Origin of the sequence: Kitasatospora sp. NPDC057595 (assembly GCF_042800875.1) — a bacterium.
GTDB lineage: Bacteria > Actinomycetota > Actinomycetes > Streptomycetales > Streptomycetaceae > Kitasatospora.
This window is the reverse complement of record NZ_JBHVGL010000016.1, coordinates 57,672-115,342: the sequence shown is the minus strand read 5'-3', so window position 1 is coordinate 115,342 and position 57,671 is coordinate 57,672. Positions and strand designations below refer to the sequence as shown.

Below are 57,671 nucleotides of genomic sequence, written 5' to 3'. Positions count from 1 at the left end.
GCTACGACACCCTGGGCACCCTGCGCCACCTGCGCACCGATCCCGAACTGGCGGGCCACGACCACTCCTGGTTCGTGCTGACCCAGAAGATCATCGAGAAGGAGTTCGCCCTCTCCGGCTCCGAACAGAACCCGGACATCACCGCCGGCGACCGCACGGCCTTCGTGCGCGAGCGCCTGCTGAGCAAGGGTGCGCCCGCCCCGGTCGAGGCGTTCAAGCGGCACGGCGAGGACTTCGTCACCGCCGCGACGCTGGAGGACCTGGTCGCGAGGATGAACGCGCTGACCGAGAGCCCGCTGCTGGACGCGACGATGATGCGCCATCAGATCCAGGCCCGTGACCGGCAGTTGGCAAACCCCTTCAGCAAGGACGCCCAGATCCAGGGCATCCACAACTCCCGCCGCTACCTCGGCGACCGCCTCGGCCGCACCGCCACCCCGCACCGGCTGCTCGACCCGGCCGCGGGCCCGCTGATCGGCGTCAAGCTGCACGTGCTCACGCGCAAGACCCTCGGCGGCATCCAGACCGACCTCGGCTCCCGCGCGCTCGGCGCCGACGGCGCGCCGGTGCCGGGGCTCTACGCGGCCGGTGAGGCGGCCGGGTTCGGTGGCGGTGGCGTCCACGGCTACAACGCCCTGGAGGGCACCTTCCTCGGCGGCTGCCTGTTCTCCGGCCGGGCGGCCGGCCGCGCCGCGGCGGAGGCCACCGCCTGACCGCAGCCCGCACCCGGGTGGTGCCGGTCGCTCTGCGCCGCTTCCCGGGCGCCTCCCGGGGGGCGGCGCGATGGGTTTCCGGCCACCGAGGGGTGTGTTTCCGGCCGGTCGGGTCGGGACTTGCCGGTGTTGTGAGGTCCGGGTTGTCCGGTTCGGTGATCGATGGTTACCTCTGTCCTCGTGACATCGTTGGTATCAGGCAAATCATTCAGAACTGACGTCACGTCGGAAACAGACGGACCGTCAAGAAGCAGTCGACACAAGGGTTCGAGATCGAGCTCTGACGAGGCGTCAGGAAATTCGATCGGCCCCGGGGCGAGCCCGGAGGAGGCCGTCCCGGTCGCGGTGGACGAGCGGGACCGGTGCTTCTTCGACCATCCGCTCGACCATGTGCCCGGGATGGTGCTGGTGGCCGCGATCCTGGACGAGGTCCGGGCGCTGGCACCGCGGCGGGCGGGCGCGGCCGACGGGCGGATGCGGCTGTCGCTGACCTTCGACCGGATGTGTGAGCTGGGCCGGCCGGTGTGGCTGCACAGCGAGCCCGCCCCGGCCGACGACGGACCGGCATGGCGACTGCTGGCCGTGCAGGACGGGACGACCGTCTGCCGGGCCTCGGTCGCGCTCGACGGCGGCGGGCCGGTCGTACCGGCCGAGGCCGTCCGGGCCCTGCTCGCAGGCCCCGGCCGGGAGGGCGGCGCGCCCGCGGACCAGGCCCTGGTCCACCGCCACCTGCCGGAGAACGTCCTGGTGGGCGGCCCGGCGCGGGTCGAGCGGGCGGCCGTGCTGGTGCCCCCGCCGGGACACCGGCTGGCGGGCACCGGGGCGCACACCCCGGCCGCGCTGATCGAGTCGGCCCGGCAGCTGGCGACACTGCTGGGCCACACGGCCCACGGCCGGGACGCGGACGCGCAGATGCTCTGGCTGTCGCTGGAGGCGGACCTGCCGACCGGCCTGCCGACGACGGTGCCGCTGGAGCTGTGGTGGGAGTTCGCACCGGCGCGCGGCCTGCGGTCGGTGTTCCGGTTCGCGGTGGTGGACGTGGAGAGCGGCGAACGGCACGGACGCCTGGAGATCGGCGTCCAGACCCTCAGCCGTGCCGGTTATCTGAAGCGGAGGGCGGCCCGATGAGTACGGTGGAACCGATGGCGGGCGGCGCGGGATCGCCCTGGGCGGTGCGCGCGCCGCGACTCCTGTTCGTCCTCGCGGTCCTCGCGGTCGGCACCGGTCTGGTGGTCCACCTGCGGCACGCGGGCGAGCCGGTGGACCTGGTCGCGGCCGTGCTGGCCGCCTGCTACCTGGGCTGGCTGGCGGTCGAGATCCCGGTGACCTTCCGCAGCTCCGGCGCCGCACCGCGCGAGTCGGCGACCCTGCTGCTCTACGCGGCGGCCCGGATCGCGACGGTCTCCGCGGCCGTGCTCGGCCCGCTGCCCTGGCACGGCTGGTCGCCGCTGCTGCTGGTCCCGGCGGCGGTGTTCGTCGGCGGGGTCGTGCTGCGCCAAGTCGCGATCCACACCCTGGGACGGTTCTACTCCCACCACGTCACCCGCCAGAGCGACCACCAGGTGGTCACCTGGGGCGTCTACCGCTTCATCCGCCACCCCGCCTACGCCGGGATGCTGTCGGCGCACCTCGGGTTCGTCGCGTTCTTCCTGAACCCGCTGAGCGCCGTCCTGCTGGTCGCGCTCTGTGCCGCGATCACCTTCCGGATCCGCACCGAGGAGCGGATGCTGGTGCACATCCCCGGCTACCGCGCCTACGCGGACGGCCACGCCCGCCTCGTGCCGGGGCTGTGGTGAGCGCGCCCGCCCGCCCGGCGCGGGTCCGCCTGCCGGAGACCCCGGACGAACTGCTGACGACCACCCGCTCGGTGCGCCTGCGCCTGGACCCGACGCGCCCGGTGGACCTCGACCAGGTGCGCGCGTGCGTGGAGATCGCGCTGCAGGCGCCCAACGGCGGCAACACCCAGCGCTGGCACTGGCTGGTGGTGACCGACGACGACCTGCGCAAGCGCATCGCGGAGGTCTACCGACGGGTCTTCGAGGTCCGCTACCCGCCGTCCGCCTCCGCCGGGACGTCCGGCGTCGGGGTGACCGACCGGATGCTGACCGGTGGCCGGCACCTGGCCGAGCACCTGCACGAGATGCCGGTCCTGGTGATCCCCTGCCTGGACCTCGGCGGCCGGCCGCTGCCCGAGGGCAACCAGGCGGGCGTGTGGGGCTCGCTGCTGCCGGCCGCCTGGAGCTACATGCTCGCCGCGCGCGCCCGCGGCCTCGGCACGACGTGGACCACGGTGCACCTGGACGCGGAGCGGGAGGTCGCCGACATCCTCGGACTGCCGGACGGCGTGCGCCAGGGGGCGCTGATCCCCACCGCGCACGTGGTGGGGGACGGATTCGGACCGGCGCCGCGCCGGTCCGTCGACAGTGTGCTGCACCTGGACGGCTGGGGCGGCGCGGAATGGGGCGGTGGGTCGGATGACTGAGCTCGTGGTGACCGCGTCGGCCGACGGCGCCGCGCTGGCCGACGCCGCGCGGGTGGGGCACAAGTTCGCCCGTCAGGAGCTGCTGCGGCAGGCCGGGTTCCGGGTGCCGGACTTCTTCTGCCTGCCCGCCGCCGCCTTCGACCGGGCCCTGGACGCGCTGCGCCCCGCACTGCCGCCGCTGCCGGCCGACGGCGCCGCGCGGGACGCCGTCGAGGCCTGGTGCGCGGCGGCCCGCGAAGCGCTGGCCTCCTCGGACCTGCCCCCGGCGCTCGCCGAGCGGGTCCGCAAGGAGTTCGCCGCGATCGCCGGGCCGGAGGGCCTGGTCGCGGTCCGGGCCTGCGTCGTGCCCGCCACCTCGCCGGACGCCACCTCGCCGGACGCCACTTCGCCGCACGCCGATCCGCCGGCCGCCGCCTCGTCGGCCGGCCGCCCGGACGAGGCGATGGGGGAGGACAGCGCCGTCGACCCCTTCGCGGGCATGAGCGACAGCTTCCTCTACGTCGACGAGGACGGCCTGGCCGACGCCGTGGTGCGCTGCTGGGCCTCGGCCTTCAACGCCCAGGCGGTCCGCTACCGCATCCTGCGCGGACTCGACCCGCGCCGGGCCCGGGTCGCGGTCGGCGTGCAGCGGATGGTGCTCGGCACCCGGTCGTTCGTCGCGTTCACCCGCGACCCCCGGGACGGCTCGGCGCGCCGGGTGGTCGCGGCCGCGTACGGCATCGGCGAGGGCGTCGTCCAGGAGAAGGCGGACATCGACCACTTCTTCCAGGACCCGGCCACCGGCGCGGTGAACGCCCGGACCGTGCACAAGCGGTGGTCGATGGGCCTGCCCGAGGGCGCTGCCTCCGGTACGCCGGTCCTGCTGCCGGTCGCCGGGGAGCTGGCGGACGTGCCGGTCCTCGACGACGACCAGGTGCGCGCGGTGGGGGAGTTGGCCGCGCGGGTGGAGGAGCTGTTCGGCGTCCCGCAGGACATCGAGGGCGCCCTCACCGAGGACGGCACCGTCCACCTGCTCCAGGCCCGCCCGATGGTCACCGCGCCCGCCGCCGCCCCGACCGAGGAGCCCGCCGCCCCGGCCGAGGAGCCCGCCCGGGTCTACTGGGGCAACCACAACATCACCGAGAGCTTCCCCGGCGTCTCGGGCGCCCTCACCTACTCCCAGTCCCGCGAGTTCTACCGCCGCTCCTTCGCCGACCTCTACCGGCGGATGGGCGTGCCCGAGTCCTGGGTGCGGGACAACGCGCACCGCCTCGCCCGGATGGTCGGCTATCTGGAGGGCCAGGTCTACTACCGGCTGGACGACTGGCAGGCCCTGCACGGGCAGATGCCGATGTTCGAACTGGTGCGCAAGGGCTGGGAACAGGCGATGGGCATCGCCGGCCCGGCCCGCGCCGAGCGCCGCTGGGCCGCCCCGGCGGTCGCCCGCGCGCTGCCCCGCCTCGCCTGGCGCAGCCTCGCGCACCCCTGGCAGGTTAAGGGCTTCCTGCGCTGGTGGGACCGGCAGATGGCGGAGGCGGAGGCCGTGGGCGACTCGCCCGAGGAGCTGATCGCCTTCTACCGCCGGCTGTGGGAACGCGCCGGCGAGCGCTGGGGCGTCACCCTGGTCAACGCCTTCCTCGCCCTCGTGGTGCTCGGTGCGGGTGGCACCCTGCTGCGCCGTTGGACCGGCGAGGGCCCGCAGGTCCTGGTCGGACTGATGGGCGGCGGGCGCGAGAACCGCTCGCTGGAGGCGGTCCGCGCGGCCATGGGCCTGGCCGAACTGGTCGGCGGGGTGCCCGAGTTGCGAGCCGCCGTGCTCGACGACGCAGCCGACCCCGAGCAGCTCTGGCAGCAGATCGTCTCCGGCCGCCACGGCGTGGCCGTCGCCGACGCCGCCCGGGGCTACCTCGCCCGCTACGGCGACCGCGCGCTGCACGACCTCAAGCTGGAGGAGCCCACCCCCCGCCAGCGCCCGTGGACCGTGCTCGCCCTGATCCGCCCGCTGGTGCGCCAGGGAGCGACCGTCGCCGCCAACCGGGCCGACGAGCAGGCCGCCGCCCGGCGCGCCCGCGAGCGGCTGCGCGAGGTGTGCCCCAACCCGGCGCAGCGCGCCGTCCTGCTCGGCCTCACCTCCCTCGCCCGGGACCTCGCCCGGATCCGCGAGGACACCCGGTTCTGCCGCACCCAGCTGTTCGGCCTCTCCCGGGAGGTGATGTGGCGGCTCGGTGCCGAACTCGCCCGCACCGGCGTCCTGGACGACCGGCTCGACGTCGCCGATCTGACCGTCGAGGAGGTCATCGGCGCCTTCGACGGCACCGGGACCGTCCGCGACCTGCGCGCCCTGGTGGCACTGCGGCGCGCCCAGCGCGAGGAGTGGGCCGGCAACCCGCAGCGGCCCGCCCTGCTGGGCACCCCGGCCGGCCTGCCGCTCGCCCGGGCCCTGCCGCACGCCGTGGCGGTGGACGCGGCCGGGGCCGTCGGCGACGGCCTGCTGCGCGGGATCGGCTCCAGCGGCGGTGTGGTCCGGGGCCGGGCGGCGGTGGTGCTCGACCCGTCCACCGACCCCGACCTCGCCACCGGGCGCATCCTGGTCGCCCGGGAGACCGACCCGGGCTGGCTGTTCCTGATGATGTCCGCCGCCGGCATGGTCGTCGAGCGCGGCACCCTGCTGTCGCACACCGCGATCACCGGCCGGCTGCTGGGCGTGCCCACCGTGGTCGCCGTCCCGCAGGCCACCACCGCGATCCCGGACGGCGCCTGGATCGAGATCGACGGCACCGCCGGGACCGTGCGCCTGCTCCCACCGGCCGAACAGCCCGCCGAACAGCCCGCGGAGCAGACCGCCGAGCAGTCCGCCGAGCAGCCGCCCGGCCCCACCCTCAGCACCGAGAAGGGCGAGACGCCATGACCGACCCGGCCCGCTTCCCGTTCCCGCCCGCCGGCGACGTCCGCCCGCCCGACGCCTACCACGGCCTGCGGCGCACCGGTACCCCGCACCCCGTCCAGCTGTCCAGCGGGCAGCCCGCCCTGCTGGTCACCCGTCACCAGGACGTCACCGCCGTCCTCGGCGACGACCGCTTCAGCCGCGCCGGCTACACCGAGCTGGCCCGCCCGCTGTTCGCCCGCAAGACCGAGTCCGTCCTGCTGGCCACCGCCGACGCGCCCGACCACACCCGCCGCCGCCGGGCGATCCTGCCCGCCTTCACCGCGCGCCGGGTCCGGCTGCTGCGCCCCCGTCTGGAGGCCCTCGCCGAGCAGCTGCTCGACGAACTGACCGGCGGCGCCCCCTCCGGCGAGGCCGACCTGGTCGGCGGCTTCACGGTGCCCTTCCCGATGCGGGTCATCTGCGAGGTGCTCGGCGTCCCGATCGACGACGGCGCGACGCTGCGCGCGGAGGTCGACGTCCTGATGTCCACCTCCGGCCACACCCGCGAGGAAGTGGCCGCCACCCAGGCCCGGATGGACGACTACTTCACCGCCCTCGTCGCGGACAAGCGGCGCGCCGCCGCGGCCGGCACCCCGGCGGACGACCTGCTCACCAGGCTCGCCCTGCGCCCCGACGACGACCCCGGCCAACGGCTGTCCGACCGCGAGGTGGTGGCCCTCGGCTCCGGGATGCTGATGGCCGGCTACGAGACCACCGGCAACTCCTTCGGCATGTGCGTCCTGCTGCTCCTGCGCCACCCCGCGCTGCTCAGGACCCTGCGCGAGCGGCCCGAGCGGATCCCGGCCGCGGTCGAGGAGATGCTCCGCTTCACCTCCCTCAACAACACGGGCGGCGCGCCCCACCTGGTGACCGAGGACACCGAGCTGGGCGGCTGCCCGGTGGCGGCCGGGCGGATCGTCGTCCCACTCACCGACGCCGCCAACCGCGACCCGGCGGTCTTCGCCGACCCGGACGCCTTCGACCCCGACCGCCCGGACGTCGCCGCCCACCTCGCCTTCGGGTACGGCCGCCACCTCTGCCTCGGGGCCGAACTCGCCCGCGCCGAGCTGCGGATCGGTGTCGGCGCGTTGCTGCGCCGCTTCGACGAACTGGAACTCGCCGTCCCGGAGGAGGAGTTGGAGTGGCGTCGGACGATGTTCATCAACGGCGTCCGACGGCTTCCGGTCCGCTGGAGCGCCGCCGCACCGGCCACGAGGCGGCCGGCATGACGCACCGGCCCACCCTCCCGGCCCCCTCCGCTTCGCCCGTCGCGACCGTCGCACCGGCCCCGCTCGCCGCCCGGCTCGCCGCGTTCGTCCGCGGCAGCTTCCCGCTGCCGCTCTCCCTGGTGTTCGCCGCCGCCTGGGCGCTGGGCGCCACCGGTCTGTTCGCCGCCGCCGACGAGCGCGTCACGCACTGGCGGCCCGGCTGGGGCACGGTGACGGCCGCCCTCACCGTCCTGGTCGACCTGCTCCTGCTGCGCGCCGCCGACGACCTGCGCGACCTGCCCTACGACCGGCGCCACAACCCGTCCCGCCCGCTGGCCCGCGGCGCGGTCCTGCCCCGCGACCTGTACGTGCTCGCCGCCGTCGGAGCCGCGCTGCTGCTCCTGCTCAACGCCGGCGACCGCCCCGCCCTGCTGCTGCTCGCCGCCCAGTTCGGCTACACCGCCCTGCTGGTGGGGGCCGAGCTGCGGCTCGGGTGGCCGCGCGGCGACGCGATGGTCACCGGCGTGCTGCTGAGCTCCCCGGTGCAGATCCTGCTCAACCTCTACCTCTACGCCGTGTTCCTGCACGACACCGGCGCGGACCCCGGCACCCTCGGGCGGGAGGCCCGCCATGTGCTCCCGCTGCTCGCGGTGATCATGCTGGCGGCCACCCACCACGAACTGGCCCGCAAGATCGTGCGCACGCCGGGCCCGTACGAGCGCAGCTACGTCCGGGTGTTCGGCCTGCGGACCACCGTCGCGCTGGCGCTCGCCGCCGCCGCCGGGTCCGCCGCCGTGTCCCTGGCGGTGCTGCGCCCCTGGTCGGGCGCAGCGGCCGGCTGGGGCTGGTCGGCGCTGCTGCCGCCGGTGCTCGTCGTGCTCGCCACGCGCCGCTTCACCCGTACCGGGGCGGCGCGCTGGCCCGTCGCGGCGGTGGCCGGCTACCTGCCGGCCGTCTTCGTCTGCCAACTGCTGACCGGCCTGGGGGGCACCTCATGAGGACGGACCACCTGTACATCGCCGGCCTGGCCGCGCACCTGCCCCGGCTTCGGCCGCTCGCCGACGAGGCCGCCGCCGGCCGGCCCGGCGCCGAACAGGCCCTGGCCGACGGCTGGACGAGCGTGTCGGTCGCCGACGACACCCCGGCGCCGGAACTCGCCGCCGAGGCAGGCCGGCTCGCCCTCAAGCGCTCCGGCCTGCGGGCCGAGGACGTCCGGCTGGTGCTGCACGCCGGCACCTACCACCAGGGCCCGGACGGCTGGTACGCCGCCCACTACCTGCAGCAGCACGTGCTCGGCGGCACGGCGCCGGCGATCGGCCTGGACCAGGGATGCACCGCGATGCTGGACGCCGCCCGGCTGGCCCACGGCCACCTGGTCCACGCCCCGCGGCGGTCCGCCGTCCTGGTCACGGCGGCCGACAACTTCGGCGCCCCGGGCATCGACCGGTTCACCTACGCCCACGGCTTCGGCGCCGGCCGCGGCTCGATCCTCGGCGACGCGGGCTGCGCGGTGCTGCTGTCCGCCACCGCCGGACCGCTGCGGATCCGCTCCGTCGCCCAGTCCTCGCTCTCCTCCTGGGAGCGGGTCTACCGGGGGACGGAGGACCTCTTCCCGCCGAGCCCGGCGGGCGGCACCAGGATCCCCATGGGCCTGCGGATGGGCGCCTACGCGGACCGGGTGACCGACCGTGACCTGCGCCTGAGCATGGCCCGCGAGCTCACGCAGGCCCGTACCGACCTCGCCCGCCGGGCGATCGAGGAGGCGGGCGTCACCCCGGCGGACATCACCCGGGTCGCCCATGTCTTCACCGGCCACCCCCGCTACCTGGAGGGCCTGCTGCGCCCGCTGGGCATCGACCCCGGACGCGGCATGCTCGACCTCGGGCGCACGCTCGGTCACCTGGGCGCCTGCGACCAGTTCCTGTCGCTGGCCCACCTGGTGGACACCGGCGAGGTCGGCCCGGGCGACCACGTCCTGCTCCTCGGCAACGGCGCCGGCATCTCGCTGGCGGCGGCCGTCGTCGAGGTCCTGGACCACCCCGCCTGGTAGCCGCCCGCAGCCCGCTGCCCGGGGAGGGCGGAACCGGCCGTTCGTGGGCGGGAATCGGCCGTGGACGCGGCCACGGCCGGTGCTGCGCCCGCGAATGAAGTAGTCATGTACATTGCCGTCTGACCCGGGCGGCCGTAGCAGCGCGGCCCCGCGTCCACCCCGCTCCAGGCCTCCGCACCACGTCACAGCGCCATGTCACCGTACCGGGCCACCGCATCCGCCGAGCGCGGATCCGCGGCGCGGGCCGCCGCCCGAGAGCACGTGCGTACCCAAGGACAGTGTCCCGTTCCGGCGATCGCCCCTGGAGTGTGCCTGTGTCATGGTTCCCACCCGCCGCGGGAGGCCCGCCCGGCTCCCGCACCCGTGCCCGTACCCGCGCACCGCGCGGCCGCTGGACGGCGGCCACCCTCTCCGCCGCCCTGCTGGGCGGACTGCTGCTCGGAGTGCAGCCCGCCTCGGCCCGGCCGGAGCCCGAGCCGCCGTCCGCCGACCGCAAGCCCGCGGCGGCCCAGCAGCCGGCCCGCGACCGGGCCTCCGCCCGGCTCGCGGCCCGGCTCACCGGCAAGCCGGTGGAGGTGCCCACCGAACGCACCGAGACGGCGACGACCTGGGCCAACCCCGATGGCACCCTCACCCTGGAGGTCGCGGCCGGCCCGGTGCGGATGCGCCGCCCGGACGGCGACTGGGCCGACGTCGACGTCAGCTTCGCCAAGCGCCCCGACGGCTCCGTCGCCTCCAAGGCCCACCCGCGCGGGCTCGCCCTGGCCGGGGCGCCGAGCGCCCGGCGGGCCGCCTCCTTCGCCGAGGCCGCCGCCGCCCCGGCCGAGGACCTGCTCACCCTCAGCGCCGGCGGCCGGGGCGTCGCGGTGCAGTGGCGGGGCGGCCTGCCCGAACCCCGTCTGGACGGCGCCCGGGCCACCTACCAGGACGTCCTGCCCGACGCGGACCTCGTCATCGACGCCACCCGCACCGGCTACGAGCAGTCCGTGATCCTCAAGCGGCGCCCCACCGGTCCCGCCGACTACACCCTGCCGATCAAGGCCCCGGGGATCGACGCGCGCCAGAACGAGGACGGCGGCGTGACGTTCGTCGAGTCCGCCACCGGGCGCGAACTCTCCACGATGCCCGCCCCGGTCATGTGGGACGCCACCGTCGACCCGAAGTCCGGTGAGCACACCCACCGGGCAGCGGTGGGCCTGAAGGTCACCCGCTCCGGCGACACCGTCGAACTGCGCCTCAGCCCCGACGCCGCGTTCCTCGCCGACCCGGCGACCCGCTACCCCGTGACGGTCGACCCCTCGGACACCGGGCTGTCCGACGTCTTCGACACCTGGGTCCAGCAGGGCGAGACGACCGACGCGTCCAGCGCCACCGACCTGAAGATCGGCTGGCCGGGCGACTGGGCGGACGTCCCGAAGACCAAACCCCGCATCGCCCGCTCCTTCATCAGCTGGGACATGGCGCCCATCAAGGACGCCCTGGTCTCCAAGGCCACCCTGTCGCTCTACAACTTCCACTCCTGGGACTGCACCAAGCCCGCCGCCTGGGAGGTCTGGGACACCAACAACGCGACGACCGCCAGCCGCTGGACCAACCAGCCGGCCTGGCTGCAGAAGTTCGCGACGTCCACCGAGACCCGCGGCCAGAACTGCGCCAACGGCGCCTACGTCAACGCCGACGTCACCTCGCTGCTCCAGTACTGGGCGGGCCAGTCCACGGTGGGCCGTCAGGGCCTGGGCCTGCGCGCCGCCAACGAGGCCGACACCGCCGGGTGGAAGAAGTTCTACTCCGGGAACGCCGCCGCGAGCCAGATCCCCAAGCTGTCGGTCACCTTCAACTACCGCCCCCGCACCGGCACCGACCAGCAGGCCGGCCCGCCCTTCTTCGCGGACGACGGCGTCTACACCGTCAACACCCTGACCCCCGTCCTGCGCGACACCTTCGCCGACTCCAACAACGACCGGATCAACGGCACCTTCCAGATCGTCGACGCGGCCACCGACCAGCCGGTCGGCGGCTACCTGGTCTCCCCGTGGGGCGCCAGCGGGGAACCGGTGTCCGTGACCGTCCCGGCGGGCCTGCTCCAGGACGGCCGCACCTACCGCTTCCGCTCCAACCCCTACGACGGCACCCACTACAACCTCGCCTGGTCGCCCTGGCGCACCTTCACGGTGGACACCGCCGCGCCCTCCGCGCCGACCGCCGTGACCTCCACCGACTACCCCTCGGCCGCCTGGGTCAAGGGCGTCGGCCAGAGCGGCACCTTCGTGGTCACACCCCCGTCGGCGGACCACCGCTGGCTGGAGTGGACCCTGGACGGCAGCACCTGGAACCGCATCGCCACCGGCGGCACCAACGCGCCCGTCAGCCTGCTGGCCACGCCGACCCACGGCGGCACCAACACCCTCCGGGTGCGCAGCGTGGACCGGGCCGACAACCGCTCCGAGGCCCTGGCCTACGAGTTCCACGCCGGCGCCGGCGGCATCGCCAGGCCCTCCGACAGCCGGCGCACCGCCGCCCGGCTGCCGCTCCAGGCCGAGGCCGACGCCACGCGCTTCGACGCCGTGACCTTCTCCTGGCGGCGCTCGGACGCCGACGCCTGGGCACCCGTCCCGCCCGGCCACGTCAGCGCCGCCGGCACCCCGCTCACCGGCTGGCCGCTCGCGCTCACCGCCGGCCGCAGCCCGGAACTCGCCTGGGACGCCGCCACCACCGTCAGCCCCGACGGCGCGGTGCAGCTGAAGGCCGATTTCACCGGCCCGGGCGGCGCCACCGGCTCCAGCGACCCGCTCAAGGCGATCGTCGACCGCACCGCCGACAACGCCGCCACCGCGGCCGTCGGCCCCGGCACCGTCAACCTGCTGACCGGCGGCTACGCCCTCGGCCGCACCGACGCCTCCTTCTTCGGCACGGCCGTCACCCGCACCGCCTCCTCCCGCGCCCCCCAGGAGGGCGCGGCCCAGGCGGGCCAGGCCGCGATCTTCGGCAAGGAGTGGCTCTCCGGCACCGCCACCGGCCGCAAGGACTCCGGCTACACCGCGATCGGCCGCACCTCGGACACCTCGCTGGACGTCCGGCGCACCGACGGCACGGCGCTGCGCTTCACCGCCGACGGGACGGCCACCGGCTGGGTCCCCGAACCCGGCGCCGCCAACCTCACCCTGACCGGCTCCTTCGCCGCCGGCTTCACCCTGACGGACAGCAACGGCGACACCGCCGAGTTCACCCGCACCGACCCCGCCGCCACCGCCTGGACGCTCACCCGTTCGGCCACCCGGGGGCTCGACAACAGCACCAGCACGATCGTCTCCCAGAACGTCACCGGCCCCGACGGACGGGTCCTCACCCGGCCGCAGCGGGTGGTCGCCCCGACCAGTGCGGTCGCCTCCTCCGTCTGCGCGGCCGACCCGGCCGTCCGCGGCTGCCGCGTCCTGGAGTTCGTCTACGCCGGCGCCACCACCGCGACCGCCGCCGCCCTCGGGGACGTCGCCGGCCAGGTCAGCGCGATCCGCCTGTGGTCCACCGAACCCGGCGCGAGCGCCGCCACCGCCGTCGACGTCAGCCGCTACGCCTACGACACGAACGGCCGGCTCCGGGAGACCTGGGACCCGAGGATCACCCCCGCGCTGAAGACCGCGTACACCTACGACACGGCGGGCCGCGTCACTGGCCTCACCCCGCCCGGCGAGCTCCCCTGGACCTTCGCCTACGGGCGGGCCGGCAACTCGCCGGCCGCCGGTGACGGCATGCTGCTCACCGCCTCCCGCCCGACCCTGGCCCCCGGCTCCGCCGACCAGGTCGACGGCACCGCCACCACGACCCTGGTCTACGACGTGCCGGTCACCGGCGCCGGCGCCCCCTACGACCTGGGCCGCGCCGCCACCGCCTCCTGGGGCCAGCGGGAGACCCCCACCGACGCGACCGCCGTCTTCCCGCCCGACCAGACACCCGCCGCCGGCACCGGGGCGCAGCTCCCCGCGAACGGCTACGGCCGCGCCGACGTGCACTACCTGGACGCCTCCGGCCTGGAGACCGACACCGTCCGGCCCGGCGGGGCCGTCACCGCCACCGACCACGACGCGGCCGGCAACACCGTCCGCCAACTGACCGCCGCCAACCGCGCACTGGCCCTGGGCGCCACCGACCAGGACCGCGCGACCCTGGCCGCCCTCGGGATCGCCGCCCTCGGCAGCGCCGAACGGGCCGACCTGCTCTCCACCACGACGACCTACAGCGCCGACGGCAACCGCGAGCTGGAGGTCCTCGGCCCCCTCCACTACGCCACGCTGGAACGGAAACTGACCGCCGGGACGACCGTCGTCGCCGAAGCCGGCACCCAACTGCCCCTTCGACAGCGGACGGTGAAGGAGTACGACGGCGGCCGGCCCACCGACGGCAGCGCCACCGTGCGCGACCAGGTCACCAAGGAGACCGTCGGCGGACAGCCCCGCATCGACACCGCCCTGCTCGCCGACGCCCGCGCCACGGCCACCGGCTACGACTGGGCCAAGGGCCGGCCCACCACGAGCGTCCAGGACCCCGACGGGGCCCGGCTCACCACCACCACCGGCTACGACACCCAGGGCCGGGTGACCAGCACCGGCCTGCCCGCCTCCACCGGCACCGACGCGGGCACCACGACCACCTCCTACTACACCGCCGACGGCAGCGGCCCCTGCGCCGCCCGGCCCGAGTGGGCGGACCAGGTCTGCTCCGTCGGACCCGCCGGCGACATCACCGGCGGCGGCGCCAACCCCGCCCAACTGCCCCGCCGCACCGTCGAGTACGACCGCTGGGGCCAGACCACGAGCACCGTCGAGACCGCCAACGGCGCCCAGCGGACCACGACCACCGGCTACGACGCCGCCGGCCGCCGCACCAGCTCCACCGTCACCGGCCCGGGCCAGCCGGTCCCGGTCGTGACCACCGGCTACGACGCCGCCACCGGCCGCCAGACCACCACGTCCGCCGCCGGCGCCGGCACCATCACCACCGCCTACGACCGCCTCGGGCGCACCATCGCCTACACCGACGCCGACGGCGCCACCACCACGACCCGCTACGACAAGCTCGACCGGCCGGTCCTCGTCTCCGACTCCGCGCCCTCCACCCTCACCTACACCTACGACACAGCCGTGGAACCGCGCGGCCTGCCCACCGCGGTCGGCGACTCGGTGGCCGGCATCTTCACCGCCCGCTACGACGCGGACGGCACCGTGGTCGGCACCGGACTCCCCGGCGGCTACACCATGCGCCAGACCACCAGCCCGACCGGCACCCCGGTCAGCCGCACCTACACCCGCGACAGCGACGGCGCGACCGTCCTCGGCGACGGCATCAGCACCACCGTGCACGGCCAGTGGGCCACCCACACCGCCACCTTCGCCTCGGCCTCCCAGCAGGTCTTCGGCTACGACACCGTCGGACGCCTCACCCGCACCACCTCGGCCGCCGACGGCGTCTGCACCACCCGGACCTACACCTTCGACCGCAACACCAACCGCACCGCCCGCAGCTCCGTCAACGCGCCCCCCGGCGCCGACTGCGCCACCTCCGGCGGCACCCCGGAGCAGCACGGCTACGACACCGCCGACCGCCTGACCGACCCCGGCTACGTCTACGACGCCTTCGGCCGGACCACGGCCCAGCCCGGCGCCACCACCTCCTACTACGCCAACGACCTCGTCCGCCAGCAGAGCACCGCCACCGACCGGCAGACCTGGACGCTGGACCCGGCGCTGCGCCTGCGGGCCTGGACCGCCGAGGTCAACCCCGGCAGCGGCTGGACCCCCTCGCGCAGCCGGATCAACCACTACGGGTGTGCCTGCGACAGTCCCAGCTGGACCGTCGAGGACACCGCCACCGGCGAGCTCACCCGCCAGGTCGCCACGCCCGCCGGAGGGCTCGGCGCCACTACCGCGAAGACCGGCGGGGTGCAGCTCCAACTCGCCAACCTGCACGGCGACATCGTCGTCGTCCTGCCGCTCGACCAGGGCCGGGCGCCGATCGCGGTGACCTACGACGAGTACGGCAACCGCGCGCCCGGCACCGCCCCGCTGCGGTACGGCTGGCTCGGCTCCCAGCAGCGCTCGGCCGAGACGCCCACCGGGGCCGTGCTCATGGGCGTGCGGCTGTACGACCCGACGCTCGGCCGGTTCCTGACCACCGACCCGGTCCCGGGCGGCAACGCCACCGCCTACGACTACGTGCTCCAGGACCCGAACACCCACTTCGACCTCGACGGCCAGTGGGGGTGGGGCTGGGTGCGCCGGGTCATCGCGTGGTCCAGGCCCTTCCTGATCAGGTGCTGGCGAGGGGGCAGGTTCGCCTGGGAGTATGGATACACCCCGCAGCAGAGGGCCGCCGCCGCGGCCATGGGGTGCCTCCTCTACCAGCTCTGACGATCCCGCGCACGCCGGCCGGCGCCGGGCCCTCCGGGGCCGGGCACCGGCCGGTTCCGCTTCGCCGACGGCCGTTCCGCTCACTCCTGAGAGTGATCTGTGCCGGTTTCCGTATCCACCGGTCGTTACCATTGAGGCTGTGTGACCAGCCGTCAGAACGCAAACGGGGGAGCGGACATGGTCGAAGAATCGGCTGCTGACGTTGTGATCCTCGGCGCCGGCCCGGCCGGCCTCGTGCTCGGCAACCTCCTGCACCGGGCCGGCATCGACTGCGTCGTCCTGGAACGCGCCGACCGCGCCCACCTGCACACCCGGGCCCGGGCCGGCTTCCTCGCCGCGCACACCGTCCGCGTCCTGGACCGCCACGGCCTCGCCGACGGTCTGCACCGCCGCGGCCAACCCCACGCCACCTGCGAGTTCCGCACCGCCGACGGCCGCTTCCGGCTCGACTACGCGCACCTGGGCCGCGGCGAGTGCCACACCGTCTACCCGCAACAGCACCTCGTCGCCGACCTCCTCACCTCCTACCTGGACGCCGGCGGCCGGCTGCACCTCGCCACCGAGGCCCACCGGGTGCTGGACACCGACGGCGAACGCCCGGTGGTCGAGGCGAGCGGCCCGGACGGGCGCCCCGTACGCTGGCGGGCCCGCTACGTCGCCGGCTGCGACGGCCGCCACGGCGCCGCCCGCCGCTCACTGCCGCCCGGCGCCGTCGTCCACCACCACGACCACGGCCTGTCCTGGCTCGGTCTGCTCGCCGCGGCGCCCCCCAGCCTGGACGCCGTCGGCTACGCCGTGCACGAACGCGGCTTCGCCGGCCACATGGCCCGCACCGCGCGGATCACCCGCTACTACCTGCAGTGCGAGCGCGGCACCCCGCCCGATGCCTGGTCCGAGGACCACATCTGGCACGAACTCGACGAACGGATGCGCTCGGCCGAGCACGGCCCGCTGCACCGGGGGAGCATCGTCCAGCGCAGCGTCGTCGACCTGGAGTGCGACGTCGTCGAACCGCTGTGCCACGGCGCGCTGGTGCTCGCGGGCGACGCCGCGAGCCTGATCACCCCCTCGGCCGCCAAGGGCGCCAACCTCGCCGTCCTGGAGGCGGAACTGCTGGCCGCCGCCCTGGTCGACGAACTCGCCCACGGCGACGGCCGCGCGCTGGCCGGCTACTCGGCCCGCTGCCTGGAGCACATCTGGCGCGCCCAGGAGTTCTCGCACTGGATGGTCCGGCTGCTGCACGCCGTGCCCACCCCGCACGGCGGCCCGTCCTCCTTCGACGAGGGACTGCGCCGCGCCCGCCTGTCGGCCCTGCGCACCTCGCGGACCCAGCAGGACTGGTTCGCCGAGAACTACGTCGGCCTCTGACCGCCTCCGACACCACTGATCCGCGCACGCTGATCCGCGGACACCACTGATCCACGCACCGAGGACGTACCGCCATGACCACCGAGGACTACACCTCCCGCCTGCGCGCGACCGCCGACTTCGTCCGCCGTCACGACACCGCCACCCTCCTGCCGCTGCTGCTGCCCGGCCTCGACACCACCGCACTGCGCTCCCTCACCCGCCACCTGCGCTTCGCGCACGCCGCCCTGCTGGTCTTCCCGCCCGACCCGGCGGCGCTGTACGCGGACCTGGCCGCCTGCGGCCTGCCCGCCGACGTGCCGCCGGGCCCCAGTACCGTCGTCCGCGAGCGGCTGGCCGAGCGCCACCACCGCCCGGTGGCCGCGCTCGACGTCACCATCCGGCGCGTCCCCGTGCCCGGCACCGGCCCGACGCCCCGCACCGTCGAGGTGTTCGCACTGCCGGTGCCGCCGGGCTCCGGACTCCGGCCGCTCGCCGACCACGAGCGGACCCACCAGCACGAGGCCCACCTCGCCTTCGAGCTGCCGGACCCCGAGCCGGTCCTGCTGCGCGGCCTCCGCGCCCTGCTCGCCGACCACGGCGCCACCCCCGACGGCGGCGGCCACAACCCCCACGAGAACGGCACCGTCCTCTACTTCACCGCCCCCGCCGGCTCCCGGGCCGGCTACCGCCGCCTGGAGCTGTACGCACCGGGCGACCACCGCGCCGCCCTCGCCGCCCACCTGGCCGCCCCGGCCCCCCGGCCGCCCGCCGAGACCCTGCTGCGCCTGCTGACCGGCGCGTGGACCACCCAGGCGCTCGCCGTCGCCGCCCGCCTGCGCCTGCCCGAGGCCCTGGAACCGGCCGAGGCCCTTCACCCGGACGAGGCCCCGCACCCGGCCGTCCCCGTCGACCCGGCGACCCTCGCCCACCGCACCGGCACCCACCCCCGCGCCCTGGCCACCCTGCTGCGCTACCTCACCATGCTCGGCGTCGTCACCCCCGAGAACGACGGCCACCGCCTCACCGCCGTCGGCGCGCTGCTGCGCGAGGACGCCCCGGGCTCGATGCGCCCGCTGGCCCTGATGTACGGCGGCCCCTTCTACCGCTCCTTCGGCGCCCTCGACCACGCCGTGCGCACCGGCGAGCCCGCCTTCGACCACCTCTACGGCGAGAACCACTTCGACCACTTCGCCCGCGACCCCGAACTCGCCGAGCTCTTCGACCGCTCCATGGCGGCGAGCGCCCGGATGTTCGACCCCGTCCCCGCCCACCCGGCCCTCACCGCCGCCGCCCGGTTGCCGGCCGGCGCCACCGTCGTCGACGTCGCCGGCGGCAACGGCGAACTCCTCGCCCGCGTCCTCACCGCCCACCCGCGACTGCGCGGCATCCTGCTGGAACGCCCGCACGCCGTCGAGGCCGCCCGCCGCACCATGGCCGAGGCCGGCTGTGCCGACCGCTGCGAGTACCGGGCCGGCGACTTCGCCGACGTCCCCGAGGGCGGCGACGTCTACCTCCTCTCCCGGGTGCTGCACGACTGGGACGACCGACGCTGCCGCGCGATCCTGCGCCACTGCGCCCGCGCGATGCCCGCCCACGCCGACCTGCTCGTCCTCGAACGCCTCCTGCCCGCCGACGGCTCCCCGTCGCTCGCCACTGCCTGGGACCTCCACATGCTCTGCAACGTCGGCGGCCGTGAACGCACCGCCGACCACTACGGCGCCCTCCTCGCCGCCGCCGGCCTGGACCTGCTCGCCCACACCCCCCTCCCGCTCGACGCCGCCCTCCTCCACGCCCGCCGGCCCGCCACCCCACCGGGAGCCCGCCCATGACCGACGCCGCCACCGGCACCGGCACCGGTACCGGCCCGACCCGGCCCGGCGGCACCGGACTGATCGTCAGGATCCCGGAGGCCGAGGCCGCCGTCCGCTCCTGGCGCGAGCGCTTCGACCCGTCCGCCCGGGCCGGCGTGCCGGCCCACGTCACGGTGCTGTTCCCGTTCCTGCCGCAGGCCCGGGTCGACGGTCCCGTCTGCGCCGCCGTCGCCGCCGTGCTCGCCGGCCACCCCGCCTTCGAGGTGCGCTTCGCCTCCTGCGGCCGCTTCCCCGGGATCCTGTACCTCGCCCCCGAACCCGACGGTCGGCTGCGCCGCCTCACCGAGGCGATCGCCGCCCGCTGGCCGGAGGCCCCGCCCTTCGGCGGCCGCTTCGCCGACGTCGTCCCGCACCTGACCGTCGCCCACCACGAGGACGAGCGCGTCCTGGCCCGGGCCGAGGCCGAGGTCGCCGCGCTGCTCCCGGTGACCGCCAGGGTCTCCTCGGTCGAACTCGTCGCCCACGACGGCACGGTGTGGCGCACCCGCGCCTCCTTCCCCCTGCCGGGCCGCTGACCGGCCGGCCCCCACCGCGCCGAGCGCACGGTCCAGCAGGGGGGCGGTGGCGGGCGAAAGGCCGGGTGACCAGGAGAATGGTGCGGAAAGACCCCCGGAAGTACAGAGAAAGCGAACCCCCACATGGATCTCGGCGTGCGCTGGAAGCTGCACGGTGACGGGCGTACGCCCGCACCGGGAGCGGTCGTCCGCCCCGACGAACGGCTCTCCTGGCCCCGGACGGCAGGGCTCGGCGCCCAGCACGTGGTGGCCATGTTCGGCGCGAGCTTCGTGGCGCCCGTGCTGATGGGGCTCGACCCCAACCTGGCGATCATGATGTCCGGTGTCTCGACCGTCATCTTCCTGCTGGCGACCCGCGGCCGGGTGCCCAGCTACCTCGGCTGCTCGCTCTCCTTCGTCGGCGTCGCCGCGGTGATCCGGGCCCAGGGCGGCACCAGCGCGACCGTCACCGGCGCCGTGTTCGTGGTGGGTGTGGCGCTGTTCCTGGTGGGCGTGGCGGTCCAGCGCTTCGGCGCGCGGATCATCCACGCCGCGATGCCGCCGATCGTCACCGGCGCCGTCGTCATGCTGATCGGCTTCAACCTCGCGCCCGTCACCGCCTCGACCTACTGGCCGCAGGACCAGTGGACGGCGCTGCTGGTGATGCTGTTCACCGGACTGGCCGTGGTGGCGCTGCGCGGCTTCTGGTCGCGGGTGGCGATCTTCCTCGGCCTGCTCTTCGGCTACGGCATCTCCTGGCTGTTCGACCAGGTCTTCGGGAAGATCCACTCGGTGGACGGGAGCGGGCAGCTCACCGACCACTGGCGGCTGGACCTCTCGGGCGTCGGCAAGGCGGACTGGATCGGCCTGCCCACCTTCCACGGACCCTCCTTCCAGTGGTCCGCGATCCTGGTGGCCCTGCCCGTGGTGATCGCGCTGGTCGCCGAGAACGCCGGCCACGTCAAGGCCGTGGGGGAGATGACCGGCGACAACCTGGACGACAAGCTCGGCACCGCGATCTCCGCGGACGGTGTCGGCTCCATGCTGTCCACCGCCCTCGGCGGCCCGCCGAACACCACCTACTCCGAGAACATCGGCGTCATGGCCGCCACCCGCGTCTACTCCACCGCCGCCTACTGGGCCGCCGCCTTCTTCGCGCTGCTGTTCGGCATCTGCCCAAAGTTCGGCGCCGTGGTGGCCGCGATCCCCGGCGGGGTGCTCGGCGGCATCACCGTCATCCTGTACGGCATGATCGGCCTGCTCGGCGCGCAGATCTGGATCAAGTCCAAGGTGGACCTGCGCAACCCGCTGAACCTGGTGCCGGCCGCCGCCGGCATCATCATCGGCATCGGCAACGTCACCCTGAAGTTCACCGACACCTTCAGCCTCAGCGGCATCGCGCTCGGCACCCTGGTCGTCATCACCGGCTACCACGTGCTGCGGGCGCTGGCCCCCGCGCACCTCAAGACCCAGGAGCCGCTGCTGGACGAGGGGACCTCGTCCTACGACACCGACTCCGAGGAGCCGGGCACCCGCTAGCGACGCCCCCGACGGCCGGGCGGGGAGGGGTTCGCAAGAGCCCCTCCCCGCCCGGCCCGTTCCGTCGTCAGCCGCCGAACCCGCCGCTGAAGCCGCCACCGCACCCGTCGCGGCGATCCCCGTGAATGCGGCCATAGACGCCCCGGGAGGGGACTCCGGCCCGTACGCTACGGGCCATGACGCACATACCCGCGGTCCCCGGGCCGGGTCTGGCCGAGCACCTGCGCGACAAGGGGGCGGCCATGCGCGACGCCGCCCGCCGGCGGCCGGAGAGCTCCGACTGGGACGAGGAGGTCGGCGCGGTCTGCGTGGCCGACGACGCGACCGGAGTCCGCAAGGTCAGGGTGGGGGACTGGTCCTTCATCGGCGACGGCGGGCCCGACATCGGCGGCTTCGGCCTCGGCCCGACCTCGCCGGAGCTGTTTTGCGCGGTGGTCAGCACCTGCCTGACCCACACCATCCTGTGCGTCGCGGCCCTGGAGGACCTCCCGCTGGACCGGGTGGAGGTCCGGGTGAACGCCCGCAACAACGACGCCCGGTTCTTCGGCGTGCCGACCGAGGCGCCCGCCGTGCCGTACGACCTGACGGCCGAGGTCGAGCTGCGGGGCCCGGCCTCGCCGCAGGACCTGGCGGACCTGCTGGCCACCGCGGACGCCCGCTGCCCCATGCTGCGGCTGGTCCGCTCCGAGCACAGCGTCGACGTCCGCCTCTCCCGGGACCCGCACGGCTCGGCCTGACCCGCCGCCGCCCGCCGTGTTCCCCGGGCCGCCCCGGTCGCGTACCGTGCCGGACATGGCGAACTCGTCCTCCCGGCACGACGTCGTGATCGTCGGCGGCGGCCACAACGGGCTGGTGGCGGCGGCCTACCTGGCCCGCGCCGGCCGCCGGGTGCTGCTCCTCGAACGGCTCCCGCGGGTCGGCGGCGCGGCGGTGTCGGCCCCGGCGTTCACCGGCGTGGACGTCCGGCTGTCGCGCTACTCCTACCTGGTGAGCCTGCTGCCGTGCACGGTGGTGCGGGACCTCGGCCTGCGGCTGGAACTGCGGCGGCGCCGGATCGCCTCGTACACCCCCGCCGTCCGCGACGGGAAGCCCACCGGCCTGCTGGTGGACGCGGCCGACGCCGGCCGAACCCGGGCGTCCTTCCGGGCGCTGACCGGGGCGGACCGCGAGTGGGAGGCCTGGCGGCGCTTCCAGGCGATGACCGCCGGCCTCGCCGAACGGGTCTTCCCGACCCTCACCGAACCGCTGCCCACCCGGGCCGAACTGCGCCGCCGGGTCGGCGACGACGCGGCCTGGGCGGCCCTGTTCGAGCGGCCGCTCGGCGAGACGCTCGAAGAGACCTTCGCCGACGACCTGGTGCGCGGTGTGGTCCTCACCGACGCGCTGATCGGCACCTTCACCCACGCCCACGACCCGTCACTGCGGCAGAACCGCTGCTTCCTCTACCACGTGATCGGCAACGGGACCGGCGACTGGGACGTCCCGGTCGGCGGCATGGGCGCGGTGACCGACGCCCTCGCGACGGCCGCCCGGGCGGCCGGGGCCGAACTGCGCACCGGCTGCGAGGTCACCGCCCTCGCCACCGACGGCACCGGCGACGCCGAGGTGACCTACCGCCACCGCGACGGCGAGGCGACGGCGGTCGGCCGCCGGATCCTGGTCAACGCCGCCCCGGCGACCCTGGCCCGGCTGCTGGGCGAGGACCCGGGTCCCGCGCCCGAAGGCGCGCAGCTGAAGGTCAACATGGTGCTGCGCCGACTGCCGCGCCTGCGCGACCCCGCCGCCGACCCCCGCGAGGCGTTCGCCGGCACCTTCCACGTCGCCGAGGGCTACCGGCAGCTGGAGACCGCGTACACCGAGGCGGCGGCGGGCCGGATCCCGTCGGCGCCGCCGTCGGAGCTCTACTGCCACTCCCTCACCGACCCCTCGATCCTGGGCCCGGACGCCGTCCGGCAGGGCCGGCAGACCCTCACCCTGTTCGGCCTGCAGCAGCCCGCCCGGCTGTTCGCCGACCCGGCCGCCAAGGAGCGGGCCCTGGCCGCGAGCCTGGCCCGCCTCGACGAGGCACTGGCCGAGCCGATCGCCGACTGCCTGGCCACCGACGCCGACGGCCGGCCCTGCGTGGAGGCGAAGACGCCGCTCGACCTGGAGCGGGAGATCGGTCTGCCCGGCGGCCACATCTTCCACCGCGACCTCGCGTTCCCGTACGCCACGGAGGAACCGCGCGGCGCCGCCGCCCGCTGGGGAGTGGCGACGGCCCACCCGAACGTCCTGCTCTGCGGCGCGGGAGCGATCCGCGGCGGCGGCGTCAGCGGCATCCCCGGCCACAACGCGGCCCGTGCCGTCCTGGAGGACCTGCCCTTCTAGGGCGGCCCTCCCGGAATCGAAAAAGGGTTGTTCGCTCCAGGCTCGCCCGGAACCGCCGAGGTTGAACGCGGCGGGGTGGCCGGGGCAGGATCCTCCGCCATGAGAGCCCCCTGGAGGACAGCCAAGTCCTTTGCGAAACTGCGGAGTTCACTCGCCGGAACTCCTCGTGGGACAGCCGTTCGAGGGCGAGCGCCCCGGCCGGTCCACCCGCGCGAGGAGGCCGCCGCGTGAGCTCGCCGAGCCCCACCACCCCCACGACGACCACCCCCACGACGACCACGACGACCACCGACGGCGCCGACGACTCCGTGATGATGGAGTGGCAGCCCCCGGGCAGCGACGCGGAGATCATCGACGGCACCAAGACCACCCTGCGGGCCACCGCCCGGGCGCTGCCCCGGCTCCTCGCCCTCGCGCTGCGCCTCGGCCGGCAGGCCGACCGGCCAGCCCTGTTCGTCCTCCTCGGCTGCGCGGCGGCCTCCGCCGTCGCCCAGGCCTTCGGCCTGCTGGCCACCACCGGCATGATCACCCAACTGGTGGCCGGCGCGGGCTCCATCGCGGAGCGCCTGACCCGCTCCCTCCCGTCGGTGGCGTTCCTCGCCGCCATGTCCGGGACCTCCGCCCTGCTGCGCATCACCAGCGAGTGGGCCGCCGAGCGGATCGGGCCGAAGATCGCCCGCGCCGCCGAGCTGGAGCTGATCGACGCCGCGACCCGCGCCGAGCTCGTCGCCTACGACAACCCCAGCTTCCAGGCCGCCTGGGACGCCGGCGACCGCGGCGCGAGCGCCACCCGGGACCTGCTCTCCCAGGCGCGCGACGTGATCGGCTACACCGCCGGCCTGGTCGCGGCCGGGTTCGTGATCGCCACGATCCACCCCGTGCTGCTCCCGCTGCTCGTCCTCGCGGTGATTCCGCAGGCCCTGGCGCGCACGGCGGCCGCCAACGCCTTCTACCGGGCGATGATGTCCACCTTCGGCGCGACCCGCGCGGCCGATGTGCTGCGCTGGTTCCTCTGCGACCGCCGGCTGGCCGCGGAGGTCCGCTCGAACACCATCGCGCCGTTCCTGCTGCGGATCCACCGGCGGGCCGTCGCCAAGGTCACCGAGGCGAGCGACACGGCCGCCCGCCGCGCCGCCGTGCTCGGCCTGTACGGCGCCGCGGCGTCCGGGGTGGGGGCGTGCCTGGTCTGGGGCGGCCTCGCCTGGCTGCTCGCGGACGGCCACGTCACCCTGGCCTCGGCCGGCACCGCGGTGATCGCGCTGCGCTCCGCCGCCGCGGACCTGCACACCGCCGCCAACTACAGCGCCGCCGTCCACCGCACCGGCCTGTACGTGGGGGACTGGCAGAAGTTCATCGCGATGGCCCGGGCCCAGCGCCTGGACCGCGGAGCGCTGGCCCCGCCGGCCGGGACGGCGGTGATCGAGGCCACGGGCGTCACCTTCGGCTACCCGGGATCCGACCGGGTCGCCCTCAAGGGTGTGGACTTCCGGGTCCGCCGGGGCGAGATCGTCGCCGTGGTCGGGGTCAACGGGGCGGCGAAGTCCACGCTGATGAAGCTGCTGTGCGGCCTCACCCTGCCCGACGGCGGGACGGTGACCTGGGACGGCGTCGACACCCGGGACCTCGATCCGGACCTGCTGTGGCGCCAGACGGCGCTCGTGCAGCAGGACTTCGCGCACTGGCCGCTCACCGCGCGGCAGAACATCACCCTGGGTCAGCCGCACGAGGCCGGCGACGCCGCGGTGCTGGAGGCGGCCGCCGCCACCGGCGCGGACGAGGTGATCGCCGAGCTCTCCGGCGGCCTGGACACCCTGCTGGCCAAGGAGTTCTGGGGCGGCGCCGAGATCAGCGAGGGGCAGTGGCAGCGGGTGGTCACCGCGGCCGCCTTCCACCGCGCCCGGGCCGGCACCCTGCTGATCCTCGACGAGCCGACCAGCGCGATGGACCCGCGGGCCGAGCACCGGATCTTCACCGGTCTCGCCGAGGTCGCCAGGGACTGCGCGACGGTGCTGGTCACCCACAACCTGGAGAACACCAGGGTGGCGCACCGCATCGTGGTGCTCGACCACGGCCGGGTGATCCAGGAGGGGACGTTCGAGCGGCTGGCTGCCGAGCCGGGGATGTTCGCCGACCTGCGGTCCCTGCAGCACGACCGGGTCCCGACCGTACCCGTCCAGCGCTCGGACACCGCCGGGCCCTGACCGCGAGCGGGCCGGCGAGCGGTCCCCGAGGGCGGGTCCGGCGGCCGGCCCGGTGGTGACCGGGTCGGCCGTCCGGGTGCGGTTCAGACGTGCAGCTGCGCGGCGAGCTTGCCGGCCAGCGCGCGCAGCGGCTCGCCGGTGAGCGCCGCGTCCGGGGTGGCCGCCTTCGTGCCCTGGCTGACCAGCAGCGTCAGGTCGCCCTTGTCCGCGACCGCGATCCGGGCGATCCCGACCGACCCGCGGCCGGGGGTGGTGCCGGTCTGACCGGGGGCGGGCTGGCCGCCCGAGACGGCGACCAGCTGGTCGCCCGTCAGATCGCCGGCCTGCTGGAGGTAGGGCAGGGCCAGGTTGAGCGCGATCCCCTCGGCCGGGGCGGCGAGCACGGCGATCTCCAGCGGGGTCGTCCCGGCGGTGTAGGAACACCACACCTGGACGCTCTCGGGCCGCGCCGGCAGCGATGCCACCGCCGGGCTGGGCGTGACGCCGGACGGAATCGCCCGGGCCTCCTCGCCCGGGACGACCTCGGCCCGCACCGGCCGCCCGCCCGTACCGGCCGCCGGGGTGACACCGCGTTCGATCCCGACCGCCTTCAGCGCCCCGGCCAGGTCCAGGCCGAACGGGCAGGAGGCATCGGGGCCGAGGCCCTGGACCGCCGACTTCACCTTGCCGAAGGAGAGCGCCCCGCCACCCGACGGGGCGTCCGCCGCACCGGACGACGAACAGGCGGCCGTCCCGAGCAGGAGTCCGGCCAGGAGCACCGGGGCGAGCAGGGTCTTGCGGTCAGTTGTCATCCGGTCAGCCTAAGGTGCTCGCTGCGGCCCCGGAAACGGCGGTTCACGGAGCAGGATCGTCGCCCGCGCGCGCGTTCCCGGCGTGGGCGGCACCGGTGCCGTCACCGGGTGCGTCGGGTGCGTCGGAGGCGTTGGGCACGTGGGGCGCGGCGGGCGCGGCGGGGGCTTCGGGGGTGAGGCTCTCCCCGGCGTTCCGGCAGGTGCTGCAGGTGTGCCAATGGGTCCGGGTCCGGGCCCCGCCCAGCTCGCCGGAGCGGTGCGGCGCGAGGGTCATGTCGGAGGTGTCCAGGCCGCACAGGGTGCGGGGGCCGCAGGCTCCGGAGGCCTCGGTGGGGGCGGTGTGCGCGCGGCGCACCGGGATCTCGGGCTCCGCGGGGGTGTGGTCGGGCCCGAGGATCCGGATGTTGGTGGGTGTGTCCGGTTCCAGTACGACGACGATGTCCATCTCCTCAACGTGACCGCAGGACCGGCCCGCCGCACGCGCACGGTGGCATCCGGACCAACCGGTCGTCGCCCGCCCGCGCCCCCCGGTTCCCGCCGACACCGGGGCCGGGCCCGGACGCTCGCGGCGTCCGGGCCCGGCGACGGGCGGTGTGGCGGTCGGCAGGATCAGAACGCGGAGGTGTACGCGGTCAGGAAGCGGGACGCGATCGGAGCGCCCGAGCTGTTGAAGCACAGCGGGTAGAGGTTCACCGTGCCGGCGCTGCGGGCCCAGGGAGTGGCCAGGCCGCAGTAGTCGGGGCCGGGGCCGAAGGCGGTGACCTGCGCGGTGTCCGAGGGCACGGCGATGTTCGGCAGGTTGACGGTGTAGGGGACGGAGCCGGCGAGCGTGTTGACCCCGCCGGAGGAGTTGAAGTTGGTCCCGCCCGGCACGCCGCCGTTGAACCACAGGTAGCCGTAGGACTTGGGCGGCAGCGCCGCCCCGTGCACGGCCCGCTTCTCCGCGTAGCTCAGCGTCCAGCGGGTGTCGTACGGCGCGCCGGCGGCGTTGTAGCAGTTGACGACGACGGTCTGGCCGCTCGCGGAGGGCGCCCAGTCGGCGACCTTGCAGCGCGCGCCGTTGACCGGGTCGACGGCGGTGACCTCGATGTTCCCGACGGGGGTGGCCTGGCCCAGGCCGGGCAGCCAGACCTTCCAGACGCCGGTGCCGCCGTAGCCGACCGCGTTGGTGCCGCCGGTCGAGTTGTACTGGGTGATCACCGCGCCGGTGGTGTTCGCGTAGACGTAGCCGTAGCCGCCGACGGCCGGGGCCGGCACCCCGCTGCTGGTGGTGTAGAGCACGGTGAACCGGGTGTCCTCGGGAGCGCCGCCCGGCCGGTAGCAGCCCACCGAGACGTCCTGCCCGGTGCCGGCGGTGGACCAGCCCCGGACCTGGCACCAGCTGCCGGTGCGGCCGACGGCCGTCACGTGCGCGATGCCGCCGGGGCCGGCGATCAGCGGGAAGTGCACGACGTAGGACCCGGTGCCGAGCTGGTCCACCGTCACCGGGTTGGCGGCCGGCGAGGGCCAGCTGCCCCACTGGCGGCTGGTGTCGGGCACGTAGCCCGGCGTCGGCGGGGTCGGGGTGTCGAGGAACGCGAAGCCCCAGCGGTCGGGCACGGCGGCGTTCGCCGGGCCGGCCACCGGGAGGCTGACGCCCAGCAGGGCGGCCAGCATCGCGAGGACGAGCAGCGGGGCGCGGACCGCGCGCAGGGCGCGGTCGGCGGGGACGGGTCTGACCGGTGGTACGGCGGTGCCGGCGTGCATGGGTGTACTCCTCGGGTGTGCGGAGATCACGGGCGGCCTGCGCGGTGGTGCCCGCACTGCGGTTCCGCTCGTGCCCGGGGTGAGCCGGCGCGCGGCGGCCGACGGGGACGACCGGTCCCTCAGGGAGGGGACCGGCGCCACCCGGCATCGGCCGGCAGTGACGGGGTCGGGGGTCAGGCCCGACGGCGCTCACATCGTAGGGGCGCGCCGGGCGGCGGCACAGGCCCGCGGCACGCGCCGCCCGGCCCTTCGCGCGGGGTCCGGAGGCCGCCCCTCCGGGTGCCTCCCGCCCCGGTCGCCCCGCCCGCCCCCGCACCGGCACCTCCCGCCCCAGGACGTCCGTCCCGCCCCGGCGGGACCCTGACCGGAAACCGTCCTTCCGTCCGGACCGGGTGGTGTCGCGCCGTGGGTCAGAACGGCTGCCGCAGCCAGGAGTCGAGCACCGCGTAGTCGCCGTCGGTCAGCCCCACCCGCGGATCGACCCGGTGCAGCAGCGCCGGCCCCGGATGGTGCGCGGCGACCCAGTCCCGGTCGACCGCGGTGATCTCGTCGTCGACCCAGGCGAACGGCCGCCCGCCGGCCCAGGTGACGAGCGGACGGGTCTTCCAGTGCAGACCGTACGGCTCGTACGGTCCGTCGTTCTCGTCCGCCGCGTACTCCTCCTCGGAGGGCTCCGGCCAGTCCACCACGGTCAGCGGCGGCAGGCCGAGCAGCGGGGCGATGCACAGGTTCGCGGAGTCCATCCACGTGGTCGCCCAGACGACTTCGCACGGCAGCGCGGCCAGCCGGGGTCCGTGCGCGGGATCGATCCTGGCCAGCAGCGGATTCCCGTCGGCCCGCCCGTAGGTGGGGTACGGGCCGGGCCCGCCGAACGGGATGAGCGGCCCGTCGACGTCCAGGAACAGCAGCGCGCACCGCCCGGGTTCAGTCACCCCGCCACCCTACCGATCACCGCCCGTCGGCTCCTCCGTCAGCGGCGGGCTCCACGAACGGGTGAAGCTGCGCCTGCGCCGTTCGGACCCGGAGTGTTGCGGCCGTCCGGGGGACACGGAGTCGCTAGCTTGGGGCTCCCGGTCGCCGGCCCAAGTGCCGTGCCGTGGCCGGGCCTTGCACCGACCTTCCCGGGAGAAGGAGAAACCTGTGATCTCGAAGAGCACGAGGGCCGTCTGGTCCACGGTCGTGACGTTCGCGGCGGCCGCCGCGTTGACCCTCGGCGTGCCGGGCGGCAGCGCCTACGCCATCGACCACGTCCAGTGCGACGGGGGCCGCAACGACTTCCTGAAGATCTGGTCGCACCTCGACGGCCGCGACAGCGTCGACTGCTACGCCAACGGGGGAAGGACGGACTTCGGCGGGTGGTGGGTCGACCGGATCTCCACCGGCAACAACGACCTGACCTACTTCGACGTCAACGGCGACTCGGTGCGGATCGAGCGCTGGCACGACATCACCTTCCCCAACCGCCCGCCGAGGGTCGCCGCCATCCAGATCGGCTGACGCCCCGACGGCCCGTGCCCGGCGACAACCCGCTTGCTGGGCACGGTGATCACGGCCGCCCTCCGTTCCACGGGCTGCCGCCGGTCGCGGGGACGCCGGTAGGGTGGAGCGGTGACTTCTCAACCGGAGGACCTCGCGGCGGCGCTGGGCGAGGGCGACCGCGACACCGCGGTACGGCGCGTGCAGGGGGCGTACGCCGAAGGGCACCTCTCGCACGAGGAGATGGACGATCGCCTCCACCACGTGCTCACCGCCAGGACGCGCGGCGACCTGGTGACCGTCCTGTCCTCGCTCCCGGCGCCGCCGGCGGAGACCACCGCCACGATCGGCGCCGCCGGCGGACGGATCGCGCGGCGCGGCGCGTGGCGGGTGCCGCGGTTCCTCACCGTGGCGTCCGCGTTCGGACGGGTCCACCTGGACCTGTCCCGGGCCGTGATCGAGCACCCGGTGGTCGACATCGAGCTGCAACTCGGCACCGGCAGCGCCAGGATCACGGTGCCCCGCGACGCGGTCGTCGACCTCGACGCTCTGCAGACGGGGTGGAAGGACCTGCGCTACCGGCCTCCGTCGAGCCCCCGCCCGGGCGGTCCGACGATCCGGATCTCCGGGGCCGTGGGGTACGGCCGCGTGAGGATCCGTCACTCATGGCGCTGAACGGACAGAGGGGGCGCTGGAGGACCACCGCGTGTGGCTTCTGCCGACGTGACCGTCGTCCTGGAGGCCCGCCGCGCGCCGGCGACCTGATCGGCCCGGCCGGGCCGATCAGGTGCGCTCCCGGAAGAACCGGGTCGTCGCCGGGGATCGGGAACTGCCCGATGGACACCAGTGGGCGCCCGGTGGCCGGGTCCACCGGCCAGGTGGGCCCGGCCGGCCATACGGGCTGCCCGCCGAACCTGGCCACCGGCTCGGAGATGGGCCGCGCGGTGGTTCCGAGGAGGCGTGGGAGTTCTCCATTGGGCCCCGCTCACCAGGTCACGGGCAGCGACCGCATCCCGTAGATGAACGACTCGGTGCGGAACTCGCGCTCGCCGGCCGGCCGCAGCCCCGGCAGCCGGCGGAACAGCGTCTCCAGGGCGATCTGGAGTTCGGCGCGGGCCAGCGGCTGGCCCAGGCACTGGTGCACGCCGAAGCCGAACGCCAGGTGCCGCCGGGCGTCCCGGTACAGGTCCAGCTCGTCCGTCGCCCGATGGCCGGCGCCGCCGAACACCGCCTGTTCCCGGTTGGCGGTGGAGAGCATCGCCATCACGCCCTCCCCGGCCCGGACGGTGACGCCGCCCAGCTCCACGTCCTCCAGCGCCACCCGGGGCAGGCCGGTGTGCACGATGGTGAGCAGTCGCAACAGCTCCTCCACCGCGCCCGGCAGGGTGGCCGGGTCGGCCAGGCCGGGGATCTGCTCGGGGTTCTCCAGCAGCAGCGCGGTCGACAGCGAGATCATGTTCGCGGTCGTCTCGTGCCCGGCGATCAGCAGCAGCACGCCCATGGCGGCCGCGTCGTCCGGGGTCAGGTCGTCCCGCGCCGCGAGTCGGCTGAGGACGTCGTCCGACGGCTGTGCGCGCTTGCGGGCCGTCAGGTCGCGCAGGTAGCCATGGACCTCCTCCTGGGCCTCCCGGAGCTGCTCCACGGTGCTCTCCTGGTTGAGCATCGTGCGGCTCAGGCTCTGGAAGCGGTTGTGGTCCTCGTACGGCACGCCGAGCAGCAGGCAGATCACCAGCGAGGGCACCGGCAGCGCGAAGTCGGTGACCAGGTCGGCCGTGGTCCGGCCCGCGGTCATCCGGTCCAGTGCCTCGTCCACGATCCGCTGGATCTCCGGGCGCAGCGCCTCCACCCGCTTGACCAGGAATTCCCCGGTGAGCATGCGGCGCTGGCGGGCGTGCTCGGGGTCGTCGAGCCGCAGGAAGTCCGGATTGTCGGTGATCAGCTCGCGAGCGCCGGCGACCAGCAGCGGGAAGGCCGGGTGGCGTATGTCGGCACTGAAGCGGCGGTCGGACAGCACGGTGCGGACCTCGGCGAAGCCGGTGACCAGCCAGCAGAGGTCGCCGTCGGGCAGCTCGGCCCTGGTCACCGGCCCGGTGGCGGCGGCCTCGGAGTACGCGGGCGGCGGGCCGAACGGGCAGCCGCCGGAGTGCCGGGCCGGCAGTGGGAGGACGGGGGTGGTGGGTGCGGTGGTCAAAGCGGGGGTTTCCTCACGTCGCGGGTGTTCTCGTGGGGGTTCGGGACCCGGGAAGGGTCCCGGCGGCCTGCGGGATCGGCGGCGGGGTCCGTCAGGCCCCGGTCCGCGCGGGCTCGTCCCCGGTGACGGTGATCGCCCGGCCCGGGCAGAGCTCGGAGGCGAGTCTGACGTCGTCGAACTGCTCGGGCAGCAAGACGGTCTGACGGAGCCTCACGAGACTGTCACGGTCGTCCTGGTCGAAGACCGCAGGGGCGTTCGTGACGCACATGCCGGAGCTGCAGCAACGGTCCCGGTCGACGCTCACCTGCATGTCGGGCACCTTTCGCCAGGGCGGCGCCGACTGCCTGGCGGCCGCCTCTCGTTGTCACGGTCAACCTAGCCATCGCTGGTCCGTTCACGGAGGGGTGCGGTGGCCGGATCGAGAATGGCTGATTCGGCCCCTGCGTGTGAACCCCGTTGCGGCGCAATGCGTTTCAATCCGCGGTACTTCGCCGGAGGGGTCGGCGGACCCGGCCGCGCGGACGGCCTCACAAGCCTTCGGTGGTAGCCAACTCCCTTGCGGAGGACACTGTTTCGGCCTTGTCGGCGCTCTTGTCCGGCCGGTAGCGCAGCACCCGGGCGAACCGCCGGGCCGGCCCAGCGGGGTAGCGGAGGCTGCCCGGCGGGGTAGCGGGGGCTGCCCCGCCGGGCCGGTCCGGCGGGGCAGCAAGGGCTGCGCTGGAGGCCGTCGAAGGCGACCTCGACCAGTTCCGGCCGGACCAGCACCGTCCGGGCGTCCCGCCCGGTCTTCCGGGCGAGCAACTCGGCGGTCTGCCGGGCGAGGAGGTCGGGGCGGTGGCGTTCGAGGACGGGGCGGGTGGGGTCGAAGGTGAGGCCCTGGGCGGTCAGGTCGAGAACGCATGCCGAAGCGCCCCCGTCCGCGATGGCCGGGGGCGCTTCGTCCAGGGGTCGGGACCGGGGTTGTCCCGGGGCGACCGCCGCAGTGGGACCTGCGCGTGCGGTGCGGCTACCGGACTGCGCGCAGCGCGTTGACGATGCCGAAGCCGTAGAAGCCGTTGACGCGCCTGCCGCCCGCGCAGGCGGCGTCCACGACGCCGTCGCCGTTCCCGTCGTACGGGTCGGCCGGGCATCCGGGGTTGTCGGCCTGGGCCTTGAGCAGTGCCTGCAACTGCTCCGGTGTCGCCTGCGGGTGGGCGGACTTGAGCAGTGCGGCCACACCTGAGGCGTGCGGAGTGGCCATGGACGTGCCCTGCTCGTAGCCGTACTGGTTGCCCGGCAGCGTCGACAGGACGCCCGGGTGTCCGGACGGCGCGTCCGAGGGCTGGTACCGGTCGCCGCCCGGCGCCGCGACGTCGATCACACCGAGGCCGTAGTTGGAGTAGTACGACTTCGTGTTCTTGGCGCTGGTCGCGCTGACCGTGACGACGCCGGGCAGTTGCGCGGGCAGGTCCAAGCACCTGTGCGGGTCGATCGTCCGGTCGGCCGGGGTGGAGTCGTTGGGGCTGCGACCGTCGGCGATGGCGTCGGAGGCCAGGTCGTGGTTGGAGTTGCCGGCCCCGGCGATGTTGAGGGTGCCCTTGCGCTGAGCGTAGAGCTGGGCGCGGTTGACCGCGTCGACGATGGCCTTCTGGTCGGGGTCGTCCAGGCAGTTGTACTGCCACGGGTCCACGTAGTAGCTGTTGTTGGTGATCTGCACATCGTGGTCGGCGGCGAACACGAAGGCGCAGACGACGCTCTCGGCGTATATCAGCTGGCGCGGGGTGGGCTGGGCGACCGTGATGCCGGCGACCCTGACCCCGGGCGCCACGCCCGCGATGCCGATGCCGTTGCGGGCCGCGGCTATCGAGCCCGCCACGTGCGTGCCGTGGAAGTAGGCCGGGTCCGCCGGCCGCCAGGAGCCGTAGGTGGTGTCGGCCTTGCCGCCGGCGCAGTTCGCGGACTGCGAGGGCGAGAAGTTCGCGGAGAGGTCCGGGTGGGTGTCGTCGACGCCGGTGTCTATCACGGCGACCGTGACGTCCCTGCTGCCGGGGTTGATCCGCGCGGCTTTGTCCGCGCCGATCGTCCGCAGGGCCCACTGCTCGGCCTCCAGGGGTTCGGTTCCGCCGCCGGACGCCTTCGCGAGCTTCGCGGCCTCTGCTTCCGTCAGGTACTGGACCGGACCCTCGCCGGTCGCCCCCACCGTGCTCAGCGGCGAGGTCCGGGTGGCGCCCGCCGACTGCACTCCGCGTACCGCGCGCAGCCGCTCGCCGAAGTCGGGGTTCGCCGAGTGGGCGACGATGACGCCGATCCTGTCGTAGCTGACGACGATGGTGCCGCCGGCCGAGGTGACGGCCTGCTGGACCGCTGCGATCGTGCGACGGTCGGTCGCGGTGTTGACGACGTAGGACAGGGGCTGCGCGTCCTCGGCCTGCGCGGTGGGCCGAACCTGCGGCGCTGCCGAGGCCGCCGTGGGGAGGAATCCGAGCGAGGCGGTCAGCGACAGCACGATCGGTACGGCCGGGCCGAGCCGCAGTAAGGCACGTCGTCGAGCCATGGGGTCTCCACATCATCCGGGGTGCAGGACCCGCCCGAGGGCAGAGTGACGCCAGGGCAGGTGTATGACGGGTGGTACAGGAACGAAGCTATCCCGCCCTCTCGCCGACCAGCAATGGCCCGGTCTCCGTTCTCCGTCCGCGACTTGCCCGGCCTCGTGGGTACGGCCGCCGGGCGTACGGATGCCGAGAACGGCTTGCGACGGCTGCCGGGCGGGGCTGACCCTCCGGGCTGCCGTGCGCGACGGCCCCCTGACCGCCATAGGACGAGGGCCCGTCCTCAGACCCCCACCCGGCGGGCGGGGGTTTGAGGACGGGCCCTCGGACTGCCGGCCTCCCGCTACCCGGTCGGCACGGTGCTCCTCGCCCGCGTCGTCCGCAAGGAGCGGATCCGCCCGGTCCAGCACCTCGGCGTGCTCCTGGCCCGGGGCAGCGTCCTGCTGCTCGCGTGGACCTGATCCCGGGGCCCTCCGTTGCCCCGGGGCCGAGCCTTCGGTCCGAGCTCGGTGAACCGGCGTCAGGTGCGGGTGGTGGCAAGGGTGGGCAGGGCGAGGTGGTCGGCGAGGGTGGCGGTGGTGTAGGCGGTGCGGAAGGCGCCGCGGCGTTGGAGTTCGGGGACGAGTCCGCGGGTGATCGCCAGCAGGTCGTGCGGGAGGCGGGCGGGGCGCAGCCGGAAGCCGTCCAGGCGCAGGCCGTCGGCTTCGACGGTGCGCCAGGAGAGCAGGAGGTCGGCGAGTTCGGCGGGCGTGCCGGCGAAGACCTCGGCGTCGGAGGTGAGCGGGGCGCCGTCGAGCTCGTCCAGCCGGTCCTTGTGGCGGGCGGCCTCGCCCGGGCGGTCGTCGAGGAGGACCACCAGGTCGGCGAGGACCTTGAGCGGGCGGTCGGCGGGTCGGGCGACGGCGGTGGCGGCGGCCGCGACCGCGGCGAGGACGGCCGCCGTGTCGTCGGGGGAGTGCGGGGTGACGTAGGCGACGTCGCCGCCCTTGGCCGCCAGTTCGTACGGGATGCGGGCGTGGGCGAGGACGGTGACCGGGAGGGCGTGCCCGCGCTCGGCCCAGAGCCGGCGGACGGTGGCCAGGACCTCGGCGGCGTCGTCGAAGATCGGGGCGAGGCGGGCGGAGATGGTGTCGGGCGAGGCGAGGTCGGCCGGCGTCAGGGTGGCCGGGGCGGGGCGGCCGAAGTGGGCGGCGTCGTCGGAGCGGGCGGAGACCTGCGGACGCCAGCCGGCCCGGCCGGGGGCGGCGTGGTCGAGGGTGGCGAGGGCGGCGGCCAGGTGGAGCGGCTCGGTGTGGGTGACGTTGGTGGTGGGCACCAGGCCGATCCGGGAGGTCAGCGGGGCGACCCGGCCGGCGATCAGGACGGCGTCGAGCCGGCCGCGCACCTGGTCGGTGCGGTTGTCGGGCCCTTGCAGGCCCACGGACTGCACGGCGAGGGCGTCCTCGAAGGTGACCAGGTCGAGCAGGCCCCGCTCGGCCTCGGTCACCAGGTCGGCCCAGTATCCGGCGGTGAACAGCTCGCCGGGGCGGGCGCCCTCGGCGCGCCAGGCGGCCGGGTGCCAGCCGGCGCCGTCCAGGGCGACGGCGAGGTGCAGCGGGGGGAGGCCGCCGCCGGATCGGGGTGCGGAGGGGCTGGTCATGCGGTGGCCTCCCGGCTCGGTCGGCGGGCCTGGGCGAGCCCGAGGTGGTCGCGGAGGGTGGGGCCCGGGTACTCGGTGCGGTGCAGGCCCTCCGCCTGGAGCAGCGGCACCACCCGGTCGACGAACGCGTCCAGCGTGTCCAGCGTGTCGGGGGCCGGGCGCGGGGTGAGCAGGAAGCCGTCCGAGCCGCCGCCGCGGACGTACGCGGCGAGCGTGGCGGCGACCTGGTCGGGTGTGCCCGCGACGTCGGCGGCGGGGACGTCCGTGGCGGGGACGTCGGCGCCGGGGGCGTCGGCGAGTGCGGGGGTGACGGCGGTGAGCACCCTCAGGTCCCGGGGGGACCGGCCGTGGGCGGCGAGCCGGTCGGCGAGGTCGCGGCGCAGCTCCCGGGCCTCGGCGAGGCCGGTGTACGGGACGACCAGCACGTCGGCGTCGGCGGCCGCCGAGGCCAGGTCCTGCGGGGCGGTGACGGTCCGGACGACGACCGGGTGGCCCTGCGGTGCGCGCGGCGTGGTGAAGCGGCCGGAGAGGTCGAAGTGCGTTCCCCGGTGGGCGAAGGCGCCCGCGCCGGGTCGCACGAAGGCGCCGTCGGCCTGGTCGGCCGGGACGTCGTCCTCCGCCCAGCTGTCCCACAGCGTCCGGGCGGCGCGCAGGAACTCGGCGGCGTGGGCGTCCCGGTCGGCCTCCGGCGGCGGGCTGCCGTGCCGGAGGCCGCCCGCGGCGGCGGCGCCGTCCGGGCCGGTCGTCACGCTCCAGGCCGCGCGGCCCTCGCTGAGGTGGTCGAGCGAGGCCAGCCGCCGGGCCAGTTCGTAGGGCTGATGGGCGGCCGGGCCGAGGCCGGCGGCGAGTCCGAGCCGCGTGGTGGCGGCGGCCAGGGCGCTCAGGGCGGTCAGGACCTCGGGCCCGGGCGGCGCGGTTTCGGTGAGGAGCAGGAAGTCGAACCTGCCCCGCTCGGCGGCCCGGGCCAGCCGGGCCAGCCGGTCGAGTCGGGAGAGCCGGTCGAGCGGGGCGGGTGTGATGGGCCCGCCGACGCCGGGCGGGCGTACGGCGAGATGGAGTTGCTGCACGGACACGACGACGATCGCCTCCTGTCGGCCGCCCGTCCGCCGCGCGTTCGTCCGCGCGGCCGGGCCGGTTCATCCTGCGCGGCGGCGCACCGCCCGGGCAACGGTCGCAATGAAGTGTTCATGCGCGGAAACCGGGTGCCATGAAGCGCCAGCCGAAGACGGGATTCGGTCATAAGAAGGCTGGATTCGGTATCTGGCTTCAAAAGGCAGGGTGGAATTAGGAATTCCGCCTCAATCGATGCCAGCATGTGAGGTGTGAAGCGTGAAATGTCACATGGCTTCACGCCGTCGTCCCTACCCATGAACGGGAATCACCCGATGAACCGGCTCCTCGCCACCCTCGCCACCAGCGCCGTCCTGATCGCCGCCGGGGCCACCGGCGCCGCCGCCCAGGGCGTCACCGCCGACACCTCCCCGGCCGGCCCGGGCACGTGCGTCACCGGATACCGGGGCGTGGTGGTCAACGACATCTGCGTCACCATCAGCGGCGACCAGGTCACCTTCTACGGCCAGACCTCGCCCGGCAGCCTCGGCTGGACCGCCCGCACGGTCCCCTACCGGCTGACCGCCTCGCTGGTCGGCGGTGGCACGCTCGGCACCATCACGCCCAGCGTCCTGGTGGACCGCAGCGGCGTCGCGGTGGGCCGGCTCACCGTCACCGTGCCGTGCGGGTCGAGCGCCACGGCCTCGCTGGAGACCACCGAGTGGGGCTGGCCGCCCGCCACCGCCACCATCACCGTGCCGTCCGGCTGCTGACCCGGACAGCCCCGGCACGGCGAACGGCCCTGCCCGCTCGCCCGGGCAGGGCCGTTCGTCCATCCATGATCAGCCGGTCCCCGGCCGCCGCCGCCCGCACGCGGCAGCTCCGGGGACCGGCGCGTTCGGTGCGCCTGCGGTGGACCGTCAGTGCACCCAGTGCGAGGGACCGGAGCGGCTCAGCCGGGCCAGCCGGACCAGGGCCAGCGGATGGTTCCCGGCCTTGCGGGGGGACGGGGAGATCCGGACGGTGGACCCGGCCGGGTCCGGGCCGTCCGTCGCCGGGACGGCGGTCGCGCTGGGCGCGTGGTGACGTGCACTCATCTCGTGGATCCCTCCAGGTCGGGGAGCGGCTGCCCCGCTCGCTCGCCGGTGACCACCAGGGAACCCGTCCGGACGGGCCGGATCAATGCGGGTGACTACCTATCGCTCCGCGGGAACGATGAGGGCACCCTCCCGGATCAGCCGGGACCGCCGTCCGCCGCGTCCTCGGCGTCGGCCCGGGCCAGCGCCTGAGCCGTCCCGGCCCGGCTGGTGCCCAGCTTGTGCAGCACGTTCGCCACATGATGCTCCACCGTGCGCGGTGACAGGAAGAGCGCCTGGGCGATGTCCTGGTTGGCGGTGCCCTGCGCGAGCAGCTCCGCGACCTGCCGCTCGCGCGGCGACAGCTGCTTGCCGTAACCCCGGCGCCCCGGCGAGCCGATCCCGCCGAGATCCAGGTCCCGGCGCAGCTTGCGGCACCTGGCGGTGTCGGTGGTCGCCCCCAGGTCGAGGTAGACCCGCTCGGCGGCCGCCATCCGCTCCGCCGCCCGGGCCCGGTCGACGGCGGCCAGCGCGGCGGCGATCCGCTCGTCCGCCCGCGCCGCCTCGTACGGCCGCCCGATGTCCTGCCAGCGGTCGCGGGCCCGGGTGAACGCGTCCACCGCGCACGGCTCGCCGGCCGCCGCCAGCAGCAGCCCCCGGGCCTGGTCCAGCGCCGCCGACACGGCGGGCGCGCCCCGGTCGGCGAGCGCCTCGGCCGCCTCCTCGGTGACGGCCTCGGCCTCGTCCCGCCCGCCCGTCGCCAGCAGCGCCGCCACCGCGACCGGCAGCAGCTCGGCGGTGCGCGCCCACGCGCCGGCCTGTCGCGCGGTGGCCAGCGCCGGGCCGACCGTCGCGGCGGCCCCGGCGCTGTCGCCCTCCAGCAGCTGCAGGCCCCCGAGCCCGGCGGCGGCCCGCAGCGCGACGGTCACCTGCGACTCGCGCTGCCCGAACCGGGCGGCGATCGCGAACTCCTCCCGGGCCAGCGCCAGCCGGCCCCGGCCCGCCGCGAGCCGCCCGAACAGCAGCGAGCGCTCGGCCCCGGCCATCGCCAGGTCGTCGAACTCCGCCCCCAGCGCGGCGAAGCGCTGCTCCACCCCGTCCCAGCGCCCGGCCAGCATGTCCAGCCGGATCAGTGCCAGCCGGCTGTAGCACTCCAGGTACGGGATGCCCGTCAGCCGGGCCAGCCGCCGGCTCTCCGTCAGCAGGTCCGCGGCCCGCGTGTCGTAGCCGAGCTCGATGGCGATCTCGCCCGTGTTGTACAGCGCCCTGGTGGTCTGCCGCATCACCTCGGGGCTCTCGGAGGCGCGCGGCAGGTCGTCCAGCCGGGCCCAGACCGCCGGGTCGCCGGCCCGGGCCTGGAAGGTCAGCGAGGTGGCCCGGACCGCGGCGGCCACGTCCTCGTCGGGGTGGTCCGCCAGCAGCCGGTCCGCCCGGGCGAGCCACTCCCAGGCGTGCCGGCCCGCGCCGTCGCGCTCGTCCATGGCGATCGCGACCATGGCCCGGGCCGCCCGGACGGGGCGCTCCTCCAGCTCGTCCAGCGACTCGCGGATCCGGCCGAAGCCGGCCCGGTTGCCGCTGTGCACGGCCGTCAGGAAGCCGAGCGCGAGCCGGATCTCGCCGCGGTCGGCGACCGGCAGCCGGGGGTCGGCGACCATGCCGCTGAGCACCTGCACGCTGGCCGCCGGGTCGACGTCGTCGGCCGCGAGCCGGGCCAGCGCCAGGGCGGCCCGGCCGCGCCGGGGCGGGTCGAGGTCGGGCTCGTCCAGCAGGCCGCGCAGCATCCGCCGGGCGCCGCCCGGGTCGCCCAGCGCGACGGCCTGGTCGGCGGCGGCCTGCGCGAGGTCCTGCCAGGCCGCGCGGTCGCCCATGGCCAGGGTGTGCTCGGCGATCCGGGCGAGCGGCCGGGGCTCGAGGGTCTCCAGCGCGGCGACCGCCCGCCGGTGCAGCACCCGGCGCCCGGGCCCGGGGATCCGCCGCAGGGCGACCCGGCCGACCGCCGGGTGGCGGAAGGCGTACCGGTCGGGTGAGGTCTCCTCCAGGACGGCCGTGTGCAGCGCCTCGGCCAGGCCCCGCGCACCGGTTGCGGCGTCCAGCCCGGCGACGGCGGTGAGCAGGTCCTCGTCGGCGGGCACCGCGAGCACGGCGGCGGCGGCCACGACGGCCGCGCCGTCCGCGCCGAGCCGGGCGAGGCGCCAGGCCGCGGCGTCGACCATCCCGCGCGGGACCTCGGCGTTCGTCAGCGCGGCCGTCAGGTCGGCCGCCCGCCGGGGCAGCGGGCGGTCCGTCAGGGCCCGCAGGTCCTCCGCGACGGCCAGCGGCAGGCCCCGGCCGCGCTCGTGCAGCACCCGGGCGACCTCGGCGGTGGCCGCCGGGCCGAGCGCGGCGCGGGCCAGCTCCGCGACCTCCGTCAGGTCCAGCGGGCCCAGCCGCACCAGGCCGACGGCGGGTGCGCCGCCGTGGGCGGCGGTGGGCGGCGGCGTGCCGGGCGGCAGGTCCTCGGGGCGGTAGGTGACCACCAGGGCGAGCCGGGGCGGCAGGTCGCGGGCCAGCCGCAGCAGGAGGTCGAGGGTCGCGTCGTCGGCCCACTGCACGTCCTCGACCACCAGCACCGGATCGTCCAGCGCCGCCAGCAGCGCCCGCACGCCCTGGGCCAGCAGCCGCCGGGCGGACAGCAGTTCGCCGCCCTCGGGCGGCGCGGGGGGCAGCCGGTCGGCGAGGTCCGGCAGCACCCGGCGCAGCGCCCCGGTGCTGGGCGGCAGCGCGTCGGGCGGGGGCAGCAGCCCGGCGGCGTCCCGCAGGGCGTCCACGACGGGGCCGAAGGGCTCCGGCTCGCGCAGCGGGTGGCAGCGGCCGACGAGCACGGCGCGTTCCTTCGCGCCGGGGGCCGTCCTGGCGCGGGCCGTCCTGCCGGGGGCCGTCGTGTTCACTGCCCGCAGCGCCTCGGCGACCAGTCGTGACTTGCCGGCGCCGGCCTCGCCCTCGACGAGCAGCACGGCCGGCGGGTGCGCCAGCCCCTCGGTCAGCCGGGCGAGCTCCCGGACCCGTCCGACGAAGGCGCGCCCCTCGGGCGCGTCCGGTACCGGTGGCCGGTTCATCGGCACCGGGCCCGGCCGGGAGCGGAGGGAAGCTGTACGGGCATGCCTCCATGATGCCCGCGCCCGGCCCGCCCGCGTCGGGCGGGGTCCGGGGCACGGGGCCGCGGACCCCGCCTCAGACCGCGCCGTAGGCCACCGGACCGGCGTCGGGGAGCGGCGCCGGGGCGCCCGCAGTGGCGAGGTGCCGGCGGCCGGGGGCGTCGCGCAGCTGACCGGGGAGGTCCCGGACCTGACCGGGGAGGTCCAGCAGCGGACCGGTCGGGCGGACCACCCGGCCCGGTGCCTCGACGACCTCGCAGCCCGCCCTGGCGAGGCGCCGGACGGTGTCCGCCGCCGTTCGGTCGTCGAGCGAGAACACGAACGGGCCCGGTACCAGCACCACGTCCAGCCAGCCGCGTTCGGCGGCCGTCAGCAGGCTCGCCAGGGCCGGCAGCGGGCCGCGGGTGCCCAGACCGTGGTCGGCGTAGACGTCCGGGTAGGGCAGCCCGAGGCGCTGGGCCAGCTGTTCCATGGCGCAGCGCACGTAGTCGGCCTCGTGCGGGTCGTACGGGCGGCACCGCAGGTACATCGCGGACCGCCGGACCGGCCGGTACACCGGTTCGTGGGGGTCGTGCATGCCGTTCACCTGGCCTTGCTCGCTGTGACGGGTGGGGGAGTGCGGCGGCGGGCCGGTGTCCAGCGGACCTCCGGAACGGTGCGGGGATCAATGGGGGCCACTACCCATTGCCGCGGTGGGGGGTGGGCGTCGGACACCGGAGCCTCGGGTGCCGGAGCCTCGGACACAGGAGATCGTGCGGATCCCGGCGGCCGGGGCCAAGGGTGGGACGGGGGCGCCCCGTGGTGCGGGTGGTGAGCGCCGGGCTCCCGTGCGCGGGTTTGCCGGCGGGGTTCTCCGGCCGGACCCCTCCGGCCTGCGGTTTTCCCCGGCCGCCACCCGTTCCGCCGGGGGCCCCGCAGGCCCCGGCCGCCACCTGTCCGCCGTACTGCTCGCGGTCCTGCGGTCGTGGACGAAGCGCTGAGCGCCCCCGGTTCGCTTCGCACACGCCCCGAGCGCCCCCGCGGTACCCGGCCGCCGGTGGGGCGGCCGGGTACCGCACGGGGTCGGGATCAGGGCGCGGGCACGGTGTCGGTGAAGGTCGTCCCGGCGGCGCGGTAGGCGGCGACGGCGGCACCGACCTGGGCGGGCGTCAGCACCCGGTCCTTGACGTGCAGTACGTAGTCCACCTGCTCCTCGTAGCTGCGGGCCGCGGTGCCGGTCTGGCCCGCGAGGTCGGTGAGCCACTGGTTGAAGGCGATCACCATCGGCCGCTCGGGGAGGTAGCGGGTGTCGTGGCGGGCGAACTCGACCCCGTCGACGTAGTACACGATGCCGCTGTCGTCGATGGTCAGGGCGAGGTCGTGCCAGCCGGCGAAGGAGGCCCGGGAGACGGTGTACTGGTTGTCGTTGCCCTGGGGGCCGTAGGTCTCCCACGAGGTGGCGAAGAAGATGTTCGAGGGCTCGCCCCAGCCGCCGTTGGGGAGGTACTCGAAGTCGTACTCGGAGTAGTCGTCGGCGTTGGGGGCCTTGAGGTCGTTGATCGTGAAGAAGCTCTGGACCAGGTGGTCGCCGTCGGGGCCGCTCACCGGGGCGTCGGAGAAGCGGACCCGGGCGGCGTAGGTGCCGTAGCGGAACTTCATGGCCTGGCTGTGGAACTCGCTCTGCCGGGTGGACTCGGCGGTCCCGGCGGTGGACGTCCGCAGGGTCATCACCGAGTTGCCGGCCTCCTTGGCGAAGGTGACGTTCTCGGGCGCCCAGGTGGCACCGGCCACACCGGGCCCGCCGCCGCCGGAGCGCGCGTTCCAGCCGTGGGCGGCGAGCGCCGGGTCGTCGTGGCCGGTGTAGTCGAAGTCGTCGAAGAGCACCGGGCCGGCCGGGACGGGCGGCTTGGTGGGGGCGGTGCCCCAGACCTGGACCCCGGCGACGGTGGCGGTGACCTTGGCCCAGTTCGCGTACCCGCTCTGCGCGGCGCCGAAGGAGTAGTCGTCGCCCTGGTCCATGACCTGCCAGTCGGTGCGGTGGACGCGCAGCTGCAGGTCTCCGCTGTCGGCCCCGGGGGCCAGTGTGCCGGCGCCCGCGGTGAAGCCGATCTCCAGGTAGCGGTCGGCGGCCGCGCCCGGCTCGCTGATGGTGCCGATGGTGCCGGTGACGTTGGCGCAGCCCCGGACGGCCCAGTCGCACGCGAAGCGGTACGCGGCGAAGGGGGAGTCGGAGCGGAAGTAGTAGCGCAGCTTGACCTGGTCCAGGGCGACCGGCGCGGAGCCGGTGTTGACGACCTTCAGCCACGGCGAGGCCTGGGCGGTGCCGCTGCCGCCGTTGCGGTACTGCACGGCGAGCGGCTCGCCGGCGGCCGCCGCCGGCAGGGCGCCGAGCAGCGCGGCGCCGAGCCCGGCGGCGACGGCGGTGGCGAGCGTCGCGCGCAGGCGGGGGAGCCGGCGGCTGGTGCGTGCGGTCATGGGGTTCCTCTCCTGGTGTGGGGGTGGGCGCGCGGCACCGGCGGAGGGGAGCCCGGGTTCACCTCGGCTGTGGTGGGGGAGGAGGTGGCGGGCCGCGCGATCAGAAAGTGGCATGGACCAATTTGGCGGTCAACCCGAACCGGGACGATCGGCCGGAACGCGGGTGTCTGCCGCGGGGAGTGGCTGATAGTGCCTGTTGACGGCGGTGGGCGGGCCGTGCGGAGCCCGGTCCCGTGCCGGGTGGCGGCCCCATCCTGCCCGCCGGGTACGGCGTTTGAGGATGCGAGGGCCGGGGAACGGGAGTTCGACGGCGCGCCGGACAAGCCGGCGACCGCGCCCCCCGTCCTCTCCCCGTCCCCCGTCGCCGGGGGACCGCTCCGAAGGGCCCGCACCGTTGACTACCCCGTCGCACCGGCAGCCGCCCTCCCCGGCCGACGCCGGACCGCCCGCCGGCCGGGTCGATCCCGCCCTGGCCGACCGCCTCACCGACGCGGTGCTGCTGGCCGGCCTGCCGGTCGCCTTCGGCGACCAGGGGCCCGGCGTGCGCATCCGCCCCGCGCGCCCCGTCGACGACCGTGACCGGTGCCAGGGCGTGGCCGCCCTGGACTGGCTGCCGTCCCCGCGCCTGACCGGCGCCGCCGCCATGGCGGAACCGGGCCAGGCGGCCGGCCCGGCCCAGGACCTGGTGGCGACGGCCATGGAGAACGCGCTCGCCGAGTTCCTGCCGGCCTTCGGGCTGGAGACCGGCCGGGACCGGGTCGGCCGGGAGCTGCGGGTCGACGGCCGGGCCGCGGTCGACGGTGCCCTGCGGGTGCCGCCCGGCGTCCTGGTGGCCCGGCCCGCCGGGCCGACCCCGGTCGAACTCGGCCTTCCGGCGGGCGTCGTCGGCACCGTCCGCCGCAGCGCGGCCCTCGCCGGCCTGCCGCTCGCCCCGCACCTCGGCGCCACCGGCGTCACCCTCGCCCGCTGCGTGCCGACCGGCGGCACGGGCGACCGGGACGGGGCGGCGGACCTGGGCTGGAACCCGTCCCGCGGGCTCGCCGACCTGGCCGACAGCGACCTGCCGGAGGCGGCCCGGGCCGCCACCGCCCGGACGGCGGTCAACGGGGCGATGCGGCACGCCCTCGGCATGGCGCTGCGCGCCTGCGGCGCCGAGCTGCGCTGGCTGCATTCCCACCAGTTGCTGCGGGTCTACGGCGAGTCGGCGCCGGCGATCCGCCACTGACCGGCGGCCGGGCCGGTCCTCGGCACCCGGCCGCCGCGCCCGTGGACGGCCGTCACGGTGACGGCGCTCGAACCCCACCCCGGCGACCCCGGCCGACCGCGCTGACCACGGGCGCAACTCGACAGCGGTGACCGCCGATTGACCGGACGTCAAACTGGTCCAGACCATTGACGGTGGGCGTCGCGCTCCCTACGGTATGGGCATTCACCTGGCGCAGGCATGCCAAGATCCACCCGGCTGGCGCACCCCCACGCGCGCCTCCTGCGTCGGGCACAACTCTCCATCCCCCCACGGAGGAGCATCATGCGCAAACGCCACATCGTCGGCGCCGCCCTGGCCGCGGTCGCCGTCCCGCTCGCGATGGCCGTCCCGGCCAACTCGCACGGGTTCATCAACCTCCCGCCGAGCCGTTCGGCCCTGTGCGGCGCGGGTGTCGTCCAGAACTGCGGCGACATCCAGTGGGAGCCGCAGAGCGTCGAGGGCCCGAAGGGCTTCCCGTCCGGCGGCCCCGCCGACGGCACCATCTGCGCCGGCGCCGACGCCCGCTGGGCGCCGCTGGACAACCCGCGCAACGGGAACTGGCCGACCACCAAGGTGACGGCCGGCGGCCAGCAGACCTTCACCTGGGAGATCGAGGCCCGGCACTCGACCACCAACTTCCGCTACTTCCTGACCAAGCAGGGCTACGACCCGACCCAGAAGATCACCCGGGCCAGCCTGGACCTGACGCCGTTCCTGACGGTTCCCTACAACCGCCGCCAGCCCGACGCCGTCACCAAGCACACCGCGACCCTCCCCACGGGCCGCACCGGGCACCACGTGGTCGTCGCGGTCTGGGACGTCGCGGACACCGCGAACGCGTTCTACTCCTGCACCGACGTGCTCTTCTGATCGTCGGTCATCCCGTAGGGCCTCCGGTCACCCCGTAGGACCGTGACCGTCGGTCACCCCGTACGAGCGTCGGGCCGGCCCCCCGGGGGGGGGGGGCCCCCCCCGACGGCACTGCCGGGGACGCCGGGGCTCAGCCCTCGGTCCAGCCGTGGCCCTTCGCGCACTGCAGCATGGCGTTGCGCACCTTCAGGACCTGCTCGCCGGTGAGCGACGGCGCGTGCTCCAGCAGCAGCTCCGTCACCTCCAGCAGGAGCTCCGCCGAGGTCAGGACGTCGCACTCCGCGTCGTCGCCCTCGGCCGCCGCCACCCGGGCCGCGGGCACCGCCGGGCCGGCCGGCCGGCCCGGCGCCCCCTTGGGCAGGCGCACCGAGGAGGCCTTCAGCCCCCGGTCGCCCTCCTCCATCTCGAACTCCACCACCAGACCCGAGTGCACCAGGGACTCGGGCATCAGCATGTCGTTGACGTGCAGGAAGACGTCCTCCCCGCCGTGGTCCGGAGCGATGAACCCGTACCCGCGCACACTGTCGTACCGCACCACTCGACCGGTGACCACACACACCCCCAAGGACAACAACCCGGGCCCCCTGCCCGACACCTGACGTAGAGGATAGAGGAAGCGGCGCCGGGCGCACGCCGTCGACCGGAACACCGCTTCGACGGCACCGGGGACGCCACGGTCTCACGGCGCGACGGACTCGATCGCGGCCCGCAGCCGGCCCAGCACGCCGGCGAGTTCCGCGCGCGGGGGAGTGGCCAGGGCGAGGCGCAGGGCGGCGGGGCGGTACGGGCCGGTGGCGAAGGCGTCCGCCGTCGACACCAGGATGCCCTCCTCGGCGAGCACCGCGGCGACGTGGTCCGGGCGCTGGTGCGGCTGCAGCCCCAGCCACAGCAGGTGGGAGGCGGGGTGCGCCCGGACGTCCAGGCCGGCCAGCGCGGCGCGCGCGACGCCCTGGCGCTCGGCGGCGTCGGCCCGGCGCTCGCGCTCCAGCCGGGCCACCGTGCCGTCGGCCAGCCAGCCGGTGGCGACCGCGGTGACCAGCCCGGGCGCTCCCCAGGCGGCGGTGCGCAGACCGCTCGTCACCGGCCGCAGCCAGGCGTCGGGCACGACGGCGAAGCCGAACCGCAGGCCGGGGGCGACGTTCTTGGACAGCCCGGCGACGTAGCAGGTGCGCTCGGGGGCGAGGGCCCGCAGCGGGGGAGGCGGCGCGGTCTCCAGGAAGGCGTAGGTGCCGTCCTCGATCAGCAGGACCTCGTGGCGGCGGGCGAGGGCGATCAGGCGCTCGCGCCGCCCGCCGTCGAGGACCCAGCCGAGCGGGTTGTGCACGGTGGGCATGGTGTAGACGGCGCGCACCGGGCGGGCCCGGCACAGCCGCTCCAGCGCGTCCAGGTCCGGGCCGGCCGGGGTGACCGGCACCGGGGCGAGCTCCAGACCGCGGTCGGCGGCGAGCAGTCTGATCCCCGGGTAGCTGAGCGCGTCGACCGCCAGCACGTCGCCGGGGCGGGTGACCGCGCGCAGCACGCAGTCCAGCGCCTGCTGCGCCCCGCCGGCGAGCAGCACGTTGCGCGGGGCGGTGTCGATGCCGCGCTCCAGCAGGTAGGTGGCCACGGCGGCCCGGTCGTGCCGGTGGCCGCCGGGCGGGTGCTGGCGCAGCAGCGCGGTGACGTCGCCGGAGGCGGCGAGCGTGCGCAGGGCCTGCCGCAGGTCGTCGTCCTGGCCGGGGGAGAGCGGCTGGTTGAACGACAGGTCGGCGACCCTGGGCACCGGGAGGGCGCGGGAGGGTTCGAGGCCGTCGTAGCCGGAGCGGACCCGGACGAAGGTGCCCCGGCCCTGTTCGCCGACCACCAGTCCGGCGGCGGACAGTTCGGCGTAGACCCGGGTGGCGGTGGCCGGGGCGACGCCGCGCTGGTGGGCGAGCGCGCGGTGGGTCGGCAGCCGGGTGCCGGCCGGCAGCGCGCCGGAGCGGATCGCGGCGGCGTACTCGTCGACGATGGCCTTGTAGGCGGGCGGTCGCATGCGGGCACCTGTCGCTGGAACGGAGGGGGGAGGGGAGCGGGAGGGGAGCCGGCCGGTGAAGTGTATCCAGGACAATTCCTGGATTGCCCTGCCTTCCCGCTCCTAGCCTCGGCGACGAACCCGGCCAGCGGAAACGGAGTACGGGCATGACCGTGCGCAGCACCCGCGACGGCGACGTCGCCGTCCTGACCATCGACCGCGAGAGCAAGCTCAACGCGCTCGACTACCCGACCATCGACGCGCTGCTCGCGCGGCTCGACGCGATCGAGCGCGACGACGCCGTGCGGGCGGTGATCCTCACCGGCGCCGGCGACCGCGCCTTCAGCGCGGGCGCGGACATCCCCTCGCTGGCGGGCAGCATCGCCCGCTCCGCGGACGGGCCCGAGACGGCGCTGCGCGAGATCGTTCGGCGCGGGCACGCGCTGACCCGGCGCGTCGAGGAGTTCCCCAAGCCGGTCATCGCCGCCGTCAACGGCCTCGCCTACGGCGGCGGGTGCGAGCTCACCGAGGCCGCGCCGCTGGCCCTGGCCGCCGAGCACGCGACCTTCGCCAAGCCGGAGATCACCCTCGGCTTCCCGCCGCCCTTCGGCGGCTCGCAGCGGCTGCCGCGCCATGTCGGGCGCAAGCGCGCGCTGGAGCTGATCCTCACCGGCGACCCGGTCCCGGCCGCCCGCGCGGCCGAGATCGGCCTGGTCAACGCCGTGGTGCCGGCCGGTGAGCTGCTCGACGCGGCCCGCGGGCTGGCGGCCCGGATCACCCGGCACGCGCCGACCGCGGTGACCGCCTGCCTGCGGGCGGTGACCCGGGGCATCAACCTGCCGATCGAGGAGGGCCTGGCCGTCGAGGCCGCCTGGTTCGCCGCCACCGTCCCCACCGAGGGCGTGCGCGACGGCCTGCGCCGCTTCCTGGACCGCTCCGCCGCCCGGCGCCGAGACGGCGGGCGCTGAGACGGCGGGCGCCGCACGCGGGCGGCGCACGCGGGGGCGCGTTCCGCGCCGAGTCCGCCGAGTCCGCCGAGTCCGCCGAGTCCGCCGAGGCGGTCCGTGAACGGCGGGAACAGGCCAGGTCGCGCTCCCTGGCCCGGCTCCGCCCCGGCGACCCGCGCTGCCGCTCCCACCCGCCCGTTCCGGTGCTCCGCCGGAACGGGCGGGCCCCGGCGCGTTCCGCGCGCCGCGCGCCGCCACCGGGAAACACAAGCCCTCCGGCCTCCCACCGCCGCGCACCGGAACGTCCGATTATCGATCCCACAGGGAAGAGCAACTGATCGTGCGTCAGTTGAGGGGGCGAGCGGATCGCTCCCCGCGCGATCCGAGGACGACCGACCCGAGAACGACCAGGAGACCGTTGTGCGCATTCTCTTCACCGGCCCGGCCGCACCGAGCCACCTCTTCCCGATGGTGCCGACCGCCCAGGCCGTCCGGGCCGCCGGGCACGAGGTGCTGTTCGCCAGTCCGCGGCCGATGGAGGAACTCCGACAGGCCGGGTTCCCGATCGTCGAGATCGGCGACGGGCGGACCGTACGGGAGGCCTTCGAGGAGGTCGCCGGCAGCCAGGCGCACTACGCGCAGCCGGACCTCACCCAGGAGGAGATCATGGAGGTCGGCGCCGCCGCCTTCGCGCTCGCGTCGCGCTCCACCGTGGACGACCTGCTGGCCGTGGCCGCCGGCTGGGACGCCCAGCTGATCGTCCACGACTCCTGTCTGGCCTCCGCCCAGCTGGTCGCGGCCAAGCTCGGCATCCCGGCGGCGCTGCAGAACTTCGGCCTCAGCTCCGGCCTCGACATGGCCGCCCGGCTGGCCGCCCGCTTCACCGACGTCTACGAGAAGCACGGCGTGGCCGGGCCCGCCGCCTCCACCCCGCTGAACATCGTGCCGGCCTCGCTCGGCGGCGACCCGGGCGGCCTGCGGATGCGCTACGTCCCGTACAACGGCGGCGGCGTCGTCCCCGCCGCGCTGCTGCACCGCGGTGTGCGGCCGCGGGTCGCCGTCACCCTCGGCACGGTGATCGCCGGGATAGACGGGCTGGACGCCATCGCGCCGCTGGTCGCGGCCGCCGCCGGGGCCGACGCCGAGTTCCTGCTCGCCGTCGGCGACGCCGACCTCGCCGACCTGGGCGGCCTGCCGGCCAACGTCCACCCGCTGCCGTGGGTGCCGCTCGCCGAACTGCTGCGGGTGTGCGACGCGGTCGTCCACCACGGCGGCTCCGGCAGCACCCTCACCGGGATGCAGGCCGGTCTGCCGCAACTCCTGCTGCCCCAGGGCGCGGACAACTTCACGGTGGCCGAGACCCTGGTCGCGAGCGGGGCCGCGCTGAGCTCCTCCTCCGCGGACGTCGACACCGCGCTGCTCACCCGACTCGTCACCGACCCGGTCCTGCGGGAGGGAGCCGAGCGGCTGCGCGCCGAGAACGACGCCCTGCCGAGCCCGGCGGCCGTCGTCCCCGCCATCGAGGCGCTCGTCACCGCCCGCCCCTGACCCCTGGTCCGGGTGACGCCCCGGCCCGCCCGTGCGGCGGACCGGGGCGTCCGCGCGCCGGGACCGGGCCCGTGAGCCGCGGTACCGCGGCTCCGCCGATCGAACCCCCGCGCGAAATTCGCTCCCGTGTGTCGGCGCCCGGCCCTAGGGTGCTCCCAACACGACCCGGGAGATGAATCCGTGAGCCAAACGTTTCGCGTCGACCTGCGCGGAATAGTCGATCTGCTGAGCCATCACCTCTACACCAGCCCGCAGGTGTACGTCCGCGAACTGCTGCAGAACGCCGTCGACGCCGTCACCGCCGTGCGCGCGCACGACGCGGCCGCCGCCCCGCACACCGCCCGGATCGCCATCTCCTCCGGCGAGGCGACCGGCGACGGTTCGCTGACGATCAGCGACAACGGCATCGGGCTGAGCGAGGCCCAGGTGCACGAACTGCTCGCGACCATCGGCCGCAGCTCCAAGCGTGACGAGCTCGGCTTCGCCCGGCACGAGTTCATGGGCCAGTTCGGCATCGGACTGCTCTCCTGCTTCATGGTCTCCGACGCCATCGAGGTGGACACCCGCCGCGGCGACGGCCCCACCGTCCGGTGGCACGGCCGCTCCGACGGCGGCTACACGCTGGCCCCGGCCCCCGCCGACCAGCAGCGCCCCGAGCCCGGCACCACCGTCACCCTGCGTCCGCGCCCCGGCAGCGAGCACCTGCTGACCCGCCGCGCCGTCACCGAACTGGTCGCCCACTACGGCGCCCGGCTGCCGTACCCGGTCACCGTCGATGGCGAGCCGGTGACCGGCGGACCGGCCCCCTGGGACCGCCCCGGGGACGAGAACGCCGCCGAGCGCCGCGCCCGCCTGGAGGCGTACTGCGAGGAGGTGTTCGGCTTCGCGCCCTTCGACGTCATCGACATCGCCGCGGCCGAGGCCGGCCTGCGCGGCGTCGCCTTCGTGCTGCCGATGCCGGCCAACCCGGCCGTCCCGGCGGCGCACCGCGTCTACCTCAAGCAGATGCTGCTCTCCGAGGGCGCCGAACGGCTGCTGCCCGAATGGGCGTTCTTCGTGCGCTGCGTCGTGGACACCACCGAACTGCGGCCCACCGCCAGCCGCGAGGCGCTCTACGAGGACTCGCTGCTGGAGGCGACCCGGGAGGCCCTGGGCGACCGGCTGCGCGGCTGGCTGGTGCGCCTCAGCGTCCAGGAGCCGGCCCGGCTGCGCTCCTTCCTGCGGGTGCACCACCTGGGCGTCAAGGCGCTCGCCCTGCACGACGACGATATGCTCGGACTGGTCACCGAGTTCTGGCCGATGGAGACCAACGTCGGCCCGCTGACCCTGGCCGAGTTCACCGCCCGCTACGGACGGCTGCGCTACACCCCGCTGCTGGACGAGTTCCGCCAGCTGGCGCCGGTCGCCGCCGCCCAGGGACTCGCCGTCGTCAACGCCGGCTACGTCTACGACGCCGAACTGATCGACCGGTTCGCCACCGTGGACCGCTCGCTGGAGACCGAGCAGCTGCGCGCCGCCGACCTCACCACCCACCTGGCGCGGCTGGAACCGGCCGACGAGCGGGCACTCGCGCCCTTCCTCGCCGCCGCCGACCCGGTCCTCGCCCGGCTCGGCTGCGACCTGCTGGTGCGCTCCTTCGAACCCTCCGGCCTGCCCGCCCTCTACCTGCTCGACGACGACACCGCCTTCCAGCTGGACGTGCGCGGCGCCCGCGAGCAGGTGGACGAGACCTGGGCGGCGATCCTCGGCAGCTTCCAGAGCCACGGCGAACCCCGGCCCCGGCTGGTCCTCAACCACCGCAACCCGCTGGCCCGGCAGGTCCTCTCGCTCGCCGAGCCGGAGCTGCGCGCGATGTGCCTGGAGGGCCTCTACGTCCAGGCGCTGCTGCTCGGCCACCACCCGCTGCGGCCCGCCGACACCGCGGCCCTCAACCAGTCCTTCCTCGGCCTGATCGGCCGGGCCGTCGCCGGAGGCGCAGCGTGAGCCGGACCGAACAGGAACTGCGCGAACTCCTCCGCAGCACCCACGGCATGCCCGACGGGGCCCCGAAGTTCGCCGCCCTGGAGGAGGTGATCCGCCACGCCGACGCCCTCGGGCTCACCGAGTTCGCCTTCGAGGCACGGATGCAGGCCACCAACGTGTTCCAGCACAGCTGGGCGCCCGCCAAGGCCCTCCTCACCTTCTCCTGGTGCCTGGCGGCCTACGACCGCGAGCCGGAGCGCTTCCAGAGCGGTTACGAACACGACCTTCTCTGGCAGTTCAAGTGGATGGTCTCCACCGTCCAGGAGTTCCCCGAGATCCCGCTGCGGCGGACGGCCGACCTGCTCGACGACATGGAACGGCGCTACCGGCGCGGCGGCCACAGCATGCACGCCGTCCACCAGCACCGCGGACTGCTGGCCGAGGCCGTCGGCGACCTCGCCGGCGCCCAGGAGCACTACGAACGGATGGCGCTCACCCGGCGCGACGGCCTCTCGGACTGCTCCGGCTGCGTCCCGAGCAGCCAGGTGCGCACGCTGGTGGCGCTCGGCCGGGACGAGGAGGCGATCCGGATCGGCGAGCCGGCCCGCCGCTCGGGCTGCACCGAGCAGCCGCAGTGGATCAACTCCGAACTGCTGCTGCCCTACCTGCGGACCGGTCGCGCCGAGCAGGCCGCCGAGGCGCACCGCGTCGCGTACCGGCGGATCCGGGACAGCGCGCACAACCTCGACACGCTGGCCCCGAACGTGCTGTTCTGCGTGTGGAGCGGCGACCCGGGGCGCGGGCTCGACCTGATCGAACGCCACCTGTCCTGGCTGGACCGGGCGCGGACCCCGATGGCCGAGATGGACTTCGCCGCGGCGGCCGTCGCGGTGCTGTCGGCGGTGGAGGCGGGCGGCGACGGCGAACTGCTGCTGCGCTTCCCCACCGTCGACGGCCGGCGCCGCCCGGACACCCCGGTCACCGTGCTCGCCGCCGAACTGCGCGAGCGCGCCCTCGGCGTGGCGGCCCGGTTCGACGAGCGCAACGGCAACACCGTCGAGAGCACCCGGATCCGCGAGTGGATGGTCGCCGGACCGATCGGTGAGCCCGCCCCGCCGGCGGGCTCCGGCCGGGACCCGCGCTCGCGCAGCGGCGAGCGCGTCCACCGCCTCACCGACCGGGTCGCCACCCTCGTCGCGGCCGGCGACCGGGCCGCCGCCGCCCGCACCCGCGTCGAGCTCACCGAGACCCTGCTCGGCGCCGACCGCTTCGCCGAGGCGGCCGCGGCCGCCGAGGAGGCGGTGCGCGAACTCGACCGGTACGGAACGCCCGAGGAGGCGGCCGCCTGCCGCTGGCTGCTCGCCCGGATCGGCAAGGAGACCGGCGACCACGCCGACGCCGCCGAGCGGCTGCGCCAGCTCCTGGACGACACGGACGACGCCGTGCGGCCGGCCTCGCTGCCGTCCCGGCCCGAACTGGAGGCCGACCTCGGCGACCTGCTCGGCTACGGCGCCGACTCGGCCGCCCGCTACCTCGCCGCGGCGCGGAGCTTCGCCGCCGCCGGCCGGCGGACCGAGGGCCTCCGCGCGCTGGTCCAGGCGATGTGGCGCCACCCCTACAGCGAAACGGAGACGGAGACCGGCACCCTGCGGGACATCCTGACCGAGGCCCGCACCACCCTCGACGCGATCCTCACCGAGGACCTCCCGACCCCCGCCGCCGTGCCCACCAGGGAGGTCGTGGCCATCCTGCGCGGCTACGTCGACCAGATCCGCGCGGTCGGCCGTCACCGCGAGGCCGCCGACCGGCTCACCACCGCCCGCACCCTCCTGGAACACCACCGCGCCACCGGCCCGGCCGAGAGCGACGACCTCACCGACGAACTCGGCGCCGTCCTGACCGAGCTGGGCGAGGAGCACCTGCGCCTCAACGCCCCGGCCGCCGCCGAGGAGGCCGCCCGCGCCGCCCTCGCCACCGCGGACCACCCCTGGGACCCGGCACTGCTCCTGGTCCGCGCCCTGCGCCTGCGCGGCGCCACCGAGGAGGCGGCCGCCCTGATGACCGCCCACGAGATCACCGAGGACGACGTCCTGGAGGCCGAGGAGTACTGACGAGGGCGTTGCGTTCGGCCGCGCATGGCGGACCGTCAGGTCGCCGTGAGGTCAAGGTGGCCTGACGCCGTGCTCCGGTCATGGCGAACGCGGGACGACGCCCGCTCAGCGGCAGGGGAGGAGGGCGAAGGTGTAGCCGCGGGACTTGAGGGTGCCCAGGATGGCGGGGAGGGCGGCGACGGTCTGGCCGCGGTCGCCGCCGCCGTCGTGGAGGAGGATGACGGAGCCGGGCTTGACGGCGTCGAGGACGCGGCGCTCGATGGCGGCGCGGCCGGGGCGGGACCAGTCCTGGGGGTCGACGCTCCACAGCTGGACGCTCTTGCCCAGGCCCGCGGCGGCCGAGCGGACGGTGCCGTTCACGCCGCCGTAGGGCGGGCGCAGGCACGACGGGGTGGTGCCGGTCTGCGCCCGGATGCGTGCGTCGGTGGCCGACACCTGGTACTGGAAGGCGGACTTGGAGAGCTTGCGCAGGTCCGGGTGGGACCAGCTGTGGTTCTGCACGCTGTGCCCCTGGGCGCCGACCTGCCGGGTGACCTCCGGGTTGGCGGCGACGTTCTGGCCGATCTCGAAGAAGGTGGCGCGAACGCCGTACTGGGACAGCAGCGAGAGCACCTGCGGGGTGTAGCGGGGGCTCGGGCCGTCGTCGAAGGTGAGGTAGACGACCTTGGCCGCGGCGGTCTGCGCCGGGGCGGCCTGGGCCGGGACGGCCGGCAGGGCGACGACGACGGTGGCGGCGGCGACCAGGGTTCCGACGGCGAACCGGGCGGCCCGGCGCCCCCGGGGCCGGTCCGTTGCGCGGGGCGAAGACACGGGTCCTCCCAACGGCCGCGGCACGGGAACGAACCCGGTGCCCGCCCCCTGCCCGGCACAGGCGCCCAATGTAGCGCTCCGTCCCCGCACCGTCCCGGGGCCGGGGCGCCCGGGGGTCGTACTTCGGCCAGCTCGCGCGGGGCGCGGGCCGCGGTCAGCGCGCGAAGGCGGTGAGCACGTCGGCGAACTCCACCAGCGGTTCCTCGGCCAGGAGTTCGGGGAAGCGGGCGAGCAGGCCGGCCACGTAGGGGGCGGCGAAGTGGGCCTCGCGGGCCGCGTGGTCGGCGTACCGCTCCACCACCAGGAACCGGTCGCCGTCCTGACGGCCGACCGTGTACGCCAGCGCGCCCGGCTCGCGCAGGGTCGACTCGGCGACCTCGCGCAGGGCCGCGTCCAGGGTGTCCGCCTGCTCCGGTCGCGCCCGCAGGATCGCCAGCACCATCGTCATGGGAGTTCCTTCCTCGTCGGTAGGGGGCCAGCCTGGCCGCCGTCCGGGAGCGGCCGATAGTAGAAATGCGACAGGCCCCGTCCGAGCAGGTCGCCCGGCCGCTCGCCGGTGAGCCGGCGGAACTCGCGGACGAAGTGGCTCTGGTCGTAGTAGCCGGCCGCCAACGCCGCGGGCAGGTAGTCGCGTCGGTCCTCCCGCAGGAGGTGCCGGGCGAGGCGCTGGAACCGCGCGAGGCGCTGGAACTCCTTCGGCCCGGCCCCCACCGCCGCCGGGAACGCCCGCTGCAACCGGCGCTCGCCGACCCCTGCCGTCTCGGCGAGCCGGTCGATCCGCAGCCCGGCCGGCCGGCGGTAGACGCGCCCGACGGCGGCGTCCAGCCAGGCCTCCGGACGGCGGTGCTCGGCGAGCAGCCCGGTGAGGAACCCGTCCAGGGCCGCGATCCGCTCCGCCGCGCCGGTGGCCGTCCGGACCCGGTCGACCAGCCGCCGGCCGGCCGCGCCCCAGAGGTCCTCGGCGTCCACCACCCGGTCGGCCAGCTCGTCGAGCCCGACCGGGACCAGGTGGCGCAGCGCACCCGCCCGGAACCGCACCGCCATGAAGCCGCCCGCCGCGCCGTGCCGGTCCAACCGCCAGGCGGTGCGGCGCAGACAGACGAGGTGCGCGCCCGGCAGCGGTGTCGGCGCCCCGGTGGTGTCGGGTGCGCGCAGCGCCACCCCGCCCGCCCAGTGCACCCACAGCTCGGCCCCGGTCCCCGGCAGCAGCCGGGGCAGCGCGCCCGCGCCGCCCTCGGACCACCAGTACCGTTCGACGAACGCCCGCAGTCCGGGCGCGGGCGGCGTGTGGCCGAAACACGGACGGACCGTCACTTCGGCGCTCGCCGGGGGTGGTGGAGTCATGACGGAGATGCTAGAAGGCGCCACCGCGCTCTTCCCCGTGTGGTCAAGCACCCCGCGGAGCCTATGCGGCGCGGCAGCAGGGCGCTAAGCTGCGGACTTCTGAGCCAGTACCTGACAGGCCGTGCCACGGCCGGTGCCCCGGGCCGCCCCTCACCCGGATCCCATCGGATGTGACATGTCCCGTCCCCGTTCGGTGCTGGGAACTCTGTTGGATCCGAAGGAGGGGCAGGATGGAGTCGTTTTCCGCACGGGTGGTGCGCTCGTCCAGACAGCGCGCCGAAGTGTTCGCCGACGCCTACCGGCGCGTGGCCCCCGGCGTTCTGCGCGTCAGCGTCGGGGTGTTGTACCTCTGGTTCGGGCTGCCGAAGTTCTTCCCCGGTACCAGCCCCGCCGAGGACCTCGCCACCCGCTGCATGAGCCTGATGACCTTCGACGCCGTCCCGCCCGACGTCTCGCGCTTCCTGCTGGCGCTGATGGAGGTCGCCATCGGGCTCGGTCTGGTCACCGGACTTCTGCGCCGACTCACCCTCACCGTGTTCTTCGTCCACATGACCGGGGTGTTCGCCACCCTCGTCCTGTTGCCGAACGACGTGTGGGCCCACGGCGTCCCGCCGGTGCCGACGCTGGAGGGGCAGTACATCCTGAAGAACATCGTGCTGATCGCGGCCTGTCTGACCGTCGCCACCCGCGAGCGGCGCGTGCCGGCGGCCCGTCAGGACCCGGCGGTGGAGCCGGCGGTGGACCGGGCGGTGGCCGAGGCGCCGCGGATCCCCCGTTCCCGGGCCGTGCGTTGACGAACCCGCGTACGATCGGAGGTCATGGTTGACTTCTATCCTCCGACCGCCCCCTACGACCGCGGGTTCCTCGACACCGGAGACGGCAACCGCCTCTACTACGAACAGCTCGGCAACCCGGATGGCAAGCCCGCCGTGCAGATCCACGGCGGTCCGGGGGCGGGCACCCCGGACCGTCCGACGAGGGCGTGGGACCCGGACGCCTACCGGGTGATCCGCTTCGACCAGCGCAACTGCGGCCGCAGCACCCCGCACGCCGGCGACCCGGCGGCGGACATGCGGCTGAACACCACGCAGCACCTCATCGACGACATCGAGCGGCTGCGCCAACACCTCGGCATCGAACGGTGGTTGGTGAACGGCGCCTCCTGGGGTTCGGC

45 protein-coding genes (2 of these 45 cut by a window edge) are annotated in these 57,671 nt (G+C 75.4%); 27 read left to right on the top strand and 18 right to left on the bottom strand.

The window, feature by feature from the left end; translation table 11 throughout:
• The 16 genes from ACFU9E_RS23725 to ACFU9E_RS23650 form a co-directional block, all read left to right on the top strand.
• On the top strand, window positions 1-713 hold the 3' end of the coding sequence (locus ACFU9E_RS23725; protein ID WP_380684450.1) for an FAD-binding dehydrogenase. The gene continues 961 nt to the left of window position 1, outside the view; only the last 713 of its 1,674 coding nucleotides appear in the window; the start codon falls outside the window, past its left edge; its stop codon occupies window positions 711-713.
• A 345-nt stretch (window positions 714-1,058) separates the two neighbouring features.
• A complete protein-coding gene (locus tag ACFU9E_RS23720; protein ID WP_380684451.1) occupies window positions 1,059-1,841 on the top strand; it encodes an AfsA-related hotdog domain-containing protein in 783 nt (260 codons plus the stop codon).
• Window positions 1,838-2,509: a methyltransferase family protein gene (locus tag ACFU9E_RS23715; protein WP_380684452.1), complete on the top strand. Its 672-nt coding sequence runs from the start codon at window positions 1,838-1,840 to the stop codon at window positions 2,507-2,509. Before ACFU9E_RS23720 ends, ACFU9E_RS23715 begins: the two co-directional genes overlap by 4 nt.
• Window positions 2,506-3,195 carry a nitroreductase family protein gene (locus ACFU9E_RS23710; protein ID WP_380684453.1) on the top strand — a complete coding sequence of 230 codons (690 nt, stop codon included), beginning with the start codon at window positions 2,506-2,508 and terminating at the stop codon, window positions 3,193-3,195. Before ACFU9E_RS23715 ends, ACFU9E_RS23710 begins: the two co-directional genes overlap by 4 nt.
• Window positions 3,188-6,082 carry a PEP/pyruvate-binding domain-containing protein gene (locus tag ACFU9E_RS23705; protein WP_380684454.1) on the top strand — a complete coding sequence of 965 codons (2,895 nt, stop codon included), beginning with the start codon at window positions 3,188-3,190 and terminating at the stop codon, window positions 6,080-6,082. The genes ACFU9E_RS23710 and ACFU9E_RS23705 overlap by 8 nt, the downstream gene beginning before the upstream one ends.
• Window positions 6,079-7,329, top strand: coding sequence for a cytochrome P450 (locus ACFU9E_RS23700; RefSeq protein ID WP_380684455.1), 1,251 nt, complete (start codon window positions 6,079-6,081; stop codon window positions 7,327-7,329). The genes ACFU9E_RS23705 and ACFU9E_RS23700 overlap by 4 nt, the downstream gene beginning before the upstream one ends.
• Complete coding sequence (locus ACFU9E_RS23695; RefSeq protein ID WP_380684456.1) at window positions 7,326-8,306, top strand: hypothetical protein; 981 nt, start codon at window positions 7,326-7,328, stop codon at window positions 8,304-8,306. Before ACFU9E_RS23700 ends, ACFU9E_RS23695 begins: the two co-directional genes overlap by 4 nt.
• Complete coding sequence (locus tag ACFU9E_RS23690; protein ID WP_380684457.1) at window positions 8,303-9,358, top strand: ketoacyl-ACP synthase III family protein; 1,056 nt, start codon at window positions 8,303-8,305, stop codon at window positions 9,356-9,358. Before ACFU9E_RS23695 ends, ACFU9E_RS23690 begins: the two co-directional genes overlap by 4 nt.
• A gap of 314 nt (window positions 9,359-9,672) precedes the next feature.
• Window positions 9,673-15,759: a DNRLRE domain-containing protein gene (locus ACFU9E_RS23685; RefSeq protein ID WP_380715315.1), complete on the top strand. Its 6,087-nt coding sequence runs from the start codon at window positions 9,673-9,675 to the stop codon at window positions 15,757-15,759.
• A 177-nt stretch (window positions 15,760-15,936) separates the two neighbouring features.
• Window positions 15,937-17,127, top strand: coding sequence for a 4-hydroxybenzoate 3-monooxygenase (locus ACFU9E_RS23680; RefSeq protein WP_380685044.1), 1,191 nt, complete (start codon window positions 15,937-15,939; stop codon window positions 17,125-17,127).
• Between the two features lie 74 nt (window positions 17,128-17,201).
• Window positions 17,202-18,938, top strand: coding sequence for a methyltransferase (locus ACFU9E_RS23675; protein WP_380685043.1), 1,737 nt, complete (start codon window positions 17,202-17,204; stop codon window positions 18,936-18,938).
• Window positions 18,935-19,495 carry a 2'-5' RNA ligase family protein gene (locus tag ACFU9E_RS23670; RefSeq protein WP_380685042.1) on the top strand — a complete coding sequence of 187 codons (561 nt, stop codon included), beginning with the start codon at window positions 18,935-18,937 and terminating at the stop codon, window positions 19,493-19,495. Before ACFU9E_RS23675 ends, ACFU9E_RS23670 begins: the two co-directional genes overlap by 4 nt.
• Before the next feature lie 123 nt (window positions 19,496-19,618).
• Window positions 19,619-21,013 carry a uracil-xanthine permease family protein gene (locus ACFU9E_RS23665; protein WP_380715313.1) on the top strand — a complete coding sequence of 465 codons (1,395 nt, stop codon included), beginning with the start codon at window positions 19,619-19,621 and terminating at the stop codon, window positions 21,011-21,013.
• Window positions 21,014-21,189: 176 nt separating this feature from the next.
• The gene (locus ACFU9E_RS23660) at window positions 21,190-21,750 is read left to right on the top strand and encodes an OsmC family protein (RefSeq protein ID WP_380687984.1); all 561 of its coding nucleotides are present in this window, start codon (window positions 21,190-21,192) and stop codon (window positions 21,748-21,750) included.
• Window positions 21,751-21,805: 55 nt separating this feature from the next.
• Window positions 21,806-23,380, top strand: a complete 1,575-nt coding sequence (locus ACFU9E_RS23655; RefSeq protein ID WP_380687986.1) for a phytoene desaturase family protein — start codon at window positions 21,806-21,808, stop codon at window positions 23,378-23,380.
• Window positions 23,381-23,607: 227 nt separating this feature from the next.
• A complete protein-coding gene (locus tag ACFU9E_RS23650; protein WP_380687988.1) occupies window positions 23,608-25,581 on the top strand; it encodes an ATP-binding cassette domain-containing protein in 1,974 nt (657 codons plus the stop codon).
• A gap of 83 nt (window positions 25,582-25,664) precedes the next feature.
• Here ACFU9E_RS23650 and ACFU9E_RS23645 read toward each other — a convergent pair whose 3' ends face one another.
• From ACFU9E_RS23645 to ACFU9E_RS23630, 4 genes are all read right to left on the bottom strand, one after another.
• A complete protein-coding gene (locus ACFU9E_RS23645) occupies window positions 25,665-26,372 on the bottom strand; it encodes a hypothetical protein (RefSeq protein WP_380687990.1) in 708 nt (235 codons plus the stop codon).
• 43 nt (window positions 26,373-26,415) lie between these two features.
• Window positions 26,416-26,817: a hypothetical protein gene (locus ACFU9E_RS23640; RefSeq protein WP_380687992.1), complete on the bottom strand. Its 402-nt coding sequence runs from the start codon at window positions 26,815-26,817 to the stop codon at window positions 26,416-26,418.
• A 164-nt stretch (window positions 26,818-26,981) separates the two neighbouring features.
• Entirely contained in the window at window positions 26,982-28,118 is a 1,137-nt protein-coding gene (locus ACFU9E_RS23635; protein ID WP_380688012.1) for a hypothetical protein, read from the bottom strand.
• A 410-nt stretch (window positions 28,119-28,528) separates the two neighbouring features.
• A complete protein-coding gene (locus ACFU9E_RS23630) occupies window positions 28,529-29,050 on the bottom strand; it encodes a hypothetical protein (RefSeq protein ID WP_380688010.1) in 522 nt (173 codons plus the stop codon).
• Window positions 29,051-29,258: 208 nt separating this feature from the next.
• Between ACFU9E_RS23630 and ACFU9E_RS23625 the strand changes: the two genes are divergently transcribed.
• A complete protein-coding gene (locus ACFU9E_RS23625) occupies window positions 29,259-29,615 on the top strand; it encodes a beta/gamma crystallin domain-containing protein (RefSeq protein WP_380688008.1) in 357 nt (118 codons plus the stop codon).
• Between the two features lie 111 nt (window positions 29,616-29,726).
• Window positions 29,727-30,269: a DUF1707 domain-containing protein gene (locus tag ACFU9E_RS23620; RefSeq protein ID WP_380688006.1), complete on the top strand. Its 543-nt coding sequence runs from the start codon at window positions 29,727-29,729 to the stop codon at window positions 30,267-30,269.
• 310 nt (window positions 30,270-30,579) lie between these two features.
• On the opposite strand, the gene ACFU9E_RS23615 is transcribed toward ACFU9E_RS23620, so the two are convergent.
• The 5 genes from ACFU9E_RS23615 to ACFU9E_RS23595 all read right to left on the bottom strand — a co-directional run bounded on the left by ACFU9E_RS23615 (window position 30,580) and on the right by ACFU9E_RS23595 (window position 37,025).
• Complete coding sequence (locus tag ACFU9E_RS23615) at window positions 30,580-31,785, bottom strand: cytochrome P450 (RefSeq protein ID WP_380688004.1); 1,206 nt, start codon at window positions 31,783-31,785, stop codon at window positions 30,580-30,582.
• Between the two features lie 91 nt (window positions 31,786-31,876).
• Window positions 31,877-32,095, bottom strand: coding sequence for a ferredoxin (locus ACFU9E_RS23610; protein WP_380451477.1), 219 nt, complete (start codon window positions 32,093-32,095; stop codon window positions 31,877-31,879).
• A 696-nt stretch (window positions 32,096-32,791) separates the two neighbouring features.
• Window positions 32,792-34,318, bottom strand: coding sequence for a S8 family serine peptidase (locus ACFU9E_RS23605; protein WP_380688531.1), 1,527 nt, complete (start codon window positions 34,316-34,318; stop codon window positions 32,792-32,794).
• Between the two features lie 515 nt (window positions 34,319-34,833).
• Window positions 34,834-35,952: an LLM class flavin-dependent oxidoreductase gene (locus tag ACFU9E_RS23600; protein WP_380688528.1), complete on the bottom strand. Its 1,119-nt coding sequence runs from the start codon at window positions 35,950-35,952 to the stop codon at window positions 34,834-34,836.
• Entirely contained in the window at window positions 35,949-37,025 is a 1,077-nt protein-coding gene (locus tag ACFU9E_RS23595; RefSeq protein WP_380715310.1) for an LLM class flavin-dependent oxidoreductase, read from the bottom strand. The genes ACFU9E_RS23600 and ACFU9E_RS23595 overlap by 4 nt, the downstream gene beginning before the upstream one ends.
• Before the next feature lie 312 nt (window positions 37,026-37,337).
• Between ACFU9E_RS23595 and ACFU9E_RS23590 the strand changes: the two genes are divergently transcribed.
• Window positions 37,338-37,775, top strand: coding sequence for a hypothetical protein (locus ACFU9E_RS23590; RefSeq protein WP_380688524.1), 438 nt, complete (start codon window positions 37,338-37,340; stop codon window positions 37,773-37,775).
• A gap of 147 nt (window positions 37,776-37,922) precedes the next feature.
• Here the strand turns inward: ACFU9E_RS23590 and ACFU9E_RS23585 are convergent, their stop codons facing one another.
• The 4 genes from ACFU9E_RS23585 to ACFU9E_RS23570 all read right to left on the bottom strand — a co-directional run bounded on the left by ACFU9E_RS23585 (window position 37,923) and on the right by ACFU9E_RS23570 (window position 43,666).
• A complete protein-coding gene (locus ACFU9E_RS23585; protein WP_380690408.1) occupies window positions 37,923-38,099 on the bottom strand; it encodes a hypothetical protein in 177 nt (58 codons plus the stop codon).
• Between the two features lie 137 nt (window positions 38,100-38,236).
• Window positions 38,237-41,173 (bottom strand): AAA family ATPase, encoded by a 2,937-nt coding sequence (locus ACFU9E_RS23580; RefSeq protein ID WP_380715309.1) that lies wholly within the window; start codon window positions 41,171-41,173, stop codon window positions 38,237-38,239.
• A 115-nt stretch (window positions 41,174-41,288) separates the two neighbouring features.
• On the bottom strand, window positions 41,289-41,789 hold the full coding sequence (locus ACFU9E_RS23575) for a hypothetical protein (RefSeq protein ID WP_380689630.1): 501 nt from the start codon (window positions 41,787-41,789) through the stop codon (window positions 41,289-41,291).
• Between the two features lie 491 nt (window positions 41,790-42,280).
• Window positions 42,281-43,666 (bottom strand): cellulose binding domain-containing protein, encoded by a 1,386-nt coding sequence (locus tag ACFU9E_RS23570; RefSeq protein WP_380689388.1) that lies wholly within the window; start codon window positions 43,664-43,666, stop codon window positions 42,281-42,283.
• 394 nt (window positions 43,667-44,060) lie between these two features.
• Here ACFU9E_RS23570 and ACFU9E_RS23565 point away from each other — a divergent pair, with 394 nt between their 5' ends.
• Together ACFU9E_RS23565 and ACFU9E_RS23560 are read left to right on the top strand one after the other, a co-directional pair.
• The gene (locus ACFU9E_RS23565) at window positions 44,061-44,891 is read left to right on the top strand and encodes a hypothetical protein (RefSeq protein ID WP_380689386.1); all 831 of its coding nucleotides are present in this window, start codon (window positions 44,061-44,063) and stop codon (window positions 44,889-44,891) included.
• Between the two features lie 303 nt (window positions 44,892-45,194).
• Complete coding sequence (locus tag ACFU9E_RS23560) at window positions 45,195-45,782, top strand: lytic polysaccharide monooxygenase (RefSeq protein WP_355359830.1); 588 nt, start codon at window positions 45,195-45,197, stop codon at window positions 45,780-45,782.
• Window positions 45,783-45,912: 130 nt separating this feature from the next.
• Here the strand turns inward: ACFU9E_RS23560 and ACFU9E_RS23555 are convergent, their stop codons facing one another.
• Entirely contained in the window at window positions 45,913-46,335 is a 423-nt protein-coding gene (locus tag ACFU9E_RS23555) for a cold-shock protein (RefSeq protein ID WP_380715307.1), read from the bottom strand.
• A 126-nt stretch (window positions 46,336-46,461) separates the two neighbouring features.
• Window positions 46,462-47,796, bottom strand: a complete 1,335-nt coding sequence (locus ACFU9E_RS23550; RefSeq protein ID WP_380688969.1) for a PLP-dependent aminotransferase family protein — start codon at window positions 47,794-47,796, stop codon at window positions 46,462-46,464.
• A 146-nt stretch (window positions 47,797-47,942) separates the two neighbouring features.
• Between ACFU9E_RS23550 and ACFU9E_RS23545 the strand changes: the two genes are divergently transcribed.
• From ACFU9E_RS23545 to ACFU9E_RS23530, 4 genes are all read left to right on the top strand, one after another.
• On the top strand, window positions 47,943-48,743 hold the full coding sequence (locus ACFU9E_RS23545) for a crotonase/enoyl-CoA hydratase family protein (protein WP_380688971.1): 801 nt from the start codon (window positions 47,943-47,945) through the stop codon (window positions 48,741-48,743).
• A 399-nt stretch (window positions 48,744-49,142) separates the two neighbouring features.
• Window positions 49,143-50,270 (top strand): nucleotide disphospho-sugar-binding domain-containing protein, encoded by a 1,128-nt coding sequence (locus ACFU9E_RS23540; protein WP_380688973.1) that lies wholly within the window; start codon window positions 49,143-49,145, stop codon window positions 50,268-50,270.
• A gap of 180 nt (window positions 50,271-50,450) precedes the next feature.
• Window positions 50,451-52,253 carry an HSP90 family protein gene (locus ACFU9E_RS23535; RefSeq protein WP_380686170.1) on the top strand — a complete coding sequence of 601 codons (1,803 nt, stop codon included), beginning with the start codon at window positions 50,451-50,453 and terminating at the stop codon, window positions 52,251-52,253.
• Complete coding sequence (locus ACFU9E_RS23530) at window positions 52,250-54,343, top strand: hypothetical protein (protein ID WP_380686172.1); 2,094 nt, start codon at window positions 52,250-52,252, stop codon at window positions 54,341-54,343. Before ACFU9E_RS23535 ends, ACFU9E_RS23530 begins: the two co-directional genes overlap by 4 nt.
• Before the next feature lie 105 nt (window positions 54,344-54,448).
• Here ACFU9E_RS23530 and ACFU9E_RS23525 read toward each other — a convergent pair whose 3' ends face one another.
• From ACFU9E_RS23525 to ACFU9E_RS23515, 3 genes are all read right to left on the bottom strand, one after another.
• The gene (locus ACFU9E_RS23525) at window positions 54,449-55,153 is read right to left on the bottom strand and encodes a polysaccharide deacetylase family protein (RefSeq protein ID WP_380686174.1); all 705 of its coding nucleotides are present in this window, start codon (window positions 55,151-55,153) and stop codon (window positions 54,449-54,451) included.
• 154 nt (window positions 55,154-55,307) lie between these two features.
• Window positions 55,308-55,601, bottom strand: a complete 294-nt coding sequence (locus ACFU9E_RS23520) for a putative quinol monooxygenase (protein ID WP_380686176.1) — start codon at window positions 55,599-55,601, stop codon at window positions 55,308-55,310.
• Window positions 55,598-56,497 carry a helix-turn-helix domain-containing protein gene (locus ACFU9E_RS23515; protein ID WP_380686178.1) on the bottom strand — a complete coding sequence of 300 codons (900 nt, stop codon included), beginning with the start codon at window positions 56,495-56,497 and terminating at the stop codon, window positions 55,598-55,600. The genes ACFU9E_RS23520 and ACFU9E_RS23515 overlap by 4 nt, the downstream gene beginning before the upstream one ends.
• 230 nt (window positions 56,498-56,727) lie before the next feature.
• On the opposite strand from ACFU9E_RS23515, the gene ACFU9E_RS23510 reads away from it, so the two are divergent.
• Window positions 56,728-57,291: a DoxX family protein gene (locus ACFU9E_RS23510; RefSeq protein ID WP_380686180.1), complete on the top strand. Its 564-nt coding sequence runs from the start codon at window positions 56,728-56,730 to the stop codon at window positions 57,289-57,291.
• A gap of 24 nt (window positions 57,292-57,315) precedes the next feature.
• A protein-coding gene (gene pip, locus ACFU9E_RS23505; RefSeq protein ID WP_380686182.1) for a prolyl aminopeptidase crosses the window boundary here: on the top strand, window positions 57,316-57,671 show its 5' portion. It continues 604 nt past the right edge of the window; only the first 356 of its 960 coding nucleotides appear in the window; it begins with the start codon at window positions 57,316-57,318; the stop codon falls past the right edge of the window.

What these genes read in the sequence shown, in the direction of transcription:
- ACFU9E_RS23590 (WP_380688524.1), top strand. Translation starts at nt 37,338, where the DNA reads ATGAACCGGCTCCTCGCCACCCTCGCCACCAGCGCCGTCCTGATCGCC.
- ACFU9E_RS23515 (WP_380686178.1), bottom strand. Translation starts at nt 56,497, where the DNA reads ATGACTCCACCACCCCCGGCGAGCGCCGAAGTGACGGTCCGTCCGTGT.
- ACFU9E_RS23715 (WP_380684452.1), top strand. Translation starts at nt 1,838, where the DNA reads ATGAGTACGGTGGAACCGATGGCGGGCGGCGCGGGATCGCCCTGGGCG.
- ACFU9E_RS23670 (WP_380685042.1), top strand. Translation starts at nt 18,935, where the DNA reads ATGACCGACGCCGCCACCGGCACCGGCACCGGTACCGGCCCGACCCGG.
- ACFU9E_RS23600 (WP_380688528.1), bottom strand. Translation starts at nt 35,952, where the DNA reads ATGACCAGCCCCTCCGCACCCCGATCCGGCGGCGGCCTCCCCCCGCTG.
- ACFU9E_RS23610 (WP_380451477.1), bottom strand. Translation starts at nt 32,095, where the DNA reads ATGCAGGTGAGCGTCGACCGGGACCGTTGCTGCAGCTCCGGCATGTGC.
- ACFU9E_RS23655 (WP_380687986.1), top strand. Translation starts at nt 21,806, where the DNA reads ATGGCGAACTCGTCCTCCCGGCACGACGTCGTGATCGTCGGCGGCGGC.
- ACFU9E_RS23580 (WP_380715309.1), bottom strand. Translation starts at nt 41,173, where the DNA reads ATGAACCGGCCACCGGTACCGGACGCGCCCGAGGGGCGCGCCTTCGTC.
- ACFU9E_RS23635 (WP_380688012.1), bottom strand. Translation starts at nt 28,118, where the DNA reads ATGCACGCCGGCACCGCCGTACCACCGGTCAGACCCGTCCCCGCCGAC.
- ACFU9E_RS23605 (WP_380688531.1), bottom strand. Translation starts at nt 34,318, where the DNA reads ATGGCTCGACGACGTGCCTTACTGCGGCTCGGCCCGGCCGTACCGATC.
- ACFU9E_RS23550 (WP_380688969.1), bottom strand. Translation starts at nt 47,796, where the DNA reads ATGCGACCGCCCGCCTACAAGGCCATCGTCGACGAGTACGCCGCCGCG.
- ACFU9E_RS23575 (WP_380689630.1), bottom strand. Translation starts at nt 41,789, where the DNA reads ATGCACGACCCCCACGAACCGGTGTACCGGCCGGTCCGGCGGTCCGCG.
- ACFU9E_RS23510 (WP_380686180.1), top strand. Translation starts at nt 56,728, where the DNA reads ATGGAGTCGTTTTCCGCACGGGTGGTGCGCTCGTCCAGACAGCGCGCC.
- ACFU9E_RS23645 (WP_380687990.1), bottom strand. Translation starts at nt 26,372, where the DNA reads ATGACAACTGACCGCAAGACCCTGCTCGCCCCGGTGCTCCTGGCCGGA.
- ACFU9E_RS23680 (WP_380685044.1), top strand. Translation starts at nt 15,937, where the DNA reads ATGGTCGAAGAATCGGCTGCTGACGTTGTGATCCTCGGCGCCGGCCCG.
- ACFU9E_RS23520 (WP_380686176.1), bottom strand. Translation starts at nt 55,601, where the DNA reads ATGACGATGGTGCTGGCGATCCTGCGGGCGCGACCGGAGCAGGCGGAC.
- ACFU9E_RS23695 (WP_380684456.1), top strand. Translation starts at nt 7,326, where the DNA reads ATGACGCACCGGCCCACCCTCCCGGCCCCCTCCGCTTCGCCCGTCGCG.
- ACFU9E_RS23570 (WP_380689388.1), bottom strand. Translation starts at nt 43,666, where the DNA reads ATGACCGCACGCACCAGCCGCCGGCTCCCCCGCCTGCGCGCGACGCTC.
- ACFU9E_RS23585 (WP_380690408.1), bottom strand. Translation starts at nt 38,099, where the DNA reads ATGAGTGCACGTCACCACGCGCCCAGCGCGACCGCCGTCCCGGCGACG.
- ACFU9E_RS23700 (WP_380684455.1), top strand. Translation starts at nt 6,079, where the DNA reads ATGACCGACCCGGCCCGCTTCCCGTTCCCGCCCGCCGGCGACGTCCGC.
- ACFU9E_RS23690 (WP_380684457.1), top strand. Translation starts at nt 8,303, where the DNA reads ATGAGGACGGACCACCTGTACATCGCCGGCCTGGCCGCGCACCTGCCC.
- ACFU9E_RS23665 (WP_380715313.1), top strand. Translation starts at nt 19,619, where the DNA reads ATGGATCTCGGCGTGCGCTGGAAGCTGCACGGTGACGGGCGTACGCCC.
- ACFU9E_RS23675 (WP_380685043.1), top strand. Translation starts at nt 17,202, where the DNA reads ATGACCACCGAGGACTACACCTCCCGCCTGCGCGCGACCGCCGACTTC.
- ACFU9E_RS23560 (WP_355359830.1), top strand. Translation starts at nt 45,195, where the DNA reads ATGCGCAAACGCCACATCGTCGGCGCCGCCCTGGCCGCGGTCGCCGTC.
- ACFU9E_RS23545 (WP_380688971.1), top strand. Translation starts at nt 47,943, where the DNA reads ATGACCGTGCGCAGCACCCGCGACGGCGACGTCGCCGTCCTGACCATC.
- ACFU9E_RS23640 (WP_380687992.1), bottom strand. Translation starts at nt 26,817, where the DNA reads ATGGACATCGTCGTCGTACTGGAACCGGACACACCCACCAACATCCGG.
- ACFU9E_RS23660 (WP_380687984.1), top strand. Translation starts at nt 21,190, where the DNA reads ATGACGCACATACCCGCGGTCCCCGGGCCGGGTCTGGCCGAGCACCTG.
- ACFU9E_RS23705 (WP_380684454.1), top strand. Translation starts at nt 3,188, where the DNA reads ATGACTGAGCTCGTGGTGACCGCGTCGGCCGACGGCGCCGCGCTGGCC.